This window comes from Collinsella sp. LCP19S3_B11 (genome assembly GCF_052121915.1).
Taxonomy (GTDB): domain Bacteria; phylum Actinomycetota; class Coriobacteriia; order Coriobacteriales; family Coriobacteriaceae; genus Collinsella.
Window position 1 is genome coordinate 1 of the sequence record NZ_JBQKDI010000010.1, and the last position, 57671, is coordinate 57671.

Consider the following 57671-nt stretch of genomic DNA (forward strand, 5'->3'; position numbering starts at 1 on the left):
TCGTTGAGCCGCGCGGCGCCCCCCCACACCAAACCGCCAGCCCGACCACCCCCCCCACCCCCCCCCCCCCCCCCCCCCCCCCCCCCCCCCCCCCCCCCCCCCCCCCCCCCCCACTGGTCTGCGGAGTGTTCTGAAAGCTAAGCCCGGCCCCGCCTGCAGTGACTCGGCTGCGAGCGGCCTGCGATGGGGCCGTTGTTGGTTGGGGCCGCTGGGCTGATGTGCGGGCACGTGGCCGTTGCGGGCCCTGGTCCCGGCGGCGGCCTCGGCGCTTTGCGCCTGCCTCCTTTGGGGGCTGCGGGTCCGTGACGGCAGCTGCGGCGCTTCGCGCCTGCTGCCTGAGGTGACTTTGGGGTTGGGGTGAATTGAAGTTGAATACTTTTCCCGAGAAGTGAACGACCTATTTTGGACCCCCGAAGCATTGGCATATTTTGACCGCTATTTCCTGCGGCTTTGCTGCGCGAATCCTGCGGTTTTGTAATCAAAAAGTGTGGATGCTCCGGGGCCTCGTTTTTACTCGTTCACTTCTCGGGAAAAGTATTAGAGCTCAGCTGGCATGGGTACCGCCCTGACGTCGAAGCCCCGCGTTTTCTTCTCTTGATTGGGGAAAGCGGCCTCGCTTAAACAATTACGAGCCTGCCCGGACGTATCAGACAGGTTGTCTGCACAATTCGCGGTATTATGGTGCGGAGTTTTGAAAGGAGCCGCTGGTGGTCACGACGACGTTTGCTTCGCCTTTGGGCGAAATCCTGCTTGCCGCTGATGGCCGCGGTTTGACGGGGCTTTGGTTTGAGGGGCAGGAGCACTTTGGCTCCACGCTTCTCCGGGAAGACTCCGAACATGTTGAAGGGGCCGATGCGGTTTCCGGTGCTGGTGGCATGTCGTCGGCGAGTCCGGCTCATGGTGCGGCTTCTTCGGTGCTTGAGCGTTCGTGGGCTTGGCTGAATGCTTATTTTGCAGGGCAGGAGCCTCGGTATACGCCGCCGTTGCATATGATCGGTACGGCGTTTCAGCGTGAAGTTTGGTTTGAGCTGCTTTCTATTCCGCGTGGCGAGGTCGCCACGTATGGCGAGATTGCGGCTCGTATCGCCGCCCGCCATCGGGTGCCGGGGAACGAGGACTCCGTTGTGTCTCCTCGTGCGGTGGGGGCTGCGGTCGCTCGCAACCCTATTTCGATTATCGTGCCGTGCCATCGCGTGGTGGCGGCCGACGGCTCGCTCAACGGATATGCCGGCGGCCTCAACCGCAAGGAGTGGCTGCTGCGGCTTGAGGGCGCGTACGAGGACTAGCGTTCGAGCACTTTGCATAGCCAAGATGCCGTGAAAGAACGGGACACGCTTTCCGAATGGAGACTCAGACGGAAACCACGTCCCGGAATTCCGTTTTAAAGCGGGATGCGCTTTCCGAATGGCGTCCCAAGCGGAAACCGTGTCCCGGAATACAGCCTCAGAGTGGGACGCCGTTTCCGGTTGAGACCACCTGCTTGGACATCTTTCTACGCCCGCTTCTGCAGGGCGTAGATCGACTTATCCATGTTGAACAGGTAAGCCACGACGCAGACAATAAAGAACATCGGCAGATTACCAAAGCCGAAGACCTCGCAGCCAATAAGGATGGGTGCGAGCAGCGTATTGGTGGCGCTGCCAAAGACGGCTGCGTAGCCCAGCGCGGCGCAGAGTTCGGCGGGCATGCCGAGAATCCCGGCGAGTACGACACCCAGGCTGGCTCCGATGGAGAACAACGGCGTTACCTCACCACCTTGATATCCTGCGGCAAGTGTGGCGATGGTGAGTACGAATTTGAGCGCCCAGTCCCAAGGCATGATGGCGACCTTACCGTTACCGTTGAGCGCCGCCGATATCAGGTTGGTGCCAAGGCCGCAGTATCGACCCTGCCACAGTGCGAACAGAATCGCCGATAGCGCGATGCCGATAGCGGCGATGCGCGCATAGGGGTTGGGGAGCAGCCGCGCCGCAAGGGTCTTGGCATGCGCAAGGCACCAGGCAAAGGCACCGCCTACCATGCCAAACGCGATGCCTAGTACCGCAAGCCGTCCAAGACCGGGGAGATCAAGCGCGCATGAGGCGACAACGGCGACCTCGAACTTCTCGAGTCCCAGGGCACCGGAGGTCATACTTGCGGCGAGCGAGGCTGTAAGCGCGGGAAACAGCGCGCGGTATTCCATGCGTCCTGCGACCAGTACTTCGATAGCAAAGACCGTGGCAGCAAGGGGCGTTCGAAAGAGCCCGGCAAAGCCGGCGGCCATGCCGATAAGCAAAAACGTGTTGCCGGGGTCTCGGAAAGGTAGACGTCGGCCGATCCAATGTGAGACGGTTGCACCGATCTGCACGGCCACGCCCTCGCGTCCCGCACTGCCGCCAAAGAGGTGCGTCCCCCACGTGCTCAGCATAATGAGCGGCACCAAGCGCGGCGAGATGGCGTCCTCACGCCCGTGGCCTACGTCGAATACCAGGCTCATGCCGCGGTCGGTGCCCTTGCCCCAAGCGCGGTAGGCAAACACGATGGCAAGGCCCATAAGGGCGAGGAAGGGGAGGAGCAGGGTGATGTGTTCGTCGCGGAAGGCGCCGATCGCCAAAAGCACGCGTCCAAAGAGCGCGCAGATGGCGCCAACGATGATACCGACGGGGATTCCGACGGCACCCATAAGCACAAGACCGCTATAGGTGTTGAGCAGACGTTTGATTCTGCTCGATGCGCTGCTTTCCGACACTTCTCCTCCAAAACAAAAAAGACTCCTGCCGCGGCGTGATGCCTAGGGGCATCACGTAACAGCAGAAGTCATCAGCAACAAGGCGGTTTAGGGTAACGCGGCAGCTTCTTGGCTGGCGCACCCAACGGAGACATTCATTCCGCAGTGGCATCATAGCGGTGGATACGGTTTGGGTCAAATGGTTGCCGTGGACAGTCCTGGTGCCTGCCCGCACCCTCGTTTCCCCATATAAAACCTGCCAAAATAAACCTGTCCCTTTTTGGTCGGTGCGAAATGGGTAATACTAAAGAGTTATCCGACCAGATGGGAATTAATCGATGGCTTATATCGAATTCAAGGACGTCGTCAAAGCATACGGCGAGGGTGACGCCCGCATTCACGCGCTGGATGGCGCGAGCTTTACGGTCGAGCGCGGTGAGCTCGCCATTATCCTGGGTGCTTCGGGTGCCGGCAAGACCACGGCGCTCAACATTCTGGGCGGCATGGATACGGCGACTTCCGGCACCGTAACGGTGGATGGGCGCGACGTGAGTTCCGCCAATGAGGCGCAGCTCGTGGAATACCGCCGCGCCGACGTCGGCTTTGTCTTCCAGTTCTATAACCTGGTTCCCAACCTGACGGCGCTCGAAAACGTCGAGCTTGCGGCGCAAATCTGCCCCGATTCGTTCGATGCCGAACAGACACTTCGCCAGGTTGGCCTGGGCGAGCGCCTCGCCAACTTCCCCGCGCAGCTTTCGGGCGGCGAGCAGCAGCGCGTGTCCATCGCCCGCGCACTGGCCAAGAACCCCAAGCTGCTCCTGTGCGATGAGCCCACGGGTGCCCTCGACTACAAAACCGGCAAGCAGATTTTGCAGCTGCTGCAGGATACCTGCCGCAAGCAGGGCATTACGGTCATCATCATCACGCACAACTCCGCGCTCGCGCCCATGGCCGATCGCCTGATCTGCTTTAAGAGCGGTCGTGTGGAGAGCGAGACGGTCCAGCAAAATCCCGTGCCTATCGAGACGATCGAGTGGTAGCGCCCATGGACCAAGATCGCCAAAACAGCCAAAACCACGATACGGAGCACGTGGGTCACGATCGGGAGTTCGCGACCTACCGTACCGCTCAAAGCTCAAATGATATGGCGCCGACGGTTTTTCGCCGTGGCATCTCCCGCACAATCCGAGGCAGTCTTAAGCGCTTCCTATCTATCGTGGTCATTACCGCGCTCGGCGTGAGCGTGATGTGCGGTCTTAAGGCGGGCTGCGAGGATCTGCGCGATTCGGTCGACGTCTATTTTGACCAGCAGAATGTCTATGACATTAACGTGCAGTCGACCTATGGCCTTACGCGCGACGATCTTTCGGCTATCCAAGAGGTCGACGGCGTCGAGACGGCCGAGGGCATCTACACCGAGACCGCCTACACCGCCGTGGGTACCACGCGCGAGCGTGTAGTCGTGCAGAGCCTTTCCAGGAAGAATATCGATCAACCGGTGCTGGTGAGCGGCGATTTGCCCGAGAGCTCCGGCGAGGTCGCGGTGACTTCGAAGTTCCTGAAGGCTTCGGGCAAAAAGCTCGGCGACACGGTGAGTTTTGCCGCCAATGACGCGAGCTCGTCGAACCAAAGCGCCAAGGACCAGTTTGCCGCGGGTGATTACACCATTACGGCCGAGGTCCTCGATCCTACTGATGTGAGCTCCGACTCGACAGTCAACGCCTTTCGCGCTGCTTCGGCTGCGGACTATAAGTTCTATGTGAGCGAGGATGCCGCGACATCTTCTTCCTACTCCGCGGTCCACGTGATCGTCGAGGGAGCCAAGAGCCTCAACTCCTATTCAGATGCCTACACGACAAAGATCAACGAGGTCAAGGGTAATATCGAGAAGATTCGCGACGAGCGTGAGAAGGTGCGCGCCCAAGAGCTGACGGTCGACGCGCCGGCAAGCTTGGATGCCTCCGAGCGCCAGGCGAATATGCTCTTTGGGATTGAGCAGGACAACATCAACCGCATGCCCCAGGGCAGTGAGGAGCGCGCTCGGGCTCAGGCCGATTTGGACCAGCGCCGCGCCGCCACCGACCAGCAGTTTGCCGATGCACGCGCCGAGCTTTCCGATCTGGGCGAATGCACTTGGTACATCCAGGATCGCGGTAACATCGCAAGCTACTCAAGCGTCGAGAGCGACAGCTCTTCGATTGAGGCCATCGCCACGGTTTTCCCATTTATTTTCTTTGTCGTAGCCGCGCTCATCAGCCTTACCACCGCTACTCGTATGGTCGAGGAGGAGCGCACGCTCATTGGCTTATACAAGGCGCTCGGCTATTCACGCGGGCGAATCCTGTCCAAATACGTGGACTACTCGCTGTGGGCATGTCTGTTCGGCGGCGTACTCGGCAACATCTTCGGATTTGTGGGGTTGCCGCTGTTCCTGTTTACGGTGTTCGATGACATGTACTCACTGCCCCAGATGCTGCTTTCGTACGACATCGTGTCCTCGATCGTCTCGGTGGCGCTGTTTGCCGTGGGCGTGGTGGGTGCCACGATTATCGCCTGCCGCCACGAGATGGCCGAGACCCCAGCCTCGCTTATGCGTCCCAAGGCCCCGCGAGCCGGCTCGCGCATCTTGCTTGAGCGCATCGGCTTTATTTGGCGCCGCATGGGCTTTTTGAACAAGGTGGCAGCGCGTAACCTGTTCCGCTACAAAAAACGTGCCTTTATGACCATCTTCGGTATCGCCGGCTGCACGGCGCTCGTGATCTGCGGTATGGGCATCCGCGATACGACGGTGGCGCTTTCGCCCAAACAGCACGGGCACATCACGCGCTATGACTTGCTGGTGGTCGCCAATCCCGATGACTATGCTCAGACGTGTGCGGCGCTGGAAGAGCGTAGCGCGGCCAGCGACTCCGGCGTGCGCGTGACCTCGACCCTGCCGATTATGACCGACAACGTCACCTTTACGTTTGGCGGTAAGAGCGAGACCGTACAGCTCATTGTGATTCCCGACGACCGCACGAATGACCTGGACGATTACGTGCGCCTGGAGGATGAGTCCAAAGAACCGCTCGCCCTGCGTGACGGGGACGTGTATTTAAGCAAGAGTTCACAGCTGGTGCTGGGGATTCAGCCGGGCGATACGGCGCAGGTCCAGGATTCGTCGCTCAATGTTACCAAGGTCAAGGTTAGCGATATCTCGCTCAATTATCTGGGCAACACACTTTATATGACGCAGGGCACCTATGAGCGCGCGTTCGGCCGAAGCGCGCGTCTTAACGGCATCTTTGTGCTGCTTAAGGGCTCGTCGACCGACCAGATTGCGTTTAGCAAGAAGCTTAAGAGTGACGGTTGGCTTACGATTTCGAGTACGGCCGAGCATTGGGAGAACAATGAGGCGATCTTTACGATTACCAATTCGGTCGTAGTGCTTGTGACCTTTATGGCGGCGTGCCTGTCGTTTGTGGTGGTGTTTACGCTGTCTAATACGAATATTTCGGAGCGCGAACGCGAGCTGGCGACCATCAAGGTGCTGGGCTTCCGCCGTGGCGAGGTGCACCACTACGTCAATAAGGAGACGTTGATCCTTACGGCGATTGGTACCGCACTGGGCGTGCCGCTGGGTGGCCTGCTTGCCGAGAGCTTTACGTACGTTCTTCAGATGCCGTCGCTGTACTTTGATGTTGAGGTCGAGCCGCTGAGTTTCGTGCTCGCTGTGGTGCTTTCGTTTGGCTTTACGATTATCGTCAACCTCGCCACCAACCGAACCCTCAACAAGATTGACATGGTCGGTGCCCTCAAGAGCGCCGAGTAACCTGTTCTTGGATTCAAGTTGTAGCGAGCTGTGACGTGTCGCAGTCGCTTTATTGCATAAACCGCCCCGCAGAATGCATATTTTGGCGGGGCGGTTGCTTTTTACCCGCAGGTACCCCCAGGGGCGGCGTGCAAATTCCGGAGAATTCAGCATTCCGGAGTCCACGAGTATGGGAGCGGGCACACAAAACTGCGCTGAAAGCCCTGATTCTGAGCTCCCAACGCCTCAAGAGCCGCTCGTTTTTACAAGATGCGGCCCATGGCGCCTGCCTTTCGCCCAAAATTCAGTATGCAGGCACCCTCGGCTGCTGAAAACTCCCAAAAATGCACGGCGCCTCCTGCCCTAGGCACCCGCAGCAAGAAGACGAATAGCCTCGGCGAGCATGTAAACGCAGGGCCCTCCGACCCCGACCGACGATTTCGATTGGCGACCTTTGACGGAGTCAAGGGAGGAGCCAAATCGAAATACGTCGGGCGGGGTCGGAGGGCCCGATGGGATGGATTTCGGCCGAGGCTATTCGTCGCCGAAGCTGATGCCCAGCGCCTTGGCCTCGCGTACCAGGTCGCTCTGGGGATCGACAAACTTGAGCTTGCCGGCGACCTCCTCGAGCGGCATGTGGCACATCTTGCCGTCACGCAGGGCAATCATGTAGCCAAACTCGCCGCGTAGGCAGCCCAGTGCCGCCTCAACGCCGCACTGGGTCGCAAAGATGCGGTCCTGGGCGTCGGGCTGACCGCCGCGCTGCGTGTGGCCGGGGATGGCGACGCGGGTCTCGCGACCGGTCTTGGCCTCGATTTCCTTGGCAATGTCGTAGACAATCGACGGACTCGTGCGCTCGGCAAGCTTCTTCTTGTACTCCTTCTTGGGCAGCGCCGCGTCCTCCTTGGAGATAGCGCCCTCGGCGACGGCCACGATCGTAAAGCGGCTGCCGGTCTCCATGCGATGCTCGATGGTCTTGATGACGTTACCCATGTCGTAGGGAATCTCGGGAATCAGGATGACGTCCGCACCGCCCGCGACGCCGGCGTACAGCGGGATCCAGCCAACCTTGTGGCCCATGATCTCGATAACGAACACGCGGCCGTGACTCGAGGCGGTGGTGTGGATGTCGTCGATGCACTTGGTGGCGACGTCGATGGCGCTCGTAAAGCCAAACGTCATTTCGGTGCCCCAGGTGTCGTTATCGATGGTCTTGGGCAGAGCGATAACGTTGAGGCCCTCTTCGCGCAGGCGGTTGGCGGTCTTGGTGGAGCCGTTGCCGCCCAGCATAAACAGGCAGTCGAGTTGCAGCTTGTGATAGGTGTGGACCATCGCGGGCACCTTCTCGACACCGTCGGCCTCGGGAATGTCCAGGCGCTTGAACGGCGTGCGGCTCGTGCCCAAAATGGTGCCGCCGCGGGTGAGGATACCGCTAAAATCGGCGGGCGTCATGACGCGGAACCTGCTGTAGATAAGACCCTGGTAGCCGTCCTCAAAACCATAGATCTCGATAGGTTCTTCGCTATTGGTCATAAGCGTTTTGACGATGCCGCGCATGGTGGCGTTGAGCGCCTGACAGTCGCCGCCACTGGTAAGAAGACCGATCCTAAGCATGATGAATCCTTCCGGGCAAGTTATAACATGCGCATAAGTTTACCCCCGCACACTGTTGATACGGGGGTAAAACGTGTTAGCTCAAGCGTATAGAAATGTAAACAACGTCAGGCGAGCGTAAGGTCGACGGGCCTGGCTCCTTACAGTGCGAAGGCGTCGACGTCGCCCCAGTGGCGGCGCAGCGTAATAGCGGCGGCGGGTTCGGTATTGTCAAAGACGACCGACCATTGCGTATTGCTGGTGATGTCTTCCGGATTGGGCTCTTGCGCTGCAGCGCGCAGGGCTTCCCAGGCAATCGTTTCGTCCTGGGCACCGACATGGGCGTCAAGGACATCGGCAATTGCGACGGCGCGCTCTTTACCATGGCCCAGCTCGCCGTTCTTTTGGTTGGGCAGCACTTCGTCGCCATAGCAGGGGTAGAAGTTCGTAACCTGGCGTACAGGAGTCGCTTTGAAAGCGCGGTCCGGATCGTGCGGATCCCACTCTGCTACGCGCGCGTCACCGGTGGCGTCGTTGATAAAGAAGTGATAATCGCGTCCTGCCATGGCGTGCATATCGTAGGCGGAAAGCAGGTCGACAGCTTCTTGTGTGGTGGCGGCACGGTCGAGTACCAGACGGATGGCGAGCGAGGTATTGATGACAGGGCGTTGCGTGTCCTGGTCACAGGGCTTGGAATCAAGGGTGAGTACGGCAACGGACACGCCGCATTCGTTAACACCGTCGAGCTGGGCAAACGGACCCATGAGTGCGGCGGCGCGTCCGGCGACGGAGTCAAGCGGAGTGTTATCGCCCAGGTTGTTAAGGGCGGCAAACCCGATGGAGGCATAGCCGCCGCGTGGATGATTGCGCACCAGCAGCGCCGAGGTGTCGTCCTTAAAGTCGTAATTGCGACCGGTGCGCACGCGGCCTTCGGCATCTACGGCGACAAAAGCGCTGCAGGCAAACTGGGGAGCCTGGACATGTGCCGGCACACCGGGCAGCACCTGCGCCACCACGGCATCGATGTAGGCCTGGTCGTCGCGCACGCCAGCGGCGATGATGCGATCAAGATCGTAGTCGTAGGCGATGTCGATTGCGTACAGGTCATAGCCATCCGCGTAGCCGGTCAAGCGTTTGAGCGACGCGGCGGACTTGATTTGCTTGCGGTAAAGGATACCGGTGGCAGCGGCAAGGCCGACGGCGACTCCCGCGACACCGCAGGCGATGGCAATGTTACGTGGCTTCATGACGGCTCCTCTCGTCCTGTTAGCGTAATTATCGCAAAAGGAGCGCGGGCATGATGGCTCAACCTGGTGAGTGGCACGGGATTAAACATGGAATGAAGAGTGCGGCGCTGGCGTGGCGGGGTATGCTGGAGGGGACCATCAACCCAGCGAAAGGGGAGAACATGACGGATCAGGAAACGCCCGAACGCGCGCATGTGACGGCCGACGATATCGAGGCCGCCAACGACCTTATCGACTTTATCGAGGCGTGCCCCAGCATGTTCCATACGGCGGCGACCATTATGGCCGAGCTCGACGAGGCGGGCTTTACCTACCTGCCCGAGAATGCGGCGTGGGACATCGAGCCGGGCGGGCGTTATTACACGCAGCGCAACACCTCGAGCGTTATCGCCTTTAAGGTGGGCGAGGACCTGGCCGCGACGTGGGGCGAGGACGGCGTTGCCGGCGACTATCATTTTCAGCTCACGGCGTCGCACAGCGATTCTCCGACGTTTAAGGTCAAGGCCGTGCCCGAGCTTGACGGCGCGGGCGAGACGCTGCGCCTGAACACCGAGGCCTACGGCGGCATGATCGACTACACCTGGTTCGATCGCCCGTTGGCGCTGGCTGGACGCGTGCTGGTGCGCGAGGGCGGCCGTATTGAGAGCCGCCTGCTTGCCACCGAGCGCGAGGTCGCTATCATTCCGAGCCTTGCCATCCATATGAACCGTGGCGTCAATGAGGGCTTTGCACCCAACCGCGCTGTCGACCTGTGCCCGCTCATCAGCGCCGGCGAGCTTAAGCAGGGCGACTTTGATGCTCTGATCGCCGACGAACTGGACGTCGAGCCCGAGCAGATTCTGGGCCGCGATCTGTTCCTGGTCAATCGTCAGGACGCGCGCATTTGGGGCTGGGCCGACGAGTTTATCTCGACGCCCAAGCTCGACGACCTAGCCTGCGCCTACACCTCGCTGCAGGCATTTTTGGGCGCCGAGAATGCGCATGACATCTCGGTCTTTTGCTGCTTCGACAACGAGGAGGTTGGCTCCGAGACCAAGCAGGGCGCCATGTCGACGTTCTTGGCCGATGCGTTGCGTCGCATTAACGGGTCGCTGGGCTTTGATGACGAGTCGTACCACCGTGCGCTTGCCGCCTCGATGCTCGTGAGCTGCGACAACGCGCACGCCGTGCATCCCAACCACGCCGAAAAGTGCGATGCTCACAACCAGGTCGTGCTCAACGGCGGTATCGTCATCAAGGAAGCCGCCAACCAGCACTACTGCACCGATGCCTTTAGCCGCGCAGTGTTCCAGGCCATCTGCGATGACGCAGACGTGCCCACGCAAGCCTTTGCCAACAAGAGCGATATGGCGGGTGGCTCCACGCTCGGCAATCTGTCCAATATGCAGGCGAGCATGCACGCCGTGGACGTGGGCCTGCCGCAGCTGGCCATGCACTCGAGCTACGAGACCGGTGGCGTGCGCGACGTGATGTACGCGATTCGTGCCCTCACGGCTTTCTACGAGCGCGACCTAAACATCAACGGCGCCGAAAGTGTGGAGCTCTAAAACCTGCCAAAAAAGGACGGGGTTATTTTGGCAGGTTTTATCTGGGCAAATGCCGCAATGTCAACGGTAAGACGGAGCTGCTAAGGCTTGCAGATGAAGCCGACGCCAGCGGAACCGCCGCAGGTAGAGCAAAAGTCAGCGAGAGCCCGCCGTTTGAGCCAAGGTGCCGTGAAATGAAAAGGCGCTGACCTTCTGGTCGCGCCTTTGAAATTGAACGGCAGATTGGCCAAACGGCGGGCTCGCAGCGTCGAGGGGTTCCGGCGTTTGGTAAAACGCCGGAACAATCTAATGCTCAATCCAACAACGTAAAGTTTCGCCGGCCAGCAGGTGACGCAGATTCTCCGCGGCGATGTCGACCACGTTATTGAGCGTGGCGGCCAGGTGGAACCAGCCCGAGACATGCGGCGTGATGAGCATGTTGGGTGCATCCCACAGCGGGCTTGTGGCGGGCAGCGGCTCGGGATCGGTGACGTCGACCGCGGCGCCGGCGAGATGTCCCGATTCCAGAGCGGCAACCAGGTCGTCGGCGACCACAAGATCGCCGCGGCCGCCGTTGGCAAAGAACGCGCCCGGTTTCATCGCGGCGAAGAACTCGGCGTTCGCCAGACCGCGGGTCTCGGGCGTGCTGGGCATAAAGGATGCGACGATGTCGGCCTCTGCCAGGCGCTCAGACAGGGCATCCATGCCGTCCATGTCCTCAAACACAATGGGGTAGACGAGCGGATGGCGCTTGATGCCGCGGACGTGCGCACCCATGCTGCGGCAGAGCGTGGCAAAGTGGCCACCGATATCGCCTGCGCCCAGCACCAGCACGTTGGCGTTTTTGAGCGAGGTGACCGGCCCCAAATCCTCCCAGCGATGCTCGCGCTGCAAGTCGTGATAGCCGGGCAGGCGCTTCATCATGGAAAGGACCATGGCAAACATGTGCTCGCTCACGGCCTGACCGTAGGCGCCGATCGAGCAAGACAGCTTGGCTTCAGCCGGCACGGTGCCGGCGGCAAGGTAGTCGTCATAGCCGGCGGTCTGCAATTGCAACAGCTGGAGATGGTCGCATGCCGTGAGCATGTCAGGGTCGATGTTGCCCAGGATCACGTCGGCATCGGCGACCTGTTCGCGCGTGATATCGCCGGCGCTCGTGTAGATAAAATCCTCGCCCGGAGCGCTCGACTCAAGAATTGCACGATGGCGGTCGTTGACGGGCAGCAAAACCAGGATGTTCACAAGCATTCCTCTCCGCTCAACCTGCCAAAAAGGGACAGGTTTATTTTGGCAGGTTTTATCTGGCAAAACGTTCAAATAAAACGCCGGATGTAAGACGAGCGTGCCCGTCAGCATCCGGCGCATCTACGGCTACCAGCTCAGCAGCTCGTAGCCGTCCTCGGTCACCACGAGCTGTACCTCGCACTGGGCCGAGTCGCTGCCGTCCTTGGTGCGCACGCACCACCCATCGCCCTTGCTGATCTTAATGTCGGGTGCTCCGGCGTTGACCATGGGCTCGATAGTAAAGACCATGCCCGGAACCATGATAGTGTCCACGTCGGGCGCCTCGGTGGTAAAGCCCACAAACGGGTCCTCGTGGAACTCCTTGCCAATGCCGTGGCCACCGTACTCGCGCACCACGCTAAAGCCGGCGTCCTCGACCGTCTTTTGTACGGCCTCGGCCATCACGGACAGCGGCAGCCACGGCTTGACGGCTGCCAGACCCGCCTCCACGCTGGCGCGGGTGACGTCGACCAAGCGCTGGCGCTCGGCCGAGACCTTGCCGATGCAGAACATGCGGCTCGAGTCGCTAAAATAGCCGTCTAAGATCGTTGAGCAGTCCACGTTGATGATGTCGCCCTCGTGCAGTACGTCCGTATCGCAGGGAATGCCGTGGCAGACTACGTCATTGATCGAGGTACACACGCTCTTGGGGTAGCCCTCGTAGTTGAGGTCGGCCGGCGTTCCACCATGCTCGACGGTGTAGTCGTAGATCATCTGGTCGATCTGGTTGGTGGTCATGCCCGCGGTGATATGCTCACCCACATAATCGAGCACGCCCACGTTGATGGCGGCCGAGCGCTTGATGCCCTCGATATCGGCAGGAGTCTTATAGAGCGTGCGGGGCAGGACGTTCCAGCCCTCTTCCCACAGGCGCTCGAGGCGCTCATCAAAGGAGCTGTGACATTTCTTGTATTTTTTGCCGCTGCCGCACCAGCAAGCGTCGTTGCGGCCAGGCACGGGTCCATTGTCAAACATGGCTAACTTCCTTTCATTCGCAGCTAGTATAGCCCACCCGCAGAGCAGCTAATTTGGGACGGGGCTTTTTTGACTGCTTTTGTCCGCGCGGCCTTGCGCCGCCCATATCGCTCCCAAAAGCAGTCAAAAAAGCCCCGTCCCAAATTAGCTGCTCTTGGGCAGACGGGTGCTAGTAACTCACCTGGCAGGGGATGCCGAGGGCTTGGACGCGCGCGGCAATGGCGTCGAGCACCTCAGGCGCCGCTTTGGCAAGGCCAGCGACTGGTGTCTCGCGCGCCACCGTGTAGATGGTCGCCTCCTGCGGACGAATGCGCTCGAGCGCCGCAAGCCAAGGGCCGACGTATTCGTCGCCCGTGTTGTCAATAGACTTGCCTTGGTACTCGCCGGTTAGGAATAGCGTCTGAATGATAACGTGGCCCTCAAAGCTCGCGAACGTCTCAATCTGGTGCTCGACGTCGTAGGGACCAACGGGCTGGTCGAGCAGCTGGATAAATGCCGGATCGACCGTATCGAGCTTGAGGATGTTGTCGTCGACCATCATGAGCGCATCATGCACCTGGGGACGGTCGGCGCGCGTGCCGTTGGAAAGCACGGCAATCTTGGTGTTCGGGGCCAACTGGTCGCGAAGCGCGACAGCGCCGGCGATAGCCTGCGGGAACTCCGGTGCGGCGGTGGGCTCGCCGTTGCCGGCAAACGTGATTACATCGGGCAGCTCACCCTCGACTGTCATCTCGCGTAGTTTGGCTTCGAGTGCGTCGAGCACCACGGCAGCCGTGTTGTGTGGCTCGTGGCAGGGGCGTTCGGCGTTGAGTCCGTTTTCGCAGTAAATGCAGTCAAAGGTGCAAATCTTGCCGCTGGCAGGCATCATGTTGACGCCGAGCGAGAGTCCAAGGCGTCGGCTGCGGACGGGCCCAAAGATGGGGCTGGCATTCAAAAACGTAGACATAGGCATATGCTCCTCGGGACAGTTGCACTTAAGCATAGCATTGGCCCCCGTGCCAATCGCGGGTCTGGACACTGTTGTCTAAGCCGAAACTGTGCAGCCTGGTGAGTTTTCGGAACCCTATCATGAAAGGGTGCGAGTCGGGTACAGTAAACGCATTTAAGTATGCGCAACATGGCGCCAGACTGTCCAAGTCGCACCTCGGTGCGGCCTGATGGCGTTGACGATAGGATCACAACATGGATTTTACGGTCGAAAATGCGGGCACCACGATTGCCTGCCGCGAGTATGCCGGCCCGGATGTATCGTCCGATGCGCCCGCCTTGGTGTGCGTGCACGGTGCGTGCGTCGACGGCACATTTTTTGACGGCATCGCCCGCGAGCTCGCCTGTGGCTATCGCGTCATTGCCTATGACCGCCGTGGTTGCGGCGAGAGCGACGATGCGGCAGACGGACGCTACGATCTGGCAGTTCAGGCTGCCGACCTGCGAGCTGTTATCCAACATGCCGGCGCCCCGGCAAATGTCCTCGCGCACAGTGCCGGTACGTTGGTGGCCCTGGAGCTTCTCCGTGCAAACCCCGCCATAATCTCGCGTGCGATTCTGCATGAACCTGCCGTGACGGATGAGGGCGCCGGCCTGGGCGCGGCCCCGGTTTTGCTCGAGATGATCGCTGCGGGAAAGGTCTCCAGGGCGTTACGGGCCTTCCTTGGCGCCATCGGCGATTCGGACCCTGAGGCCCCCAAGTTAACCGAGGCAGAAGCCAAGCATGCCCTGCGCAACGGCCGCAGTTTCATGGCAAACGAATACGGGATTACTATGACCTGCGTTCCCGATTGGGATAGCGTTCGCGCGTCGAAAACGGTGGCCGCCGTGCTCTTGGGTGAACTCTCGATTGGCACGCCCCGCGAGGCGGGCACGAGGATGGCGGCTGAGCTTTTGGACTGTCCACTCGTAATGGTTCCCGGCGCGCACAACGGCCTGCGCGATCGCCCGGCAGCGGCTGCCCAGACTGTTCGTGGCATCCTGGGGCTCTAGCGCTTGCAATAGCCGAAACAGCCTTCACCCGCAAACGTTTCGGCCGTGTTAACAAATGTGCTCAAAACCTCACGTCTGCGGCTTCAATCGCGTCGCCTGCCAACTCATAAAAATGTAACAGCATTCACGTGCTTACCTGCATCGGCAAGGTGTTACCCTTGTAACATTTGGAACCCATCGCTACCATGCGAAACTATCGAAAGGGCCCCATATGCTCAATAGTCACGAGGCCAATCTAACCGACGAGGAGGCTGCCGCTGAGGTCGCCCGCGTCGCGAAGACCTACCCCGTGGTGCGTTTGCTGTCGGCCGATCAGATTAAGAGCGAGCCTAACTGCTTGCTCGCCGGCGATCGCTGCCCTTGTCTGCGTCAGTCGAGTCTTGAGGCCTTGGCAGATTCGGGTGAGGTGTCGGAGCAACTGCTCAACGATGGTGTTGAGTACCGCGCCCGTCTGCGCCCTCTAAAGGTCGAGGGTGAGCCTCACGTCTTGCTGATGGTGCGTCCGATTGATGAGCAAGAGGCCACAGAAGAGGACCTTGTCTACACCGACGTGCTGACGGGCGTGCGCAATCGCCGATATTACGAGGAAAAGCTCCGTAGCGCCCGCATGAATGCCGGCGTTGCGATGATCGACCTTGATGATTTTAGGGTCGTCAATGATACGTGTGGCCGTCATGCCGGCGACCTTGCGCTCGGTGCTGTGGCGACAGCCATACGCAGCGGAATCCGTTCGACTGACGAGCTTGTGCGCTATGGCTGTGACAAGTTTGTGGTCGTCATGCCCAATATTCCCTCCGATGACTTCACCCGTCGCCTGCATCAGGTATCCGATGCCGTTCATGCCACGATTATTCCGGGCCATGAGTACGTGAGCTTGACGGCATGTGTTGGTGGCGTTCGCATTCATGGCGAGACAGTCGATGAGGGCGTTGGCCGCGCTGTCCAGTTACTGAGCCACGCTAAGACAAAAGCCGGTACGGTCGTGACCGATGCCGATTCCATCGAGGCCTTCCAAAGCCAAAAGCCCCTGGTGCTGATTGCCGACGATTCCAAAGTGAGCCGGTCCATCCTCGGTGAGATGCTCAAGGACGACTATCGCATTCTAGAAGCCGATAGCGGTCGCGCCACGCTCGATGCGGTTGACCGTTATGGTGGCGACCTGTCCCTCGTGCTGCTCGATATTGTCATGTCGGACATGAGCGGCTGTGAGGTGCTGGCCGAGCTTTCGCGTCAGGCAGCCCTCGATAGCCTACCTGTTATTATGATCTCGAGCGAAGATACCGACGACGTGGTGTTACGTGCTTACGATTTGGGCGCCTCGGACTATATCAGTCGCCCGTTCGATGACCGCATTGTGCGCCGTCGCGTCAACAATATTATTCGACTGTATACCAAACAGCGTCGTCTGACGAGTCTGCTGTCGCAGCAGTACAATGCGCGCGTCAATAACAGCCGTATACTCGTCGACATCATGGCGAGCGTCATGGAAGTCCGTAATGGCGAAAGCGGCAGGCATGTCACGCATATCGAGAAGTTGACTGAGCTGCTGCTTGGCGACTTGGCGCGACGGAGCGACAAGTACTCTCTTGGCAACGAGGAGCGTTCTTCGATTGCGTTGGCGTCGGCGCTGCACGATATCGGCAAGATGTCGATCGACGATGCGATTCTCAACAAGCCCGGACGTCTGACGCCCGAAGAGTTTGAAATAATGAAGACGCATACTACCATTGGCGCCGACATGCTGCGCAATCTGGGCAGAAACCATGAAGGAAGTGCCCTTTTGGACTATGCGTACCAAATCGCCCGCTGGCATCATGAACGTTGGGATGGTACGGGCTATCCTGACGGTCTTAAGGGCGACGATATCCCCATTGCCGCTCAGGTGGTCTCGGTGGCCGATGTGTACGATGCGTTGACGAGCGTGCGTGTGTACAAGGACGCCATTTCGCAAGAAGAGGCGATTCGGATGATTTTGGACGGTGAGTGCGGCGCTTTCAATCCGCTGCTTATCGAGTGTCTGCTCGAAGTGCGCGATCGCATTGCCGAGACGCTGGAGCGCCCTGCGGACGTTGTCGCGTTCCCTTCGGTTTAGCTAGGCAAAGGGACGCCCCGTCGGACCATGTGGCCGGCGGGGCGTCCTTATCTGTTGTGCGGTTCGCGAGCTAGCGGGCCTGCTTTACCTTGGCCGCCGCCTCGACAAACGACTTCCACAGGTTAAAGTCGGTCTCGAGCGTCTGCCAGGTGTACTCGGGATGCCATTGCACGCCCAGGCAGAAAGGCTGGCCTTCGACTTCGATGCACTCGGGAACGCCGTCGGTTGCCTTGGCGACCAAGCGCGTGCTCTTACCCAGACGCTCGACGCAGCAGTGGTGTGCGGAGTTGGTCTGGATAAGCCTGTGCCCGCCAACCGCGCGCTCCAGAAGCGAGCCCGGCACGACCTCGACGGGATGCACGGGGTCGTTGAGCACGTGGGTATGGCGCCACTGCGTGCGGCCCTCGCGCGCGCCCAGGCTCGGTACGTCCATGCACAGGGTGCCGCCGGTGGCGACATTGAGCAGCTGTGTGCCGCGGCAGGTGGTAAAGAGCGGCTTTTTGGCGCGGAGCACCTCGTCGACCAGCTTAAACTCAAAGCTATCGCGGATCTCGCAGCAGAGGGTGGGGTCGTAGGGTCGATCATCGCCCCAACGTTTGGGATTGACATCGGGGCCGCCGGGAATGGCGATGCCGTCGGCGATATCGACGTAATGACGGATGACCTCAATGTCCTCGGTGATGGACATCTGCAGCGGCAGGCCGCCGGCGGCAAGGATGGCATCGACAAAGACACTGGCGATTTCCTCGTTGGGGGAGAGCGTCTCGCTTAAAAACGGCTTTGCCTCTTCCCAGCGCGGCGCCACCAGGATGAGCGGGCGGTCGGCGGGGGCAACGTCGACGTGCGGGGTATAGGACGAGGAAGTACGTGTTCCGATCATGGGTGCTGCTTTCGAATCTGAAGGTGACAGGGCGCATGAGAGACGTGGGACAACACTTTCAATGGATTTGTCCCACGGGGTTGCTGGTTAGTGGCCCTTGATGGAGTTGAGGAAGTCCTGGGCGCGCTTGGTCTGGGGGTGGTCGAAGAACTCGTCGGGCGTGCCGGTTTCCACGATTTGGCCGTCGGCCATAAACACGACGCGATCGGCCACGCGGCGGGCAAAGTTCATCTCGTGCGTAATGACGATCATCGTCATGCCCTGCTGGGCCAGACGGACCATGACCTCGAGCACCTCGTTGATCATCTCGGGGTCAAGGGCGCTCGTGGGCTCATCAAAAAGCATGGCCTTGGGTTGCATGGCAAGCGAGCGGGCGATGGCTACGCGCTGCTGCTGGCCGCCCGAGAGCTGTGCGGGCACCTTATCGGCCTGTTCGGCAACGCCCACGCGGCCCAGCAGGTCCATGGCGCGCTCGCGGGCCTCGTCCTTGGAGACGCCCAGCACGTCGACCGGTCCCAGCATGACGTTCTGCAGCACGGTCATATGTGCGAACAGGTTGAACTGCTGAAACACCATGCCCAGCTCGGCACGCATACGGGCAAGGTCCTTGCCTTCCTGCGGCAGGGGCTCGCCCTCGATGAGGATCTCGCCCGAGTCGATGGTTTCCAAGCGGTTGATGGTTCGGCACATGGTCGACTTGCCCGAGCCCGAGGGGCCGATCACGACGACGACCTCGCCGCGGTCGACCGAGAGATTGATGTCGTTGAGGACGTGCAGATCGCCATAGTGCTTATCGACGTGCCTGAGCTCGATCAGCGGCTGATTGCCGGTGGAAGAGGTGCTCTGTGCCATGGTGCTCGGCTCCTTATGACTGGAAATGGTAAAGCGTTAGCGGATGATGGTCGCGCCGGTCTTGTGCGAAACGTAGACAGCGGCCTTGTTGATCGCGACGTTGATGAGGATGTAGATGACCGCGATTACCAGGTAGACCGACACGAGGGCGTCGTAGTTGGTAATGAGCACGCGGGCATTTTGCATGAGGTCGGGGTAGCTCACCACGTAGGCGACGGTGGTGTCTTTGACTACGACCACAAGCTGCGAAATCAACGACGGAATGATAAACCGAATCGCCTGCGGCAGCACGATTTTAAAGGTGATTTTAGCTTTGGAGAGACCGAGCGCTTGGGCTGCCTCGACTTGCCCGCGCGGCACGGCGTTGACGCCCGCGCGAAAGATCTCGGCCAGCACGCCGGCTGCAGCGAGCGCGACGGGGAGCGTGAGCATCCAAAACGACGGTAGCGCAATTTTGTACTGAGGCAGCACCAAAAAGAAGAAGTAGATGAACAGCAGGCTCGGTACGCCGCGGAAGAAATCGGTGAGCACGCGGCAGACCAGCTGCAGCGGCTTAATGTCGCTGGTGCGGCCGAGCATAAGGGCTAGGCCCAACACCAGCGCGATGGCGCCAGCGGTGAGTGCGACTTTAACGGTGCCCTCAAAGCCGGCAAGCAGGAACTTCCAGGTGGTGAGGTGCGTAAAGAAATACCAATAGTGGACCGAAAGCTGACCGGTCACATAAAAGCGCTGCAACACGAGGACGGCGAGCGCGGCGACGGCAACAAGTGAGATAGCGGTGCCGATGCGAATCTTGGCGCGCATCTTGGGGCCGGGAGCCTCGTAGAGCGCATCGCGCATGGTGAGCGCAGAAGAGGAGTGCTTGCTCATCGGAGGATCCTCACCTTCTTATCGATGTAGTTGCCAATGTGGCTCACCACAAAGGCCGTGCCCAGGTAGCCGAGCGCCGAGATAAAGAACGCGGCGACGCCGCCGAGCGAGCGCGTGTTGATGTAGCTCACCACGCCGGTGAGCTCCTGCGGTTGAAGCGGTACCTGGCTGCCGAGTGCGGTGGTGAGCATGACGGCGATAAAGAGGTTGGTCATGGGCAGCACGCTCGAGCGCAGCGCCTGCGGAATCACGATCTTGGCGAGGATATGGCTGAAGCTCATGCCGAGCGAGCGCGCGGCTTCCACCTGGCCGACGCCGACGGTGTTGATACCGCTCATAAAGTTCTCGGAACCAAAGGCCGAGCCCAAAAGGACCGTGGCGACGATAACGCAGGTGCGGTAGGGCAGGACGACTTTGAGCGGCGGCAGCGCATAGACGACGATGATGAGCAGCGCGATGCCGGGGATGTTACGGAAGACCTGAACATACAGGTCGCCAAAAATGCGCAGCGGCTTGAGCGGCGACACGCGCATCACGGTGACAGCGACGGCCAGCACCATGGCGATGGCAAACGACTCAAGCGTCATGCCCCAGGTTGCTAGCAGCGCGTCGATATAGTTCTGGCCATAGAGCGACCAGAGCTCGGAGAGACTCATGCGGACCTCCCGCCGATAAGGAAAGGGGCTCCCGTGTGTACGGAAGCCCCGACAACTCAGTGTGGAAACAGTTTAGCGCAATAAAGCGCATCGTGCGTTTCCGTATGGTTTCGTAGCGGCCGTTACTGGGCTCGCTGTCTAGGCGCCGATCTCGGGCAGCTCGGGAACGTTGGTGTCGCCCGTGCGATCGCCGATGCAGATCTGCCACAGCTCGGTCCAGGTGCCATCGTCCTCGATCTTCTTAAGGAAGTCGTTGACAAAGGCGACGCCGTCGGAATCGAGCGGCAGGCCGATGCCGTAGGGCTCTTTGCTGCCGAAGGGCTTGCCGGCGATCTTGTACTTACCGGGCTCGCGGACCAGGGCGCTCTGCTGCATGTTGTTGTCGATGACGTAGGCGTCAACGCGGCCCTGCTGAAGTGCCTGGCGGGCCTCCTCGTCGGTCTTGAACTCCTGCTGGCTGGCCTTGGGGGCGAACTCCTCCAGGATGGCGGGGCCGTTGGAGCCGGACTGGACGGCGACGTTCTTGTCGGCCAGGTCGTCGACGCTCTTGATGTCGTCGTTGTCGGCGAGCACCAGGATGGCCTGCTGGGTGTAGTAGTAGGGGCCGGCAAAGGAGACAAGCTTCTTGCGCTCATCGGTAATAGTGTAGGTGGCAAAGACGGCGTCGACCTGGCCGTTCTGCAGGACGGACTCACGCGTGTCCGAGGTCACCTGGGTGATCTCGACCTTGTTCTCGCCCAGAATGTAGTTGGACAGGAGCTGCGCGATGCCGGCGTCGAAGCCACGGGTCTTGCCGTCCTTCTCGTTGAGGAGGGAGAAGAGCGTGGAGGTCTGAACGCCACCGATCTTAAAGACGCCGGCGTCCTTGACGGCCGTGGCCCAGGTGCTGGCGGCGATGGCGTCGTCATCGGCCTTGGGGCCGTTGTCGACGAGCTTGTCGAATGCCTTGGCATCGAGCGTGGTGGAAGCCTCGGTGTCCTCGGGGCTCTTGGAGGAGCCGGCGGCGGAACCCTTGTCGGCCTCGGCGCTGGTGTCGGAGCAGCCGGCAAGACCAAGGCCGGCGACGGTTGCAAAGGTGGCGGCGATGAAGCCGCGACGGTCGAGAACGACCTGCTGGGAGAGGTTCTTGCTCATGGTAGAACACCTTTCTCAATAAAATCCCTAGCGGTTGAATAGAGTTATACCCTATCGCGCTCAAATGGGTCAACACGAAATAACTCAGAAACATACTTACCTTATGGGTAATTCTACCTACCAAAAAGGGACAGGTTTATTTTGGCAGGTTTTATCTGGTCAAACGTCGATTATTACAGCTGAGATAGCGTTTTGCGGACGGCATGGTCGCTCGCGGCGGTCGCTATAATGGCGGCAACGCGACATATATAAGTAAGGAGATCGCGTATGAACGGCTATTCGTTTTTCGCGCCGACCATGACTTAAAACTATCACAAAGGGGACAGGCACCTTTGTGGTGGTTCTTGCAGATGTGGCGGCCTGCCTCGCTGTTTTGTCTCGATCTGTAACATCTGGATGGACAAAAGGTCTCTATCTGTTACAGATTGAGACAAACAACAGGGGCAAAAACGGTTTGTCTAGATCTGTAACAATTGGGCGAGGATTTGTCCTCTAGGTGTTACAGATCGAGACAATTGAGTTGGGAAAAAACCTCCGCAGGGGTACTTCTCTTGCGGAGGTTTTTCTACTCGTTCAGCAGGCGTACTGCTTCGGCGGCCATGTTCTCGACCGTTATGCCGTTCTGAGCAAGCAACTCGTTGGGGTCGTAGCGGTCGGGAAAGCCCTTGGCGATGCCAAAGGTGCGCGTGCGCACGGGCGTGCAGGACAAGTAGCACGCGACGCGCTCGCCCCAGCCACCGTCCAAGATGCCGTCCTCGAGGGTGACGACAACGCGATGCTCGGCGGCAAGGCCATCGAGAGACTCGCGGTCAAGCTCGGTTGCAAAGCGCGGGTTGACGAGCGTGGCCTCTATGCCGTATTCGGCAGCCAAGCGGTTTGTCACGCGCTCGCCCAGCTCAAAGAAATCGCCAAGCGCGAGCACGGCAACGTCGCGGCCCTGACGCACCACGTCGTAGCGAACGGCGCTGTAGTCGGTGTCCTCGGCGGGCGCCAAATCGGGGCGGCTAACCAGGCCAATGCCCGGAACGCGGATCGCCACGGGATGCTCGCGGTGGTCGAGCGACCAGCTCAGCATGGACAGGTATTCCTCCATGCAGGCCGGTGCCAGATAGCGCATGTTGGGAAGTCCGCCCAGCATGGATATATCAAAGAACGAGAGGTGCGTCTCGGATGTGGTGCCAAAGATCGACGCGCCAAACACCAGGATGGTTGCGGGGGTGTCGTTGAGGCACAGGTCGTGCCACAGCTCGTCGTAGGCGCGCTGCAAAAACGTGCCGTACACACCAAAGACTGGCTTGGCGCCCGAGCGCGCAAGCGCGGTGGCAAAGGTCACGGCGTGCTCCTCGGCAATGCCCACATCGACGAACTGTTTGCCGGCCGCGGCGCGAAGCTCGGATGTAAAGCCCATGATGTAGGGCGTGGCGGCCGTGATGCCCACGACCTGCGGATCGCGCTCGATGGCGGCGCTGAGTGCCTCGCCCGTAATGTCGGCATAGGTGCGCGGCGCAGGCTCGCTCGGATGGCCCGGGCAGAGCTTGCGCCCAGTCGCCATGTCAAACGGACCTACGTGGTGCCAGCGCTCGGGGTCGCTCTGGGCCGGCTCAAAGCCCTTGCCCTTGGCGGTGGAGACGTGCAGCACGATGGGATGATCGATATTGCGCAGTTCCTGCAGCGCGTCGACGAGGGCTAACACATCGTTACCGGTGTCCAGATAGCGGTAGTCGAGCCCCATCGCGCGGAAAACGTTGCGCTCACAGGCGCCGTTGCTGGCGCGCAGTTCGGCCAGATTGCGATACAGGCCGCCATGGTTTTCGGCGATGGACTGGTCGTTATCGTTGACGATGATGATCAAGTTGCTGTCGAGCTCGGCGGCATTGTTAAGGCCCTCAAACGCCAGGCCGCCCGAAAGCGAGCCGTCGCCAATGATGGTAATGACGTTATACGTGTCGCCCGCCAGGTCACGAGCGTGCGCAAGGCCGCAGCCCAGGCTCACCGACGTGGAGGTATGGCCCATGGCAAACAGGTCGTGCTCGGACTCGTCGGGATTGGCAAAGCCAGAAGCCTCACCATAACGCTCCGGATCGATATAGGTGTACGCGCGCCCCGTCAGCGCCTTGTGGGCGTAGGTCTGGTGCGAAACGTCAAAGACAATCTTGTCGATGGGGGAGTTAAACACGCGATGAAGCGCAACTGTAAGCTCAACGACGCCCAGGTTGGGAGCAACGTGCCCACCGACGGCGGCGGAGCTTTCGAGGATTGCCTGGCGGATCTCGCCGCAGAGCAGCGGAAGCTCGGCGCGGTCGAGAGCCTTGACGTCCTCGGGCGTTGTCGTTTGCGTAAGCAGCATCGTTGTGGGTTACTCCATGCGAATCGAGCGCCGGCGCTCCCTCGGCCGGCACAATTGCACAAAACAGTCTCGCACATTTTGGCGTTTGATATGTGACGGCGGCGCGGTAATTCGCCAACTGGTGGGGCAAAACGTTTTGTCCGATGCCATACTGGTAGATTCGATGATGATTTATTCAATGCGTGCAGGCTGTGGCTTGTCGCCGTGAGTCGCTGGAAGGAGGCAGCATGTCCGATGTCGTTCGTGCCGAGAAAATCGCGTGCGAAGTAGACCATGCTGCCCGTCAACTGGCGCAGGCGGGCCGTCTGGACCTGACGCGCGAGTTTATCCAGCATGGCGATGTGACGGTCTATGCACATGTGACTTCGGTAGCGCGGGCGAGCCTGTCCTTTGCCGAGCGCTTGGGCCGTGTCGGTATCTCCGTCGACCGCGCCTCGTTGCTGCGCGGGGCCCTGCTGCACGATTACTTTCTTTATGACTGGCACGATCCCGACCCAAGCCATCGGCTGCATGGCTTTCGGCATCCGTTTTTTGCTCTGGCGCGTGCGGAGGAAGATTTTGAGCTGACGTCGCGCGAGCGGAATATTATCGTGCGCCATATGTTTCCGCTGGTGCCAGTGCCGCCGACGTGTCGTGAGGCATGGATTGTGTGCCTGGCGGATAAATGGTGTGCTCTGCGCGAGACGATCGCCGGCCGTCTGCCGCGCAAGGACGAGGCAGACGATGGCGTGAGTGAAGAATCGAACGAAAAGAGGAGAGGGTAGACGGTGGGGACCGCGATCGACATGGCATTTGACGGCGCGACGCTTGCCGCCTGTCCGCTCTCGGCACTGGTGCTCTCGTTTGCCTTTTACGGGTTTTGCGGTTGGGCATGGGAGTCGACAGTCTGCGCCATGCTCAACCAAGGACGCTTTGCCAACAGCGGATTCTTGCTGGGGCCGTGTTGCCCTATCTATGGTGTGGGCGGCATAGCCTGCTGGCTTTTGCTGCGCGGGATTCCGGATGCCTCGAGCCAATTTGTCGCCGCGGCGCTTGTGTGCAGTGTAATCGAGTACAGTGTGGGCCTTCTTTTGGAAAAAACAACGGGCGCACGCTTTTGGGACTATTCGCACCTGCCGTTTAACTTGCACGGACGTATCTGCCTGTACTGGGCCTGCGCGTTTGGCCTGGGCGCGTTGTGCATTTGTCGTTTAGTGGAGCCGGCATTGCTGGGACTGCTTGGCCATCTGCCGGTGCTGATTGTGCGGCTGTCCGCCTTTATCGTCGCGGTCGCGATGATGGTCGACGCGGTGTGCTCTTTGGCCAGTTGGCGTCGCCTGTCCGATCAGCTGGAGCGTGTGCGCGCCGACCTTGCCGACCGCATCAATGAGTCGCTTGCCGATGCCTCGGACTCCATGCTCGAACGTATTCCCGATTCGACGATCGACTCGGTAGCGCAGACGCATATCCGTAGCCGCGCCGTTAACGCGTGGCTGGCCGAGTTGGGCGACGCGGCGCTCGATGCCCTTCGTGAGAAGGCTTCGATGCCGACGTTTATCTCGGATGGTGCTCGCGGCCTGGCGCTTGCCGCCCGCCGCGTGGCCGATGCCGCGCCGAGCATGCCGCGTCCGTCGCTCAGTCGTCGCCTTGCCGGTAAGCGCATGAGCCGTCCGGTGCCGAGTGTGTCGCTCAGCCGTCGCGACCTGCGCTTCTTCAATGCTTTCCCGCGCTTGCGCATCAATCGCTACGAGGGCGTCATTCGAGCAACTAATCTCCGCGACCGCGCTCACGAGCTGTTTCGGCGCTAGCCGGGACGGGCACGCTCACGGCTCCCTTGCTCGCGTATTTCCCGTTCGTTTCGCGCCCGTTGCCGTGCCGTTTCCAAGATTGCGGCACCGTTTCCATTCGACAACGCAGCGTTTAACAACGCCGTATCTGGTCTACACCAGTTGCCCCTCGGCCGCATTATGGGCGCCGACAACGTTCATGCGACCAAAGGGGAGCGAATGTACGATACGGGATCGACAACGTTTATGCTCATCTGTACCATGCTCGTGTTTTTAATGACACCGGGTCTGGCGTTTTTCTATGGCGGCCTGTCCAGGCGCAAAAATGTCATCAACACCATGCTTATGTGCTTTGGCGCCATTGGCCTGGTTGGTGTGCTGTGGATTGTTGCCGGCTGGTCGCTGGCCTACGGCGGCGACGGCTCGAGCCCGTTTATTGGAGGCCTTGACCAGCTGCTGTGCTTGCCGGTGCTCAACCAGGTGCTGCAGGCGGCCGAGGGCAATGCTGCGGACGGTGCCGTCTACCCTCAAATCATCAACATCGCCTTCCAAATGGCGTTTGCCATGATCACGGCTGCTATCGTCACGGGCAGCCTGGCCGGCCGCGTTAAGTTTGGTGCCATGACGGCCTTCCTGGGCATTTGGCTGCTCGTGGTCTATGCGCCGCTCGCCCACATGGTCTGGGGCGGTGAGGGTTCCTTTATCGGCGACATCATCGGCGCGCTCGACTTTGCGGGCGGCGACGTGGTGCACATCTCGTCCGGTCTCACGGGCCTGATTCTCTGCTTAATGCTCGGCCGTCGTCGCGGCTTTGGCATGGTGAGCTACCGCCCGCATAACGTGCCGTTTGTGGCGCTGGGCGCCGGCCTGCTTTGGTTTGGCTGGTTTGGCTTTAACGGCGGCAGCGAGTTTAAGGCCGACGCCGTGGCCGCGCTCGCCATCCTCAACACCGTGACGGCCAGCGCGGCGGGCATGGTCTCGTGGCTTGCCGTTGAGCGCGTGCGCACCGGTCTCCCCACGCTGGTGGGTGCCAGCACCGGTCTGGTTGCGGGCCTTGTGGTGGTCACGCCGGGTGCGGGCTTTGTCGAGCCGTGGGCAGCGCTGGTCATGGGCCTGATCGTATCACCTGTCTGCTACCTGGCTATCAGCCATCTTAAGACCAAGTTTGGCTACGACGATGCGCTCGACGCGTTTGGCTGCCACGGCATCGGCGGCATCTTGGGCGGCGTGCTCACGGGCCTATTCTGCGTGCCTGAGCTCTCGTGGACCGGTAAGGGCGGTCTGTTCTACACGGGCGACGTGTCGCTGCTCATCTCGCAGATCTTGGGCATTGTGGTGACGGTCGCTCTTGTACTGGTGCTCGATTTGGTGATCGCCGCGGTGGTCAAGGCGCTCTTCCACGGTAGCCTGCGCGTGGACGAGGCAGACGAGGCGCTGGGCTTGGATGCGAGTCAGCACGGCGAGAGCGCGTATCCTTCGTTCTCTGGGCTCGATTAGCAGCACGGCTTTCCCAGGCACCCGACCTTGCCCCTCAAACCGTCGCTTGCGTACCGAAGTACGCGGCGCTCCTCTTTCGGGGCAATCTCGGGCACCTGGAAAACCCGTGCCACATGAATGAGCGGTTCATTTCTTTATTAAAGAAAAGAGAGGAATTCATTATGAAGAAGATTACGGCGATCGTTCGTGCCGAGAAGCTTGAGGTTCTTAAAGATGCGCTGTTTGCTGCCGATGTTTGTGGCATGACTATTAACCAGGTGCAGGGCTGCGGCGCGCAGCATGGCTGGAAGGAATACGTGCGCGGCAACGAGTTGCTTGTCAACACGATCCCTAAGGTACAGTTCACCCTTATCTGCGCCGATGAGCATGTTGACGGCATTGTCGACATCATCTGCAACGCCGCCCGCACCGGCGCCGTCGGCGACGGCAAGATTTGGGTCGAGCCGGTCGAGGAAGTTATCCGCATCCGCACCGGCGAACACGGCCCCGCCGCGGTGTAGAATCGACCGCCTGACGGGTGTGCCTCTCTTGGGGCGCGCCCGTTCTCGTCTACAATATCGTGCAGACGAAGGAGAGGCATGCCCATGATCAAGATGTTTGCGAGTGACTTAGACGGAACGCTGCTGAACGCCCTGCACGAGGCAGATGGGACCATCCGCCGTGCCATTCGCGAGCTGACCGAGGCTGGCCTGCATGTGGTTCCCGCGACCGGGCGCTCGACGTTGCCGATCGGCGAACATGGCTTTACAGGTCTGGCACTCGACGCCTGCTGCTCCAATGGGTCCATCGTGCGCAACAGCCATGGCGAGGTGCTCAAGACCTGGACCATCGACCCGCAGGTTACCGAGGAGCTGCTCAAGGCGTTCCCGGACATTTGCTTCGACTGCTCCACGCCCGACGGCATGTTCTCGAGCGGTTCGTTCGAGATGCACCAGGCGGGCTTTAAAAAGGACAGTCCTATCAAGCGCATCGTGATGCGCGGCATGCGTGCACGTGGGGGGTATCACGAGGAGCAATATTTCGACCAGTCGATCGGTGACATCCTGCGCCATGACGTATGCAAGATCAATTGTCGCGTGACCTCGCCCGAGCTGGAGCGCGACCTTAAGGCGTATTTGGCCGAGCGCTCGGACCGCGTGGTCAACGCGCCGTTCGATCCGGTGATGTTCGAGATCACGGACGTGGCGTGTAACAAGGGCGAGAGTGTGGCCTGGCTGGCGGGCTACTACGGCATTGCCGAGGACGAGGTCGCGGTTTACGGCGACGGCGGCAACGACATCGCCATGCTCAAGCGTTTCCGCCACAGCTACGCGACCAAAAACGGCAGTGACGCGGCCAAGGCCGCCGCGAGCGCGACTATCGGCAGCTGCATGGTCCACGCCGTCCCCAAACACATGCTCGCCACCATGCGCAAGCAAAATTCCCGCACCATCATCGAATAATGTGACAAAGGGACTGTCACTTCGTCGCATCCAAATATTGCCTTTACGTGTTGATACACACGGTGTGCAATAATACTCGCACTGTGCAATAGCGCACAGGCTGAGTAACAAGGAGGACGCTTGTCCCAGCTCGAGAAATGCGATCGCCGGTCCCTTCGCTCGCAGCGTGCCCTTCGCCTGGCACTTGCCAGCGAGCTTGCCGAAAGCGGCGATCTTTCGCGCATTAACGTCGCTTCGCTCACCGAGCGTGCTGGCCTCACGCGCCGCACGTTCTATTCGCACTACCGCGATATCCTCGACTTTATCAATCAAATCGAGGACGGCTTGCTGGCCGAGATTCGTGAGCGTATTGAGCTCATCACCGCAGCTCGGCTGCCCGATCTCTATCACAACATCGATGAGCTCGAGCCGGCGCCCGGTTCGGTTGAGCTGCTGCGTTATCTTGCGGCCAACCGCGACTTGATCGGTGCTCTGCTGGGTCCGGGCGGCGACCAGGCCTTCATTAAAAGGATTATCGACACCGCGCGTGAGGCTGTGGTGCCGCGTGCGCAGACGGGCATTTTGGGCCTGGCGCTGGGCACGTTCTTTGACTACTACGTCACCTACGTCGTGAGTGCCGAGGTCGGCATGATTCAGCGCTGGTTTGAGCGTGGGCTCACCGAATCGCCCGAGGCCATGGCGCGCATGATGACGGTGCTCGCTTTTGTGCGCCCTGGTGACCTGTATGGCCAACCCATCGATATCAACGTGCCGGAGTACGGCATGAAGCTATTGAACTTGCAGCTCGAGGACGCGGCCGACACCCCCGCAACCGTCGAGTCCAACAACTAAGAGGAGAGACAATGAGCAAACTCGTCGAGGGCATCAAGGACCGCATGGTCGCCGCCGCACGCGAGGCTGCGCCCACCGTGGTGGACGCCGCGCAGAAGGCCGCGACCGCAGCTGCCGAGAAAGTTGCCGAGGCAGTTGCCGATGCCAAGAACTCGGTAGGGGAGACGTCCGTCGCTAGCGAGCCCGCCACCGCCGCCGAGCCCGTAGCCACCGCCCACGCCCCCGAAGGCGCAATCTTCAACCCCGACAACGCCCACGGCAACCTGCACCTGGGCATCGATGTGGGCTCCACCACCGTTAAGCTCGCTGTGCTCAACGATGACAACCAGATCGTCTACGCCAAGTACCAGCGCCACCACACCGACGTCCGCGCCTGCGCCCGCGACCTGTTCGAGGGCGCTGCGGCCGTGCTGCCGACGGTCCAAATGACCTGCGCCATTACCGGCTCGGGCGGCCTGCTGCTGTCCCAGTGGCTCGACCTGGAGTTTGTCCAAGAGGTCATCGCCAGCAAGCGCGCCGTCGAGACCCTCATCCCGGCCACCGATGTCGCCATCGAGCTGGGCGGCGAGGACGCCAAGATCATCTACTTCGATAACGGCATCGAGCAGCGCATGAACGGCACCTGTGCCGGCGGTACGGGTGCGTTCATCGACCAGATGGCAACCCTGCTGCACACCGACGCCAGCGGCCTTAACGAACTCGCGGCCAACGCCACCACCATCTATCCCATCGCCAGCCGCTGCGGCGTTTTTGCCAAGACCGACGTCCAGCCGCTGCTCAACGAGGGCGCCCGCCCCGAGGACGTGGCCGCCTCCATCTTCCAGGCCGTCGTGACCCAGACCATCTCGGGCCTGGCGTGCGGCCGTCCCATCCGCGGTAACGTCGCCTTCCTGGGCGGCCCGCTGCAGTATCTCTCCGAGCTGCGCCATCGCTTTTACCTCACGCTCAACCTGGACGAGGAGCACCGCATCGTGCCCCGAAATGCTCACCTGTTTGTGGCGAGCGGTGCCGCCATGGCGCACGAGTCCAATAAGCTCAGCACGTTCCCGCAGCTCATCGAGGCCATCGATGCCCTGGGTGACACACAGGGCGCCGAGGTCGAGCGTCTGGATCCGCTCTTTGCCACCGACGAGGACTTTGCCGAGTTCAAGACCCGCCACAACACCGAGGTCGTTCCCAAGGGCAAGCTCGAAGGCTACACCGGTCGCGTGTTCATCGGTATCGACGCCGGTTCCACCACCATGAAGGCCGCGCTTGTGGGTGAGGACGGCCAGTTGCTGCATACCTGGTACGGCAATAACAACGGTGACATCCTGGGTACGGCCAAGGTCATCATGGCCGATTTCTACAACCACATCCCCGCCGGCTGCACCATCGGCCACGTGACCACCACGGGTTACGGCGAGGCGCTGCTCATCGAGGCCCTCAAGGCCGACTCCGGCGAGATCGAGACCGTCGCGCACCTGCGCGGCGCCAAGGCGTTCCTGCCCGGCGTCGAGTTTATCCTGGACATCGGCGGCCAGGACATGAAGTGCCTGCGCGTCAAGGACGGCGTTATCGAGCACATCATGCTCAACGAGGCCTGCTCGTCGGGCTGCGGTAGCTTTATCGAGAGCTTCGCCGTCTCTATGAACATGGACGTGCGCGCGTTCGCCGACGCAGCCATCCATGCCAAGGCTCCGGTGGACCTGGGCAGTCGCTGCACGGTCTTTATGAATTCGCGTGTTAAGCAGGCGCAAAAGGAAGGTGCCACGGTGGGCGACATCGCGGCCGGTCTGTCCTATTCCGTCATCAAAAATGCCCTGTTCAAGGTCATTAAGCTGCGCGATCCCAAGGAGATCGGCAACCAGGTGATCGTCCAGGGCGGCACCTTTATGTCCGATGCCACGCTGCGCGCGTTTGAGCAGCTCACCGGCGTTCACGCCGTGCGTCCCGACATCGCCGGCTGCATGGGCGCCTATGGTGCGGCCTTGCTCGCCCGTGATCGCGCTGGCGCCGACGGCACCTCGACCATCCTTTCGGCCGAGGACATCGCGCACCTCACTGTGACGCAAAAGCACGTCCGCTGCGGCCGTTGCTCCAACAACTGCCAGCTCACCGTTAACGACTTTGGCGGCGGTAGGCGCTTCATTACCGGCAACCGCTGCGAGAAGGGCGCCGGCCACAAAAAGCAAAAGACCGAGGCCCCTAACCTCTTCAAAAAGAAAAACGAGTTGCTCTTTAATCGCGAGGTGCTGAGCCCCGACGAGGCCCCGCGCGGCACCGTGGGTATCCCGCGCGCACTCAACATGTACGAGAACTACCCCTTCTGGCACGCGTTCTTTACGCGCTTGGGCTTTAGCGTGCAGCTGTCCGACCAGTCGAGCAAGAAGACCTACCAGGCGGGCATCGAGTCCATGCCGTCCGAGAGCGTGTGCTATCCGGCCAAGATGAGCCACGGCCACGTGATGAACCTTATCGACCGCGATGTCGACTTTATCTGGATGCCGTGCGTGCGCTGGGAGCGCAAGGAGGATCCGACGGCTGGCAATTGCTATAACTGCCCCATCGTCATGAGCTACCCCACGGCGCTGGCACTCAATATCGACGAGATCCGTGAGCAGAACATCGAGTTCCTGTACCCGTTTGTGCCCTATCACGACAAGACCGAGCTCAAGCGCCGCTTGTACCAGGTGCTTGCCGTCGACCGCGTGGCCGATGCCGAGGCCGGTCGCGGTCGCGTGCGCGGTCCCAAGATCACGCGCTCCGAGGTCGATGCCGCCGTCAACGCTGCCTTTGAGGCCGATGCGCGCTTCCACGAGGACATCCAGACCATGGGCGAGGAGGCCCTTAAGTGGGTCGAGGACCATGGCGGTCACGGCATCGTGCTCGCCGGTCGCCCCTACCACAACGACCCCGAGATCAACCACGCCCTGCCCGAGCTTATCTCGAGCTTTGGCTTTGCGGTCTTTACCGAGGATTCGCTTGCGCACCTGGTGAAGCCCGAGCGCCCCATCCGCGTCGTCGACCAGTGGATGTACCACAGCCGCCTGTACGCCGTCGCCCGTTTTGTGACGATGCGCAACGACCTGGACCTGATCCAGCTCAACTCTTTCGGCTGCGGCCTGGACGCCCTGACCACCGATCAGGTACAGGAGATCCTGGAGGCCAGCGGCAAGATCTACACCGTGCTCAAGATCGACGAGGTGTCCAACCTGGGCGCCGCGCGCATCCGCATCCGCTCGCTCATGGCCGCGCTTAAGGACCAGGAGGCCGAGCGCTTGGCCGAGGCCGCGGCCGCGGGCGAGACCTACGAGCAGGGCGATGCCGCGCCGGTGGCTCCCTCCACGGATGCCCCCGCATTCGCGAGCCGCAAGTACACGTTCGAGGCTCAGCGCGAGAGCGCATCGACCGCGTGGCCCAAGGTGCCCTTTACCGAGCAGATGCGCGAGGAGGGCTACACCATCCTGTGCCCGCAGATGGCGCCGATCCACTTTGACCTGGTCAAAGAGGTGTTCCGCGGTGCCGGCTACAACTTGGAGCTGCTGCCCTCGACCGATCACGACGCCGTCGAGGCCGGCCTGCGCTATGTGAACAATGACATTTGCTATCCGTCCATTTTGGTGACCGGCCAGATTATGGAGGCCATCGAGAGCGGCCGGTACGACCTGTCCAAGACGGCCGTGGTTATCAGCCAGACCGGCGGCGGCTGCCGTGCCACCAACTACATCGCACTCATCCGCAAGGCCCTGCGCGAGAGCGGCCACCCCGAGATTCCGGTGATCTCGCTTTCGGCGGTGGCGCTCGGTGAGGACAACCCCGGCTTTAAGATTACGCCGGCGCTGCTTAAGCAGGCAGTCTACGCGGTGCTCTTTGGCGACGTGATGATGCAGATGCTTTATCGCTGTCGTCCATACGAGGCTACGCCCGGTGCCGCCAACGCACTCTACGAGGAGTACATGGCGCGCGCCCGCAAGCTGGCGCCCAAGTTCAACCGCCACAACTACACCAAGCTGTGCCGCGAGGCCATCCGCGCGTTCGACACCATGCCGCTCGTGGGTGAGGGCACCAAGCCGCGCGTGGGCGTGGTCGGCGAGATCTTGGTCAAGTTCCACCCCACAGCCAACAACCACGTGGTCGACGTTATCGAGCGCGAGGGCTGCGAGGCCGTGGTGCCGGGCCTGCTCGACTTCTTCCTGTACTCCATGAGCAACGCCGAGCTGCAGAAGGATGAGCTCGGAAGCTCTGCAACCACGCGCGCTGGTATGCAGGCGCTCATCAAGCTCGTGGACTGGATGCGTACGCCGGTGGAGGAGCTGCTCCAAAAGTCCCGCCGCTTTGAGGCGCCCGAGCGCATCGGCACCATGGCGGACAAGGCCCGTACGGTGCTTTCGGTGTGCAACAACATGGGCGAAGGCTGGCTGCTCACGGCCGAGATGCTCGACCTGATTGACCATGGCGCGCCCAACATCATCTGCACGCAGCCCTTTGCGTGCCTGCCTAACCACGTGGTGGGCAAGGCCGTGATCAAGGAGCTGCGCCGTCAGCACCCCGAGAGCAACATTGTCGCGGTGGACTACGACCCCGGCGCGTCCGAGGTCAACCAGCTCAACCGCATTAAGCTCATGATCAGCGTGGCCAAGGAAAACATGCGCGCCGGTAAGGGCTTTAAGCTCGAGAAGGTGGCGCCGCTCGCGATGGACGAGGTCACCGGCCAGATGCGTGCCCATGATGGCTGCGTGAGCTGTGGCTCGGTCAGCGAGGAGGCCGTTGCATCGGTCGCCAAGCGTCTGGGACGCGGCATTAAGAAGTAGTTGGCCTGCTATGTGCTAGATATGAGACAAACGGGTGGTAGCCGTGCCGGCTACCACCCGTTTTTTCTGGACATAAGTTACGTAAACAGCCCAACTATCACCTCTTCCGAAAACGACGTCTCAGTGGCACTAAAATCGCCCTCGGAACCCTGAGATAATGAACATATGTAGCCGTTCGCCGCAAATTACCGTCCGTTTATGGAACCCACCTCTAGCGCGCGTCATCCTTACGGTTGAATAAATACACATCCATGGAATTACGTAAGAGAGGACTGTTCCTATGAGCTACAAGACCGTTTGTGTTGCCGGTGGCGGCGTGTTGGGAAGCCAGATTGCCTTTCAGGCTGCCTACTGCGGCTTCGATGTGACGATCTGGCTGCGCAGCGAGGGCAGCATCGGCCGCACTCAGCCCAAGATCGATCATGTGCGCGAGGAGTACATCGCGGCTATCGAGGGCATGGCGGACGGCACGGGCGAGTGGTGTGCCGGTATCGCCGATAGCGACCAGCCCTTCGACAAGGAGGCGGCGCTCGCCGCCGTCGAGCGTGCCTACTCCACACTCAAGCTAGAGCTCGATCTTGCCAAGGCAGTGGCCGACGCCGATCTGGTTATCGAGTCGATGGCCGAGGACACCCAGGCAAAGATCGACTTCTACAAGAAGCTCGCCCCGGTTCTCCCGCAAAAGACCGTTGTCGTGACGAACTCCTCCACGCTGCTGCCGAGCACCTTTGCCAAGTACACCGGCCGCCCCGAGAAGTACCTGTCGCTGCACTTTGCCAACTCCATCTGGAAGAACAACATGACCGAGGTCATGGCTCAGGACCAGACCGACAAGCGCTATTTCGATGAGCTCGTCGACTTTGCCAGCGACATCCGTATGCTTGCCCTGCCCGTCAACAAGGAAAAGAACGGCTATCTGCTCAATTCCATGCTGGTGCCGTGGCTGCTTTCGGGCCTTGATCTGTACGTCTCGGGCGTCAGCGACCCCAAGAGCATCGACCTCGCATGGACGCGCGGCACTGGCGCGCCCAAGGGCCCGTTCCGCGTGTTCGACACCGTGGGCATCCAGACGGCCTATAACATCGTCATGCAGTATCAGAAGGTGCCGGGCTTGGTGAGCCCGCTGCTCAAAAAGATGATGATGCCCTACAACTTTAAGGCCATGGCATCCGTCCTCAAGCAGATGCTAGACGAAGGCAAGCTGGGCGAAAGCTCGGGCGAGGGCTTCTTCAAGTACTAAAAAGATTCCTCGGCAACATTGAGAAACGTATCATTTGCAGTGTCAGTGCGCCGCAGCGCCGCTCGGCAACGGGACAATCCGCTTTATGCGCCAACGCGAACTTGTCGACTTTGCCGTGGACTGGATCGAGCACCATCGCGGCCGCCCCGATTGATCACTTGGGAGCGGAAGGATTGCGGATTCCCTTCGTGCCCCGCGTTTCCGTATCGCTACAAGCTTAAACTTGCATTAAGGGGCGTTTGTTAAACTGTGAGTCATAATTAGACAGGGCTGGGCAAACGCCGTGGTATATGAGGGAACAACAATGGTATTCAAAGACGGTAACGATATGGAATTGAGTGACAAGGACAGCAGACTGTTTTCGCGTCGAGAGGCTCTTGCGGGTGCGGCGGGCGCGCTGGCGCTTGCCGGGACAGGGCTCATGGGCTGCTCGGTCGGCGGGGCCGGCACGGGCGCCGCATCTACTGCGAGCAACGAGCTCACTGACGAGCAAAAGAAACTCCACAAGCAGATTGTCGCGACCTACGACGTCGAGAAGCAGGCGGCCATCAAGGAGCGGCTCGATGCCGAGTACGCTGACGGCGGCTACAACGAGACCACTCCGTTTATCGCGCAGGATCCCTTTGGCACCGATACCCTGAGCTGCTACGTTCGCTTTGCGACAACGGATTCCGTAACCGTCTCCTACAAGGTCGCCGGTCGCAAAAAGACTGGTGACGCGCCCAAGGTCGCCGCGTTTTCCCATACGCCCCACGGCGGCGACGCGCCGGCCACGGAACACGAGTTCAAGGTCATCGGCCTCATTCCCAACCACAAAAACACGGTAACCATCACTTGCACGGCACAAGATGGTATCAGCCGCACCTCGACGTTCACGGTCAAGACGCCGGCTCTCAAAGGCGAGGAAGAAGAGCAGCTCGCCGTCACGTCGGGGGAGTCCAATACGCCGCTTGCCGATGGTCTCTTTACCATCTTGGGCAACGACTCGTCCAAGCTCGACTTTATGTACCTCTACGACAACGACGGCCAGATTCGCGGCGAGGTGCCGATTGTCGGCTACCGCAGCCACCGCCTGCTGTTCCCGGGCGACGGCAGCATGATCATGAGCGTCTCGACTACCAAGATGGCCCAGATCAACGCCATCGGCCAGGTGGTAAACGTCTGGAGCACGGGCGACTACGAGCTACACCACGACTACGCTTTCGATGACGATGGCAACCTGCTGGTGCTGGCGAGTCACGCCGGCTCCGAAGCCGATTTGGACGTCGATCGCGCGGCTGCCAAAAAAGATAAGGACGATCGCGTTAATGTAGAGGACCTCATCATTAAGGTCGACATAACAACAGGTGACGTTTCTCTCGTCGTGGACCTGGGCGATATATTCCCCGACCTCAAGGCAAGTGCCAAGGTTGCCTCGGACGGCGACCTGGATTGGATTCACATCAACACGATCCAGTGGCTCGGCGGCGGCACCGTTTTGCTCAGCTCGCGCGAGACCTCAACGGTCATCAAGCTCACGGATATCTACGGTACGCCTACGGTCGATTGGCTTATGGGCTCGCCAGAGTTTTGGGCCGGCTCGGGCTTTGAGGACAAGTTGCTGCAGGCTCAAGGCGATTTTTCGCTCAACGCAGGCCAGCATAGTGTGACCTATCTGCCAAACGACGAGACGACCGCGACTGGCCGCTACCAGGTGCTGCTATACGACAACAACTTTGGTGTTGCCGAGAGCTATCCCAAGTTCGACTGGGGCCAGCTGGGCGCTGCGGTAGTGACCGACTACAGCAAAGGAACGCATTCGTTTGGGCGCATTTTTACGATGGACGAGACCGCGCGCACCTACGAGCTTGTGGACCAGATCGCAGTGCCGTTCTCAGGTTACGTAAGTAGTGCGCAGCGCGTCGGCGATTCGAATAGCATGCTCGTGGCATCGGGCATAGCCAAGACCTTTGCCGAGTACGATCGCTATGGACTGCCCATTGCCACGTACGAGATGGAAGCCGAGAAGTACATCTACCGCGTGTACAAGTACGAGCTGTAGCGCTGCGCTTGGCTGTGCCCCGCGGCTGCGCGCGCTCATACCGGGCCTACCTCACGTTCCGCATCACTTCACGTCAAACTCCACGCGATCGAGTTCGGGTACGTTGAGGTCGATGAGCTTGCGGGCAACACGGCGGTCGTGCGCCCCGAGCGTCTCGCTTGTCGTTACGCGAGCGACAGTCTGGCGCTCGACAACGCCCTCCTTGTCGCCTTCGGCGGCCGAGGTCTCGACGGCGACGGTGTAATCCTTAAAGCCCGGCAGCACCGCCGCAAGTTCGCGCGTGGTTTCAGTGACGCCGTAGCCGTCTTGCACGCCGGCCTGCGCCGAGCCAATAGACCCCGCCGTCATAATAATGCAGGGGATGGCAAAGATCACCGTGCCCACGATGATGCGGCGGCGCACCTTGCGCGATAGCTCGTTGACCTCGGCGTTTTCTTCAGCAGTCACAATACCGTCGCCGTTCAGGTCGCGCTTGAGCGGCACGCGCAAAAGAAGCAGCACGGCTTCGGCAGCCAGTGCGATAAAGACCACGTTGATGCCAAACTCATAAAGCGCCGAGAGAAAAAGCGACCCGCTTGCAATGGCGATGCCATAGCCCGCCGCGCACAGGGGAGGCATGAGCGCGGTCGCCACGGCCACGCCGGCGATAAGCGTGGCAGGTTCCTGGTCACGCGAGTTGCCCAGCCCGCCCGCAAAGCCGCCCGCGAGCGCGACGGCAAGGTCCCACACAGTGGGCGTCGAGTTGTCGATGATGGCGGCCGTGGTGGTGCCAAGGGGCGAGAGCTTAAAATACAGCGTAGACGTGATCAGACAAAAGGCCATCTGTAGCGCGAGGCCGGCGACGGCCTCGACGGCAATCTCGCGGTCGAGCGTGGCGATGCCATATGCCATGGCAAGGACCGACCCCATGAGTGGGCAGATGAGCATGGCGCCCACGATGGCAATGTCCGAGTCGATATCGAGGCCGATGCTCGCGATGAGCATGGCGATGATGAGGATGCATAAGTGCGAGCCGGTCAGCCGCGCCCCGTTTACAAAGCGCTTGCGAATCACGTGATAGGGTGCGCGACCCTCGCGAATGTTGAATGCGCGCTTTAGGAAGCGGCCGGTGTTCTCCAGGGCCTCACTATGGGCAGGTCGAATGCCGTGGCGCCGGTGATGGCGTTTGCGTAGTCGCTTGATCTGTTGTTTGTCGAGTTCCATGTCCACCTCGTATTGCCGCAGGAACGCGGGTGCGCTCGCAGCATGTACTCTACACCGTGGCGGGCGGGGCAGCCATCTTGACGTGAAACTTAGACGAGCAGGTAAGGGGGACGTCAAATGCGGTTGCGGCCGAGTGTTTCGACAGATACAGAGCGCGGGGCCGGATGGTCTCCGACCCTGCGCTCTGTACGGGTACGTTGTTGTTGGGTTTAGCCCAGCAGACTCAGGCCGACGGAGACAAACGCCAGGATAACGCCAACGACAGACTCGCCTCCCAACAGGCCGCTGGCGACGACCAGGCCCTGCTCCTGGAAGGCAGCATCCTTGGCAGCCTTCTCTTTGTCCGAAAGACCGGCACCGGCGTCGCGGTGTGCGGCCCACTTGTCGTAGGCGAGCTTGACGCAGGAGCCCAAGAAGGCCGTGAGCGACATGTAGAACGGCAGGTACACACCCAGACCGATCATCATGGCCGGAATGCCGAGCCAATACATGACGATGCCGGCGATAAAACCGCCTGCGAACCACGGCACGCTCGGGATGCCCGAGACCATGGTGGCGACTACGCTTGCCTGCGCGGCCACAAAGCTCTTGTCGGGACCAAAGGCGTCCGGACCATAGGCGGTGACGAGCGCGACTATGACGGCGGCAGCGACCAGTGCGCCCACGATGCCGCCGATGGCCTGGCCGATCCACTGTGCGCGCGGGTTGGTGCCCAGCACGGCGCCGGCCTTAAAGTCGTTCATGACGTCGCCCGCAAGGCCGCACGCCACGGCCACGATGCCGGCGATAAAGAACAGTTTGACCTGCGCAAGCTGCGCGAAGGCCGCTACGATGAGCATGACGATGAGGCCAAAGATCTCCATGGGGTCGATACCCGTCTGACCGCAGCTCTGCGCACTCATGATGGTGGTGACAAAGGTGAACAGCGTGACGATGACGGCTGGGACGGGGCCAAGGTCGAGCGCGACGGCGATGATCACGGCGATGGCGGCGGTGCCCAGGCCGATGATGCCGGCGTCGAGCTTAAGCGAGCCCGAGATGAGCGACTGCTCGTCGGTGTCGGTGGAGCTGTCGGCGGCAAGACCGCGAACGATACCGGCGACCTGCGGCAGGATGTCTTTAAGGACGACGGCGACGCCAAAGCCCATCATAAGGCCCATACCTAAGGACTTGACGATACCCTGCGCGGTCACAATATCGAACAGGCCGGCAGCGGTGCCGCCGACGATAATGCCAAAGTTGCCCAGCAGCGCGCCGGCAAACCAGAAGGCGACGGGGGCAAAGCCCACCAAAAAGCCGATGGACAGCAACATGGGCGAGTTGTAGATGGCAAAGGTCACGCCGGGGATATTGAGCGTGCACAGCATGCTGGGCACCACGCCCAGGGCGTCGCGCAGCACGCTATAGATGCCTGCGATGGCCATGGAGCCAAAGAGCTGCTTGCCGGTCTTGCCACCGGCCTCGGTAGCACGCAGGGTCTGGGCTGCGGCGTTGCCGGTGGGAAACTCCAGCGCGGCGTCCACGATAAAGTGACGGTGGATGAGCGCCGTTGCCAGAAGGCCCAAGATGGTGCCGGCGAGCGCCACGATAAACATGTCGAGCCAGCTGATCTGGTCGGCATAGCCCAGCATCCAGGCGCCCGGGATGGTAAACGCCAGGCCGCCGGCGACCATGGCACCCGCGGACATGATGGTGTGGGTAACGTTGGCCTCGTTGAGGCTGGCATTGCCCATGAGCTTAAGGAAGAACAACGAGATGACGGCAGCGAAAATGATCGGCCAGGGGAGGGCGCCCATCTTGAGGGCCGTGTAGGCCGAGCTTGCCGTGATAATCACGCAGCCAAGGACGCCGATGACGACGCCGCGCAGCGTGAGTTGACCGCGCATAGAGGTGCGGTTCGAGGGATTGCCCATATAGAACTCCTTTGCGTATATCCGCTTCCCCCGCAAGCGCCGCTACGGATACGGCGCGGGAAGTCGGGTTACCAAGGGCCGCCGCGTGAGCTCGCGCACGACCGCGCATCAGTATAGCGGCAAGGTAGTCATTTTGGGACGGGGCTATTTTAGCTACCCTTTGACAGTCGACGAATTATCTGGGATTGGGGCAAATATCAACCGACATATTGGGGTAGCTAAAATAGCCCCGTCCCAAAATGACTACCTGGGATGGCTGGTTCGGGTAGGCGATATACTGCTGGGCAGACGAAAGGAGCGCCGGCGATGCTTAATGGGTGCGCATATATATTGACGGTCGACGTGGGCAACACGTTCATTCGCTTTGGTCTGTTTGCCGAGGATTCGGCCGCGGCGCAGGAATGCCCGCTTGCGACGTGCGAGATCACGACGCCGCCGAGCATTACGGCCGATGAGGCGCGCATGAGGCTCGCGCGGGTCATGGGCGCACTGGCAGCCGATGCGGGCATGCCTGGTGTGCTCGTTCCCGCGGCAGCAGTGCTGAGCTGCGTGGTGCCGGCGCTCGAGCGCCCGTGGAAGGCGGCACTTTCCCGTACCTGCACGGGGCGCGTGCTCACCGTGGGGCCGGGACTTAAGACCGGCATGCCCGTGCACTACGACGACCCGGCCGAGATCGGTCCCGATCGCATCGCCGACGCCGTGGCGGCCCGTGCCGTCTACGGCTCTCCGTGCATCGTGATCGACCTGGGCACTACGACCAATATCGAGGTCATCGATGCACGCGGAACCTTTGTCGGCGGTGTTATCGCGCCGGGGCTGGCGCTCGGCGCTCGCTCGCTCTCGGCCGCTGCGGCGCGCCTGCCGCAAGTCGAGCCCTCGGCACCCACGCATGTGATCGGTCGCAACACGCGCGAGGCCATGCGCTCGGGCGTGGTCTTGGGCGAGGTTGCCCGTATCGACGGCATGCTCGACATGGTGCTTGCCGAGATGCGCTCGACCAAGGCGGCAGGCGAGGGCAGCGTGCCCATTGTCATCACCGGCGACGATGCCGAGGCGCTCGCGGCGTTGGTCGGCCACAGCCTGACGGTAGACGACGCGCTGACGCTGCGGGGTCTCGCCGAGCTGTACCGCATCAACCAAAAGCCTCGCCGCGCATAAAGCCAAGAACGTCGGCGCCGGGAGGAAACAGCCCCACCTTTCACCTGCTACAATGGGCCAAACTATTTCGATTTCGGAGGTGTCTGCCATGTCGGACGATCTTCATCAAACCGCGTCGGGCAAGCGCCGCGACGTTATTAGCTGGGACGAGTTCTTTATGAGCGTGGCCATCGCCGCGCAGCGCCGCAGCAAGGATCCCAATACGCAGGTGGGCGCGTGCATCGCCAGCACCAACCACCGCATTCTTTCGGTGGGCTACAACGGTACGCCCTCGGCGCTCAACGACGACTTTTTCCCGTGGGGCACGAGCGATGACCCGCTGCAGGACAAGCATAACTACGTAGTTCATGCCGAGGCCAACGCCGTGCTCAACTACCGCGGCTCGCTCAAGGACCTTGAGGGTTCCACGGTCTACGTCACGCTGTTCCCGTGCCACGACTGTGCCAAAATCCTGGCGCAGGTAGGTGTGGGCGAGGTTGTCTATCTGGACAATAAGTACGCCGACACCGACGACGGCCGCATCAGTCGCCGCATTCTCGACTCCTGTGGCATTAGCTTCCGCCAGGTTATCGTCGATGTCCACATTGGTACCGGGGAACAAACGCAGCAGTAGCGGCAGCGTGTACGAGCGCCGGGCGTTGGCAAAAGCGGCTAATTAAGCCCCGTTCCAAATTGACTGTCAAATTAACTGCTCGTGAAAGTCGTGTCCGCGCGCATGGACGGCTCGCGAGCGGGTACATGGCTGTAGTAACATAGCTCTGTCCGCGGGCGCGCCCGCGTTATTGTGAGAAAGGAGCCCCTGTGGCTGTTAACGAAGAGCTGCTTAAGAAGGTTCTTGAAGAGATTCGCCCCAACCTGCAGGCCGACGGCGGCGACATGGAGTATATGGGCGTTGATGACGAGGGCGTCGTCAAGCTGGAGCTTCAGGGCGCCTGCGCCGGTTGCCCCATGAGCGCTCTGACGCTTTCCATGGGCGTCGAGCGTATCCTCAAGGAGCACGTGCCCGGCGTTACGCGTGTCGAGCAGGTCAATGCCTCCGGCGAGGCCGAGGATCTGTACGACGAGTATGCGCCGTTCTGAGAAGCGAAAGCTGCGGGCGATGTGCTCCGCATAGACGTCATGCCCAAATGTGCGGCTGCGAGCGAAAGGCCCGCGGCCGCATTTGTATGTAGGGAGCAGGGGGACCGATATGCTCAACGACCTCTACCATATGCTTGATCCTGTCGCCATTTCGGCGGGGCCCATCACCATCTACTGGTACGGCTTGGCCTATGTGGTCGGAGCTCTGCTCACGGCGGTCGTCATGTACCGCACGCAGCGTCGTTGGGGTTTTGACATTACGGTCGACGACCTGATGAGTGTCGTGGTTGGTGTGGTCTTTGGCCTCATCATTGGCGCCCGTCTGTTCTACGTCATCTTTTACGGTGACGGCTACTACTGGGCGCATCCGCTCGAGATCTTTGCCACCAACGAAGGCGGCATGAGTTTCCATGGCGGCCTGGTGGGCGGCATCATCGGCGGCGTGCTCGTGTGCCGTATGTACAAGCTCGACGCCTGGACCATCGCCGACCTTGCCGTTATCGGTGCTCCGCTGGCCCTGTGCCTGGGGCGCTGCGCCAACTTTGTCAACGGCGAGCTGTGGGGCAAGCCGACCGATTTGCCCTGGGGCGTGATCTTTGGCGGCACCGCGGGCGATATGCCGCGCCATCCATCCCAGCTCTACGAGGCATTTCTCGAGGGCATTGTGCTCTTTTGCATTCTGCAGGTGCTCAGCCGCAAAAAACCGCTGCTGCCCCAGGGTGCGTTTATGGGTGTGTTTGTGATGGGTTACGGCATCGTCCGCTTTTTCGTTGAGTTCGTGCGCGTGCCCGATGCCCAGCTGGGCTATCTGCTGGGCGGCGTCATCACCATGGGCCAGCTGCTGAGTTTGCCGCTCGTGATTGCGGGCCTGGCGCTCATCATTTTTGCCCTCCGTCGCAACCGTCCCCAGCGCATCTATCTCGACGCCTAACCACCACATACACCACAAAGGGGAACAGGCGCCTTTGTGGCGGTTTTTCCAGGCAACGATGACAGAACCGTAACGTTTCCCCAGATAAAACCTGCCAAAATAAACCTGTCCCTTTTTGGCAGGTTTCTAGAAAGGCTTTTCGGACTGTGAAGGATTCCGATCTCTCCACAACGGCTGCGCGCGACGCCGCCCGCATCGTTTGGTTTAAGCGCTATCCCGCCAAGCAGACGCTCGTCGCATTTTTGCTCGCCCTGCTGGCGACCACGGCGTTTTCCATCGATCCCGCCCCGGTGTCGAGCAACGCGGTCCTGGCGATCGATCCAAAGGCGACGGGCATGCTTTACGTGTGCTACGAGGTACTCCTCTCATTTGCCGGCCATACCGACGCTGTGATGCTGCTCGCGCTGGCCTGCCTACTCACGCTGCCGTTTCGCTATGTGTTCTTTGGCCGCGGTGACGCTTGGCGCCCCTCGGTCGTGCTGCCGTCGCTGTTCTTTGCCGTCTGCATGGTGTTCGGCCGCAGTTACGACCTCACCGATTCGGCCGAGATTGTGCTGGGCGACAAGGCGCGCGTTATCTGCGCCTGGATTGGCGGCGCGGGCTGGATGCTTCTGGCGATTGTGTCCTTCTATCTGGCTTTTGAGTTTTTGGATTGGTTGAGTTCTCGCCGCATTCCGTTTTCGGAGGCGCATTTTGGCCGCGTGTGGCGTGTTACCCACGCCGTGCTCTCGGTCCATCCTTTTGTTGGGCCGTTTCTTGTGCTCATGATTGTCTGGGCGCCCACGCTTATCGCCTCGCTGCCCGGCCTCTTTATGGGAGATACGGGCGCGCAGATTCGCCAATGGTTCAACTACCCCAATGGCACGAGCGACTACCTGCGCCTGCTTAACCCCAACGTGCTACTCAACGGCCATCATCCGGTGGTGCACACGGCCATCATCGGCTCGTGTGTGCAACTGGGGCTTTCGCTATTCAATAGCGCCAATGCGGGTCTTGCCATCTACACCTGCGCCCAATTTGTCATCACGGCCGCCTGCGTGGCCTATTCCATATCGTCGCTGCGCAAGCTGGGCGTGAGCCTGCCGGTCCGCGGCGTCATCTTGCTGTTCTTTGCGTTTATGCCGATGTTCTCCAACTACGCGGCGCTGCTGACCAAAGACGTACTGTTTGCCGATGCGTTTCTGGTACTGCTCGTTCAGACCGTCAAGCTCGTGGCATGTGGCCTGCCCCGTCGCGATGTCAATGCCGAGCGCGCGGGCGAGCGCACGCCTGTGCTCTTTGCGCGCCACGACTGGCTGTTGCTCGTGCTGGGCGCCATGGGTTCCACGTTTTTGCGCAATGGCGGCCTGGTCTTTCCGTTGGCGGCCTGCGTGATTGCGGCGGCGTTTTGCGCCTGGGACGCGCATGTGGCCCGTCGCGTGGTCAAACAGTCTGGCGTCGCACCCTCATGCGCCACGCCGCGCTTCCGCTGGGCCGGCGTTCTCGCGGTGCTCGTGCTCTGCCTTGCCTCCAACATGTACTTTACCAAGGTCTTTATGCCCGAGCACGATATCACGCCGGGTTCCAAGCGCGAGATCCTCTCGATTCCGTTTCAACAGACGGCGCGCTTCGTCCAAAAGCACGACGGCCTTAATTCGGGCGTTAACCCCAAGGTCAAAGACGACGGCACGATTGAGGAAGCTCCCTGCGACGGTCTGGTGACCGATAAGGAACGCGCTGCGATCGATCGGGTGCTTAAGTACGAGAATCTGGGCCGCCGTTACAACCCCGACAAGTCGGATGCCGTAAAAAACTGTTTTAACGAGTACGCCTCACAGGAGGACATCAAGGCCTATTTTGAGGTGTGGGCCCAGATGTTCAAAAAGGATCCCGAGTGCTATATCTCGGCGCTCATCAATAACTACTACGGCTACTTTTATCCGAGTGCCCGCGATGCGTGGGTCTACAGCACGGCGCGCAGTGCCGAGATCATGGCGAAGCCCGATAACCTCAAGTACTTCGACTTCCATCCGGTCGATAGCAAGGTTGTGCGCTGGTGCGACCACCTGATCAACCTGTATCGCGTGGCAGTACAACGCATCCCGTTTATCTCGCTCACCATGAGCTCGGCCACCTATGTGTGGATCATGATCGCTGTGGTGGTCTATCTGCTACGTCGTCATTCGTGGCGCGGGCTGGCCATTTGGGTGCCGCTGCTGGGCGTGCTCGCCGTGTGCCTGATCGGTCCCTGCAACGGCTCGACCTACATGCGCTACCTGTATCCAGTCATCGCCTGCATGCCCTTCGCCATCGGCGCCACCATTACCCGCAGCGACCTCCTCTGGTTCTAACTTGGTGCAAAGGGGACAGGTTACTTTGCACCAAGGGGCTGCATCATCACGACGCCTTCATTTTGGGGTTTATCTCGCAGGCCAGTAGGTATATCATAACGACGTTTGTTTATATTGCCCGAGCATCTGCGCTGGGCTTTAGGTCGAAACCGATAGGAGACACGTATGTCCGGACACTCTAAGTGGGCCACAACCAAGCATCGTAAGGGCGCGCAGGACGCCAAGCGTTCCGCCCTCTTCTCCAAGCTGAGCCGCAACATCACCGTTGCCGCCCGTCTCGGCGGCGACCCGCTGCCCGAGAACAACGCCAGCCTCGCCGCCGCCGTTGCCAAGGCCAAGGCTCAGTCCATGCCCAAGGACAAGATCAAGTCCGCTATCGACAAGGCCTTCGGTTCGGGTGCCGATGCCGCCGTCTACGAGAACATCGTGTACGAGGGCTATGGTCCCGCCGGCGTTGCCGTCTACGTCGACTGCCTGACCGATAACCGCAACCGTACCGCCGCCGATGTCCGTTCCGCCTTCTCCCACGCTGGCGGCAACCTGGGCACCTCCGGCTCCGTCGCCTTCCAGTTTGAGCGCAAGGGCCAGATCGTCGTCGCCAAGGAGATCCTGGACGAGAACGCCAAGAAGGAGACCATGATCGCCAACGGTGCTGCCGGTGACGAGGAAGAGTTCATGATGGCTATCGCCGAGGCCGGTGGCGACGACTACGAGGACGCCGGCGAGGAGTGGATCGTTTGGACCGCCGCCAACGACGTCATGGCTGTTTCCAAGGCGCTCGAGGAGCAGGGCATCCAGGTCAAGGGCTCCGAGACCACCATGGTTCCGACCACCCCGACCGAGGTCTCCGGCGCCGATGCCAAGAAGGTCCAGCGCCTCATCGACCGTCTCGAGGAGCTCGACGACGTTCAGGATGTTTACAGCACCATGGACATGACCGACGAGGTCATCGCTGCCCTCGAGGAGGAGTAGCGCCTGCACGGGTTAAGCCGTGCATATCTGGGCATAATGAAGCGAGCATACAAGCCTCGTGGAATAGATGAGCCGGATCCGCGTGCGTATGGCACCGGACCCGGCTCTTTTATAATGATGCGAATCGTTTTGCATTCTGCGGACCGAAACCTGAAGGGAGCGCGCGTGCGCGTACTCAAACGAGCCCTAGCAACCGTGTACCTTGCCGCCGCCATCGTGGCGCTGGGCACGCTTGTCTGCCAGTTCTGGGGACCGTATACGTATCGCTTTATGCTGCTGTTGCGTGACACCATGCCTCGCGTCGTCGTTACGGTGTGCGCCGCCATCGTGGCACTTGGCGTGCTCATCGGGTTTTTCCGCCTGATGTTAGCGCGTCGCGAGCCGTCCTGCGTGCATCCGGCGGGGGAGCGCAACATCGAGGTCACCCTCGCAGCGCTTTCCTCGTGCGCTCGCGCTGCGGCAGAGCGCGACGACCGTGTGATGGTCGAGCATGTCGAGGCGCGCGTGCAGGGTTCCGACGAATCGCTCGTCCGTTTTAAGGTCGACGCCATCGCGCTCGATGACCGGGACGTGGCCTCCCTTGCAACCGCGATGCAGCAACGTATCGAGGAGGCCTGCGACACCATGCTCGGCACGCCGGGCACGACCGCGCGCGTCCGTTTTTTGCCGTCCAAGACTACCGTCCAGACCGTGGAGGTTTCCGGTGAGTGATACCAATCAAGACAAGACCGTCCGCACCCCGCGCTTGACGATCGACCAGAACGCTACGCCGGCAGGCGAGTCCGCCGACACCACCCCCGAGGCCGGCGAGCAGCACGACAGCGCCGCCAACGACTTTGACGAGGCCATGGGTCTCATCAAGGGTACGGGGGCGGCCATCTGGAGCTATGCCGTCCGTCATCCCAACACCACGCTCGGGGCCGTCGCTGGTTTTGTGCTCGCCGTGCTGGTGCTCACGCTCGGCCTATGGGACACACTCGTCATCGCATTCTTTGTGCTGATCGGCGCCGTGATTGGCCAGATCCGTGACGGCGAGAACGGGATCGTCAACTTCTTCGGCCGTCTGTTTAGCGGCCGCTAGTATGTATTCGACCGCCGCGTGTGCGGTGGGCATAAGGAGGAACCATGGCTTTTAACACGAAGGTCGATGTGGCCGATACCGAGCTCGAGGCAGACGAGACCGTCGCCGCCGAGGCTGAGGATGTAACGCTCGAGGACGGGGCGCTCGTCGAGGCCGAGCCCGCCGACGATGCGGACGAGGATGATGAGGAAGCGGACGAGTCCGAGGATTCGCTGACCTATTCCAACGGTGTGATCGAGAAGATCGTTGCCATGGCCACCCGCGAGGTGCCGCACGTCCTGGGCATGAAGGGCAACCTTATGCACTTTGTGCAGGAGCAGTTTGGTGCCGAGAACCTGACCAAGGGCGTGACGGTCGAGGTCACCGATGACAACCGCGTGGTCGTCAACATTTCCGTCATTATCGAGTACGGCGCCTACGCACCCGCGATTTTCGACGACGTTAAGGCGCGCGTGACCGAGCGTCTGGCCGCGATGACCGGCCTTGAGGTGGCAGGCGTCAACCTGCGCATCGAGGATGTCATCACCCCCGAGGAGTACGAGCACCGCACCAGCCAGCACGAGTAACCTACCAAATAGGGACAGGTTTGTTTCGATAGGTTTTACCTGCGAAAACGCTAAACGGTCGACCGCGCAAGCAAAAGTGCGGTCGACCGTTTTCTATATGCCCTCGATGTAGTCATACCGCTCGTCTAACTAGGGGTTGCAATCTTCGCGCTCCGCGTTACCCTAATGGGCGCATTGTTTCCAAATCGTTAACGAGGGGTTGCCGTAATGGCTGACGAGCACGAAACAGAAAGCAAGGCATGGGCGATTGAGGCCGCTGCGGCAGAGGCGGCGTCGCGTGCCGCCGAGGAGGTGCATCGTCCTCCCGTGGTGCCGATGGAGCGCGTTGTCGGTCGCGAGGATATCGAACGTGGCGAGCGCGCCGGCCGCAAGCGCAGCCAGGAGCCGGGCTTCCCGCGCTTTTTCGCCGAGCTCAATCTGGGCCTGATCCTCACGGCGTTCGCCATCGTTGCGTTTAAAACCCCTAATCATTTTGCTTTTGGCGGAACCTCGGGCGTGTCGGTCATTCTTTCCACGCTGTTCCCGACTCTGCCCGTCGGCGTCTTTATGTGGATTATCAACGCGGTTCTCGTCGTCTTGGGCTTTATCTTTTTGGAGCGCAAGGCAATCCTTTGGAGCGTTTTTGCCTCGTTTGCGCTTTCGGCCTACGTCTCGCTGTTTGAGCTCTACATTCCGACGGATGTTTCGATGACGGGCGATATGTGGCTCGACCTGTGCTTTGCCGTGATTTTGCCGGCGCTGGGCAGTGCCATTGTCTTTGACATTGGCGCCTCAACGGGCGGCACCGATATCCTTGCCATGATCCTCAAGCGTCGCACGACGCTCGAGATCGGACGCGCCTTGCTACTGGTCGATATCGGCATCGTGACCATCGCGGCCTTTTTGTACGGTCCGCGCGTTGGCCTGTACTGCGTGCTCGGCCTGTTTGCCAAGACGCTTGTGGTCGACAAGGCCATCGAGAGCATTCACTTGCGCAAGGTCTGTACGATTATTTGCGCCGAGCCACGCAAAGTCGAGGAGTTTATCGTCAAGCATCTCAACCGCACGGCAACGATCAGCCGCGGCTACGGTGCCTTCTCGGGCAATTGCGTGACGGTGATCATGAGCGTGCTGAGCCGTCGCGAAGCAGTGCAACTGCGCCGCTATACCCGCGATATCGATCCAGATGCGTTTATCACGATCGTTGACAGCTCCGAGATCGTGGGCAAGGGCTTCCGCGGCACGAACTAGCGCGGATATACCCTTCGAACCATTGAATAAAGCCGCCAACGTTTCAAATCGGTCATCTTGGGGTATTTGTCCCCACATTGCGCGATAATGTTGCCAAAGACGTCGTTTGCGATCCAGGTGGTTCACTCTAGATACGAAGGGATGATTTCGATGTTCTGTTCGCAGTGTGGCGCCCCCATGGGCGATAACGACAAGTTCTGCGGCGTGTGCGGTGCCCCAAATACCGAGGTCAAGGCCGCCGGCCCCGCTCCCCAGGGACAGTCTCAGCCCCAGCAGTTTGTTCCGCAACCGCCCGTGGCGAATGCGCCAAAGGGCTGTGTGGCTCAGGCGTTCCAAGACATGACCAAGACTCCGGGCGTGCTGCAGCGCGTGTGCCAGATTGCTTTTTTGCCGGCGCTTATCTGTGTCGTGTCGGTGCTCGTGCTGTTCATTCCCGTTATCGGCGGTATTGCAGCTGCCATCGGCTTTTTGGCCGCCTGCGTGGCGAGTGTGTGCGGTTCGGGCTTTGGCATCGAGTGGGGTCGCGACCTGTCGCTTAAGATCGATGACGGCATGGATCGTCCGTTGATGCGTTCCACATCGTTTGGCCTCGGGGTCTTTTCGAGTGTTATTTCGGTCGTGCTCGAGATTATCGCTGCCATTCCCGTTATTGGCGTAGTGCTTTCGCTGGTGGAGAGCGTGGTAATTGGCGCGGCGGGCTCGTATTCGCATTACGGCTCTTATGCGCTCGAGGCTGCGCTGTTTGGCTCGCTTGGCCTGCTTGTCCTGGCTATGATTGCCACGGCGGTCCTGGGAGTCTTCTTTAAGATGTTCGCCGATATCGCCGTGATGCACTTTGCGGTGACCGGTCGCGTCGAGAGCGCGTTTTCGCTCGACAAGGTCTGGGCGGCCTTTAAGAACAATAAGACCAAGCTGTTCTGCGCTTCATTCCTTCCCGAGTTTTTGACGGGCCTGGTCGCCAACGTTGTCACATGGATCTTGACGGCGGTCTTTGGCGCCATTGCCTCTGTCGGTATGTATAGCTATTACTATCGTCCTACGGGTATTGAGGCAATTGTTGCCGGCGGTGGCATCGCACTCGTACTGTTCCTGGTGCTGATCGCTTTCGTCACCGTATTTCTAACGGTCTTTGGCAAGATGCTCAAGCACCGTGCCGTTGGCTATTGGGTCGCACGTTATGCAAGCGAGTGGGCCGACGAGGATAAGGACGACGTCCTGACGTTTGTATTGCCCTTCGAGAAGAAGTCCGCTCCTTCGGGTTACAGCGCTCCGGATGTCGCACCTGAGCCCGAGCCTGAGTCTGTCCCGGGATCTGCGCCGGAGTCCGAGCCCACGACGGAGCCCGAGCCCACGACGGAGCCCGAGCCCACGACGGAGCCCGCGCCAAGCTCCGACGAGGACCCGCAAGACGAGTAGCCCTGTCACCTGCCATTTGGGGACGGGGTGGAAATGGTAGAAATAGTGCTTGACGAATGAGCGGGGGCGGACGTGTCGAAACGTCCGCCCCCGCTTTGACATCGCGATGTGGCTACGGCTGCGAGATGGTCGCGATTCGACTACTCGTTGTGCTTCTCCTCGTGACGAGCGGCGGTGCGAGCTTCGTGGATGCCCTTGATGGCGGCATGGCGGGCGGTGCGGGCGTCGTGCATGGCGTCGCGGGCCTCGGCGGCCGTTGCCTTGGCAGAGCGTAGCTTGGCTGCCAGATCGGGATTGGTCTCGGCAACCGCGGCGATAGCGGGGCCGTCGAGCTCCTCTTGCGTGGGCTCGGCCAAAAAGTCGATGGCATACTGAGCGGCCACCATGGAGCCCTTGGCGAGCACGCTCTCGTCGATCTTATAGAAGCAGGAGTGCTGGGCGTACGTGGCGCCAATCTTGGGGTTGCGCGTGCCCACAAAGGCAAGCACACCCGGTACACGGCGCAGGTACTCCGAAAAATCCTCGCCCGAAAGCGTGCCGCGATAATGGCCTTCGCCGGCTGCACCCAGACACTTGACCACGGCCTGACGACAACGCTCACTCGAGGCGACGTCGTTTTCGACCTTGTAGTTGGCGATGGTGTAGTCGGTAAGTTCAGCCTCGGCGCCCAGGGCCGCCGCAGTGTGCTCTACGATGCGGCGCATGAGCTCGGGCATTTCCTCGTGCGTCGAATCGCCATAGGTGCGCACCGTGCCGGCGAGGTAGGCGGTACCGGCGATAACGTTGCGCGCGGTGCCGCCGTGCAGCTCGCCGACGGTAATGACGGCCGGCTCGTAGGGGCTGATCTCGCGCGAAACGATGGTCTGCAGGGCGTTGACGATCTCGGCCGCCACCATGACGGCGTCGTGGCCGCGCTGGGGCATGGCGCCGTGGCACGAGGTCCCGCGGACATCAATGCGGAACCAGTCGGTATTGGCCATGCGCGGACCGGGCTCGCAGCTTACGGTGCCGGCGTTGACCTCACTCCAGATGTGTGCGGCGTAGGCGCCATCGACGCCGTCGAGCACACCCGTGCCGATCATGAGTTTGGCGCCTTGGCCGTTTTCCTCACTGGGTTGGAAGACGATGCGGACCTCGCCGTGGATGTCGTCGGTCATATGGCGCAGGATCTGCAGCGTGCCGAGCATCATGGCAATGTGGCAGTCGTGGCCGCAGGCGTGCATGCAGCCCTCGTTGACGCTGGCGAACTCCTCGCCGGTCTGTTCGGTGACGGGTAGGGCGTCGATATCCGCGCGCAGCAGGATGCGGCGGCGCGGCGTGCCGTCCTCGCGGTAGGCGTCGGGTGCGGTGCCGCGAAGGGTCGCCACCAGGCCCGTCTTAAGCGGGCGCTCGTAGGGGATATTCATGGCGTCGAGCTGGTTGGCGATGTCAGAAGTCGTGCGCTCTTCGGCGAGGCTCAGCTCCGGGTGCTTATGGAAGTGCCGGCGCTGCTTGATGATGTAGGGCTCAAACTCGGCGGCGATATCTTGGATGGCTGCGGTGACGTCATCAGCCGCGCGGGCCTCGGTCGCTGCCATAATCTGCTGTGCCTTGGTCTTCGTCATGGTCGATTTGCTCCTTGCTGGTTTATCGCAAAATCGTACAGGCTCTTTCCAGTATGCCACCTGCCACTTGGGGACGGGGCAGAAATGGTAGAAATGGATACCTCCGTAACCTTGATAGGTGCAAATTGCTTGTGCACGCAGCCTTGGATGCGGATTTCAAGCTTGAAATCTACCATTTCTACCCCGTTCCCAAGGGGCAGGCGGGGCCGTTGGGGTTGGGAAAGGTGCCGTTTACCGCTTGACGTTTTGCAACTGTGGCGGTGGAGTACACTCGGGGGTGTTGAATTTCCTGCCAGAGATGGGGATGCCCATGCAACATATCGATCGGATTATCCGCTCTAAGAACGTCTTTACCTCGCAAGACGGCATCGATACCGCCCGTGAGCTGGCGATTGCCATCGCAGGCGACCGTATCGTCGCAGTCGGCAAGCCCGATGACGTGATCGCCGCCGCGCCTGCCGCCACGCCGGTTATCGACTACGGCGAGCAGTTTGTCTGCCCCGGTTTCCATGACGCTCATCTGCACTTCTTTCATACCTCGGTCGGTTCCTCGCCGTATATGCTTATGGATGGGGGCACGTCCGAGGTGGCGCTGGTGCAGCACGTGCTCGAGTTTTCCCAGGATCTGCCCGACGACGCTTGGGTTGTGACGCAGGGCTGGCGCGACTACCGTTGGGACCCGCCCGAGCATCCTACCAAGGCGTCGCTCGATGCGGTATTTCCCGATCGTCCCTGCGTTATGTACTCGGGCGACGGCCACACGCTGTGGCTCAACAGTCGCGCTCTCGAGGCGCTCGGCGTCACGCGCGATAGCGAGCCGCCAGCGGGCGGCAGCTACGACAAGGACGCAAACGGTGAGCTCACGGGCATTGCTCACGAGGCGGCCGCCATGCAGCTGTTGCCGCGCTGCCTTGAGTGGCTGGGCGAAGATCGCATCGCAAGCGCTTACGCCGATCAAATGAGGCGCATGGCCGAGCAGGGCATCACCTCGATCTGCGACATGTCGCTCATGCCCATGCCGGGCTGCGATTTTATCCGCGACGACGTCTACGACAAACTGCAGACAGCCGGCAAGCTGGGCATTCGTGCCCATCTGTTCCCCACGCTGCTGGATGACCAGTCGCGTCTAGAAGAGCTGCAGGCACGTTACGCGAACAACGCACTGCTTTCGGCGCCGGGCTTTAAGCAGTTCTTTGACGGTGTGTCGAGTGAACATACGGCATATCTCACCGAGCCCTATACCAATCCGCGCTTCCCGGGCGACCAAGGCCGTCTGACGGTTTCCGCCGAGCGCATGCGCAAGCTGGTTCTGGCGGCTGCGGAGCGCGGCCGCGCCGTGCGCATCCACGTTATCGGCGACGGTGCGATTCATGCCGCGCTGGATATCTTCGAGGAAGCCGCCGGTCTGTACGGCCTGCCCCAGCACGGCCACAACACGCTCGAGCACCTGGAGAACCTCCTGCCCGAGGACATCGACCGCCTGCGCAAGCTCAACGTGATCGCCTCGAGCCAGCCCTGCCACATTACGCTCGACCCGGGTGGACCGGAGCGCGATTTGGGCTTGGAGCGCAGCCGCATCATGTGGCCGTTCGCAACCTATAAACAGCGCGGCATTCGCCAAGCCTTCGGTACCGACAGCCCCATCACGCCCGTTACCAGCATGGACGTGCTCTACACGGCTATCACGCGCCAGGACCCCAAAAGCCACTGGCCCGAGGGCGGCTGGTTACCGAGCGAGCGCATCGACGCGGCAACGGCTTTGCGCAACTACACCTTGGGCAGCGCCTATGCAGCAGGCGACGAGCAAAACCTCGGCAGCTTGGAGCCCGGCAAGTATGCTGACCTGGTAGTCCTGGACCAAAACCCGCTCACTGTTGACCCCCAAGAGCTGCAAGCCACCAACGTTCAGGCCACCTACCTGGCAGGTAACGTAATCTACGAGCGCTGATGCTCATGCCGTGTCGTTAAACGCGGCCCGGGCGACTTATTTTGGGATGGCGCTCGAGCCACGTCTGCATATCGGTGGGGACTCGTTATGAGCGTCCCTGCTCTGCCGGATTTGTGCGTGGGGTGGAGGCGCTGCTGCCCCGCGCGTTCAAATTGGACATTTGCAATGCTGCCTCATGGTGTTTGCATACTTCCCATTACAGATTGCATAAAAAGGTTGGGATGTTCTTTCTGGCCCTGATGTACCCCCGCCTGGGCCGTGCAAAAAACGGAGTATTCAGCACTGCGAGCTCTGCCGGCGCCGTTGCGGTCGGGTAATGTCATGGGGATTGACGTTATTTTGGCGTCCGGGCAGGCACGAGGCATGCCTTTATGCCCTGATGGGGTCTGCCTGCCGACCCAAATCGCCGGTCGAAGGCGTCCTTGGGACCAATAAGATGTGTCTGGCGCGTATACAGCCATCCTGGTCTGCTGAATACTCCCAAAAATGCACGGTGCTCCCCAGGGGACCCGTGCGTGCAGCGAAAGCCATGCCCATGTTCCCATCCGCATCGCCATTTTGCTGCACTGACGTTTCTGAATGCCGGGCCCGAACTAGTTAACTTGGCTCCCGTGTGGCGCCGGAGAGGCGGGGTATAAGGTTTATCGCGAGTTCCGCACGAGCCGAAGGTCACGTAATGTGGCCTTCGTGCGAGCAGGACTGCCCGAGCAGGAAACCTTATGCCCCGCCCCTCCGGCGCCACACGGGAGCTGCGCACAAGTTATCCCCCCGGCATTCAGAAAATCTAAGTGCCAAAAAATAAGATTTTTTGACTCTATGTTGTATAACCCGCCATTCGTGGGTACCATTCAACGCGTACGCAAACAAATAGGGTTAATTCGCGTGGCATAACCACGCGGCCCAAAAAGGAGGAGACAAGCATGTCGTCTTTGAAACCGCTTGCAGATCGTGTTCTGGTCAAGCCCGACGAGGCCGAGCAGAAGACCGCTTCTGGTCTGTATATCGCCAGCAACGCTCAGGAGAAGCCGCAGCGCGGCACCGTCGTTGCCGTTGGCGCTGGCAAGGTCAACGACAAGGGTGAGCGCATCCCCATGGACGTCAAGGAAGGCGACGTTGTCATCTACGGCAAGTTCGGTGGCAACGAGGTCAAGGTCGACGGCGAGAAGTATCTGCTGATGCGCGCCGACGACATCTACGCCGTCGTCGAGGCCTAGTCTCATCAGGCTCTCTGATTCGTCTTTGAACGCGGTCGCCGCATAGGACTCGGAAGCGGCGACGTGAGTCACATTTCTTTTGGAGGATTACCTACCATGGCAAAGAACATTACGTTCAATACCGATGCCCGCGCTAAGCTCGCCAAGGGCGTCAACACTCTGGCCGATGCCGTTACCGTCACCATGGGCCCCAAGGGTCGCTATGTCGCCCTGCAGCGCACGTTCGGTGCCCCGACCATCACCAACGACGGCGTTTCCGTCGCCAAGGAGATCGAGCTCGAGGACAACATTGAGAACATGGGTGCCCAGCTGGTGAAGGAGGTCGCCACCAAGACCAACGACACCGTGGGTGACGGCACCACCACCGCAACCCTGCTCGCTCAGGCCATCGTTAACGACGGTCTTCGCAACGTCGCCGCTGGCGCCAACCCGCTGGCCATCCGTCGCGGCATCGACAAGGCCGTCAACGCCGCCGTCGCCGAGATGAAGAAGCAGGCCAAGCCGGTCGAGACCAAGGAGCAGATTGCTTCCGTCGGTACCATCTCCGCCGGTGACCCCGAGGTCGGCGAGAAGATCGCCGAGGCCATGGAAGTCGTGGGCAAGGACGGCGTCATCACCGTCGAGGATTCCCAGACGTTCGACATCACCATCGACACCGTCGAGGGCATGCAGTTCGATAAGGGCTACGTCTCCGCTTACTTCGTCACGGACAACGACCGCATGGAGGCCGTGATGAAGGATCCGTACATCCTCATCACCGACCAGAAGATCTCCAGCGTCCAGGACATCATGCCTGTTCTCGAGGCTGTCCAGCGCGCTGGCCGTGGCCTGCTCATCATCGCTGAGGACATCGACGGCGAGGCTCTGCCCACCCTCGTCCTCAACAAGATCCGCGGCGCCCTCAACGTCTGCGCCGTCAAGGCTCCGGGCTACGGTGATCGCCGCAAGCGCATTCTCGAGGACATCGCCGTCCTCACCGGTGGTCAGGCTGCTCTGGACGAGCTGGGCGTGAAGGTCGCTGACATCACCGCCGATATGCTCGGTACCGCTAAGTCCGTCACCATCTCCAAGGACAACACCGTCATCGTCGGCGGCGCTGGCTCTAAGGAGGCCATCGACGCCCGTATTGCTCAGATCAAGGGCGAGATGGAGAACACCACCTCTGACTTCGACCGCGAGAAGCTCCAGGAGCGCCTGGCCAAGCTCTCCGGTGGCGTTGCCGTCATCAAGGTCGGCGCTGCCACCGAGTCCGAGCTCAAGGAGATCAAGCACCGCGTCGAGGACGCCCTGCAGGCAACCCGCGCTGCTGTCGAGGAGGGCATTGTCGCTGGCGGCGGCGTCGCCTTCATGGACGCTGTGCCTGCGCTTGATGCAGTCGAGATCGACGACCCCGAGGAGAAGATCGGCGTCGACATCGTCAAGAAGGCTCTGACCGCTCCGGTCGCAACCATTGCCAAGAACGCTGGCTTTGAGGGCGCTGTC

At 60.8% G+C, this 57671-nt stretch carries 44 protein-coding genes (1 of these 44 running past the window's edge); 29 read left to right on the top strand and 15 right to left on the bottom strand.

The genetic code is table 11. The features are described from left to right. Positions 1-707 precede the first annotated feature (707 nt). Positions 708-1286, top strand: coding sequence for a methylated-DNA--[protein]-cysteine S-methyltransferase (locus ACTQV4_RS06575; protein ID WP_441032934.1), 579 nt, complete (start codon positions 708-710; stop codon positions 1284-1286). Between the two features lie 206 nt (positions 1287-1492). Here ACTQV4_RS06575 and ACTQV4_RS06580 read toward each other — a convergent pair whose 3' ends face one another. Then, a complete protein-coding gene (locus tag ACTQV4_RS06580) occupies positions 1493-2728 on the bottom strand; it encodes a chloride channel protein (RefSeq protein ID WP_441547024.1) in 1236 nt (411 codons plus the stop codon). Positions 2729-3045: 317 nt separating this feature from the next. Between ACTQV4_RS06580 and ACTQV4_RS06585 the strand changes: the two genes are divergently transcribed. Together ACTQV4_RS06585 and ACTQV4_RS06590 are read left to right on the top strand one after the other, a co-directional pair. Beyond that, on the top strand, positions 3046-3747 hold the full coding sequence (locus tag ACTQV4_RS06585) for an ABC transporter ATP-binding protein (RefSeq protein WP_427718202.1): 702 nt from the start codon (positions 3046-3048) through the stop codon (positions 3745-3747). 5 nt (positions 3748-3752) lie between these two features. After that, entirely contained in the window at positions 3753-6518 is a 2766-nt protein-coding gene (locus ACTQV4_RS06590; protein ID WP_441569518.1) for an FtsX-like permease family protein, read from the top strand. A 513-nt stretch (positions 6519-7031) separates the two neighbouring features. On the opposite strand, the gene ACTQV4_RS06595 is transcribed toward ACTQV4_RS06590, so the two are convergent. Together ACTQV4_RS06595 and ACTQV4_RS06600 are read right to left on the bottom strand one after the other, a co-directional pair. Further along, on the bottom strand, positions 7032-8111 hold the full coding sequence (locus ACTQV4_RS06595; RefSeq protein ID WP_154514896.1) for a 6-phosphofructokinase: 1080 nt from the start codon (positions 8109-8111) through the stop codon (positions 7032-7034). 140 nt (positions 8112-8251) lie between these two features. After that, positions 8252-9337 carry a carcinine hydrolase/isopenicillin-N N-acyltransferase family protein gene (locus ACTQV4_RS06600; protein WP_441560723.1) on the bottom strand — a complete coding sequence of 362 codons (1086 nt, stop codon included), beginning with the start codon at positions 9335-9337 and terminating at the stop codon, positions 8252-8254. A 161-nt stretch (positions 9338-9498) separates the two neighbouring features. Between ACTQV4_RS06600 and ACTQV4_RS06605 the strand changes: the two genes are divergently transcribed. Then, a complete protein-coding gene (locus ACTQV4_RS06605; protein ID WP_441063020.1) occupies positions 9499-10884 on the top strand; it encodes a M18 family aminopeptidase in 1386 nt (461 codons plus the stop codon). A gap of 285 nt (positions 10885-11169) precedes the next feature. Here ACTQV4_RS06605 and ACTQV4_RS06610 read toward each other — a convergent pair whose 3' ends face one another. The 3 genes from ACTQV4_RS06610 to ACTQV4_RS06620 form a co-directional block, all read right to left on the bottom strand. Next, positions 11170-12111 (bottom strand): D-2-hydroxyacid dehydrogenase, encoded by a 942-nt coding sequence (locus ACTQV4_RS06610; RefSeq protein WP_441056356.1) that lies wholly within the window; start codon positions 12109-12111, stop codon positions 11170-11172. 123 nt (positions 12112-12234) lie between these two features. Further along, on the bottom strand, positions 12235-13122 hold the full coding sequence (gene map, locus ACTQV4_RS06615) for a type I methionyl aminopeptidase (protein ID WP_441015202.1): 888 nt from the start codon (positions 13120-13122) through the stop codon (positions 12235-12237). Between the two features lie 169 nt (positions 13123-13291). Continuing rightward, on the bottom strand, positions 13292-14068 hold the full coding sequence (locus tag ACTQV4_RS06620) for a radical SAM protein (protein WP_441569519.1): 777 nt from the start codon (positions 14066-14068) through the stop codon (positions 13292-13294). 236 nt (positions 14069-14304) lie between these two features. Here ACTQV4_RS06620 and ACTQV4_RS06625 point away from each other — a divergent pair, with 236 nt between their 5' ends. Both ACTQV4_RS06625 and ACTQV4_RS06630 read left to right on the top strand, forming a co-directional pair. Continuing rightward, positions 14305-15102, top strand: a complete 798-nt coding sequence (locus ACTQV4_RS06625; protein WP_441547031.1) for an alpha/beta fold hydrolase — start codon at positions 14305-14307, stop codon at positions 15100-15102. Between the two features lie 211 nt (positions 15103-15313). After that, the gene (locus ACTQV4_RS06630) at positions 15314-17194 is read left to right on the top strand and encodes a diguanylate cyclase (protein WP_441015197.1); all 1881 of its coding nucleotides are present in this window, start codon (positions 15314-15316) and stop codon (positions 17192-17194) included. 70 nt (positions 17195-17264) lie between these two features. Here ACTQV4_RS06630 and ACTQV4_RS06635 read toward each other — a convergent pair whose 3' ends face one another. The 6 genes from ACTQV4_RS06635 to ACTQV4_RS06660 all read right to left on the bottom strand — a co-directional run bounded on the left by ACTQV4_RS06635 (position 17265) and on the right by ACTQV4_RS06660 (position 23933). Further along, positions 17265-18074: a gamma-glutamyl-gamma-aminobutyrate hydrolase family protein gene (locus ACTQV4_RS06635; RefSeq protein WP_427718223.1), complete on the bottom strand. Its 810-nt coding sequence runs from the start codon at positions 18072-18074 to the stop codon at positions 17265-17267. Between the two features lie 87 nt (positions 18075-18161). Continuing rightward, complete coding sequence (locus tag ACTQV4_RS06640) at positions 18162-18926, bottom strand: amino acid ABC transporter ATP-binding protein (protein ID WP_022094659.1); 765 nt, start codon at positions 18924-18926, stop codon at positions 18162-18164. A 36-nt stretch (positions 18927-18962) separates the two neighbouring features. Further along, positions 18963-19796 carry an amino acid ABC transporter permease gene (locus ACTQV4_RS06645; RefSeq protein ID WP_427747661.1) on the bottom strand — a complete coding sequence of 278 codons (834 nt, stop codon included), beginning with the start codon at positions 19794-19796 and terminating at the stop codon, positions 18963-18965. Continuing rightward, a complete protein-coding gene (locus ACTQV4_RS06650; protein WP_441560719.1) occupies positions 19793-20452 on the bottom strand; it encodes an amino acid ABC transporter permease in 660 nt (219 codons plus the stop codon). The genes ACTQV4_RS06645 and ACTQV4_RS06650 overlap by 4 nt, the downstream gene beginning before the upstream one ends. Before the next feature lie 138 nt (positions 20453-20590). After that, positions 20591-21586: a glutamate ABC transporter substrate-binding protein gene (locus ACTQV4_RS06655; protein ID WP_427718227.1), complete on the bottom strand. Its 996-nt coding sequence runs from the start codon at positions 21584-21586 to the stop codon at positions 20591-20593. 565 nt (positions 21587-22151) lie between these two features. After that, a complete protein-coding gene (locus ACTQV4_RS06660) occupies positions 22152-23933 on the bottom strand; it encodes a 1-deoxy-D-xylulose-5-phosphate synthase (RefSeq protein ID WP_441569520.1) in 1782 nt (593 codons plus the stop codon). 227 nt (positions 23934-24160) lie between these two features. Between ACTQV4_RS06660 and ACTQV4_RS06665 the strand changes: the two genes are divergently transcribed. The 9 genes from ACTQV4_RS06665 to ACTQV4_RS06705 all read left to right on the top strand — a co-directional run bounded on the left by ACTQV4_RS06665 (position 24161) and on the right by ACTQV4_RS06705 (position 37543). Next, the gene (locus tag ACTQV4_RS06665) at positions 24161-24697 is read left to right on the top strand and encodes an HD domain-containing protein (RefSeq protein ID WP_441040779.1); all 537 of its coding nucleotides are present in this window, start codon (positions 24161-24163) and stop codon (positions 24695-24697) included. 3 nt (positions 24698-24700) lie between these two features. After that, positions 24701-25720, top strand: coding sequence for a putative ABC transporter permease (locus ACTQV4_RS06670; RefSeq protein ID WP_441054908.1), 1020 nt, complete (start codon positions 24701-24703; stop codon positions 25718-25720). A gap of 198 nt (positions 25721-25918) precedes the next feature. Next, positions 25919-27196 (top strand): ammonium transporter, encoded by a 1278-nt coding sequence (locus tag ACTQV4_RS06675; protein ID WP_441569521.1) that lies wholly within the window; start codon positions 25919-25921, stop codon positions 27194-27196. Between the two features lie 161 nt (positions 27197-27357). Then, positions 27358-27696: a P-II family nitrogen regulator gene (locus ACTQV4_RS06680; protein WP_118272958.1), complete on the top strand. Its 339-nt coding sequence runs from the start codon at positions 27358-27360 to the stop codon at positions 27694-27696. An 84-nt stretch (positions 27697-27780) separates the two neighbouring features. Continuing rightward, the gene (locus ACTQV4_RS06685; RefSeq protein WP_441569522.1) at positions 27781-28638 is read left to right on the top strand and encodes an HAD-IIB family hydrolase; all 858 of its coding nucleotides are present in this window, start codon (positions 27781-27783) and stop codon (positions 28636-28638) included. 120 nt (positions 28639-28758) lie between these two features. Further along, on the top strand, positions 28759-29469 hold the full coding sequence (locus ACTQV4_RS06690) for a TetR/AcrR family transcriptional regulator C-terminal domain-containing protein (RefSeq protein WP_441569523.1): 711 nt from the start codon (positions 28759-28761) through the stop codon (positions 29467-29469). 11 nt (positions 29470-29480) lie between these two features. Beyond that, entirely contained in the window at positions 29481-34262 is a 4782-nt protein-coding gene (locus ACTQV4_RS06695) for an acyl-CoA dehydratase activase-related protein (protein ID WP_441569524.1), read from the top strand. Positions 34263-34542: 280 nt separating this feature from the next. Next, positions 34543-35502 (top strand): 3-hydroxyacyl-CoA dehydrogenase, encoded by a 960-nt coding sequence (locus ACTQV4_RS06700; protein ID WP_154514839.1) that lies wholly within the window; start codon positions 34543-34545, stop codon positions 35500-35502. 304 nt (positions 35503-35806) lie between these two features. Next, a complete protein-coding gene (locus ACTQV4_RS06705; RefSeq protein WP_441569525.1) occupies positions 35807-37543 on the top strand; it encodes an aryl-sulfate sulfotransferase in 1737 nt (578 codons plus the stop codon). 63 nt (positions 37544-37606) lie between these two features. Here ACTQV4_RS06705 and ACTQV4_RS06710 read toward each other — a convergent pair whose 3' ends face one another. Together ACTQV4_RS06710 and ACTQV4_RS06715 are read right to left on the bottom strand one after the other, a co-directional pair. After that, on the bottom strand, positions 37607-38746 hold the full coding sequence (locus tag ACTQV4_RS06710) for a DUF389 domain-containing protein (protein WP_441547049.1): 1140 nt from the start codon (positions 38744-38746) through the stop codon (positions 37607-37609). 209 nt (positions 38747-38955) lie between these two features. Continuing rightward, positions 38956-40659 (bottom strand): OPT/YSL family transporter, encoded by a 1704-nt coding sequence (locus ACTQV4_RS06715; RefSeq protein ID WP_441569526.1) that lies wholly within the window; start codon positions 40657-40659, stop codon positions 38956-38958. Between the two features lie 306 nt (positions 40660-40965). Between ACTQV4_RS06715 and ACTQV4_RS06720 the strand changes: the two genes are divergently transcribed. The 11 genes from ACTQV4_RS06720 to ACTQV4_RS06770 all read left to right on the top strand — a co-directional run bounded on the left by ACTQV4_RS06720 (position 40966) and on the right by ACTQV4_RS06770 (position 51423). Beyond that, on the top strand, positions 40966-41817 hold the full coding sequence (locus ACTQV4_RS06720) for a type III pantothenate kinase (protein WP_154514831.1): 852 nt from the start codon (positions 40966-40968) through the stop codon (positions 41815-41817). 88 nt (positions 41818-41905) lie between these two features. Beyond that, positions 41906-42430, top strand: coding sequence for a deoxycytidylate deaminase (locus ACTQV4_RS06725; protein WP_154514829.1), 525 nt, complete (start codon positions 41906-41908; stop codon positions 42428-42430). 188 nt (positions 42431-42618) lie between these two features. Further along, positions 42619-42897, top strand: coding sequence for a NifU family protein (locus ACTQV4_RS06730; protein WP_370450539.1), 279 nt, complete (start codon positions 42619-42621; stop codon positions 42895-42897). Between the two features lie 109 nt (positions 42898-43006). Continuing rightward, on the top strand, positions 43007-43828 hold the full coding sequence (lgt, locus tag ACTQV4_RS06735; RefSeq protein ID WP_441056382.1) for a prolipoprotein diacylglyceryl transferase: 822 nt from the start codon (positions 43007-43009) through the stop codon (positions 43826-43828). A gap of 146 nt (positions 43829-43974) precedes the next feature. Beyond that, entirely contained in the window at positions 43975-46158 is a 2184-nt protein-coding gene (locus tag ACTQV4_RS06740; RefSeq protein WP_441540260.1) for a DUF6020 family protein, read from the top strand. A 165-nt stretch (positions 46159-46323) separates the two neighbouring features. Further along, entirely contained in the window at positions 46324-47130 is an 807-nt protein-coding gene (locus tag ACTQV4_RS06745) for a YebC/PmpR family DNA-binding transcriptional regulator (protein ID WP_154514825.1), read from the top strand. 165 nt (positions 47131-47295) lie between these two features. Then, entirely contained in the window at positions 47296-47841 is a 546-nt protein-coding gene (locus tag ACTQV4_RS06750) for a hypothetical protein (RefSeq protein WP_441540261.1), read from the top strand. Then, complete coding sequence (locus tag ACTQV4_RS06755) at positions 47834-48211, top strand: DUF2273 domain-containing protein (RefSeq protein ID WP_441040759.1); 378 nt, start codon at positions 47834-47836, stop codon at positions 48209-48211. The genes ACTQV4_RS06750 and ACTQV4_RS06755 overlap by 8 nt, the downstream gene beginning before the upstream one ends. Before the next feature lie 44 nt (positions 48212-48255). Beyond that, a complete protein-coding gene (locus ACTQV4_RS06760; RefSeq protein WP_154514821.1) occupies positions 48256-48777 on the top strand; it encodes an Asp23/Gls24 family envelope stress response protein in 522 nt (173 codons plus the stop codon). Positions 48778-48984: 207 nt separating this feature from the next. Next, positions 48985-50007 (top strand): YitT family protein, encoded by a 1023-nt coding sequence (locus ACTQV4_RS06765; protein WP_441569527.1) that lies wholly within the window; start codon positions 48985-48987, stop codon positions 50005-50007. A 150-nt stretch (positions 50008-50157) separates the two neighbouring features. Then, on the top strand, positions 50158-51423 hold the full coding sequence (locus ACTQV4_RS06770) for a zinc-ribbon domain-containing protein (RefSeq protein ID WP_441569528.1): 1266 nt from the start codon (positions 50158-50160) through the stop codon (positions 51421-51423). Between the two features lie 140 nt (positions 51424-51563). On the opposite strand, the gene ACTQV4_RS06775 is transcribed toward ACTQV4_RS06770, so the two are convergent. Next, positions 51564-53027 carry a M20 family metallopeptidase gene (locus ACTQV4_RS06775; RefSeq protein WP_441540264.1) on the bottom strand — a complete coding sequence of 488 codons (1464 nt, stop codon included), beginning with the start codon at positions 53025-53027 and terminating at the stop codon, positions 51564-51566. Positions 53028-53331: 304 nt separating this feature from the next. Here ACTQV4_RS06775 and ACTQV4_RS06780 point away from each other — a divergent pair, with 304 nt between their 5' ends. From ACTQV4_RS06780 to groL, 3 genes are all read left to right on the top strand, one after another. Next, the gene (locus ACTQV4_RS06780) at positions 53332-54975 is read left to right on the top strand and encodes an amidohydrolase (RefSeq protein ID WP_441536872.1); all 1644 of its coding nucleotides are present in this window, start codon (positions 53332-53334) and stop codon (positions 54973-54975) included. A 920-nt stretch (positions 54976-55895) separates the two neighbouring features. Next, positions 55896-56189 carry a co-chaperone GroES gene (groES, locus tag ACTQV4_RS06785; protein WP_427718293.1) on the top strand — a complete coding sequence of 98 codons (294 nt, stop codon included), beginning with the start codon at positions 55896-55898 and terminating at the stop codon, positions 56187-56189. 96 nt (positions 56190-56285) lie between these two features. Then, a protein-coding gene (groL, locus tag ACTQV4_RS06790; protein ID WP_154514811.1) for a chaperonin GroEL crosses the window boundary here: on the top strand, positions 56286-57671 show its 5' portion. 252 nt of this gene lie beyond the right edge of the window; 1386 of the gene's 1638 nt are visible here — the first part of the coding sequence; the start codon lies at positions 56286-56288; its stop codon lies beyond the right edge, outside the window.

Excerpts from the sequence above, each read along its gene's own strand:
- ACTQV4_RS06585 (WP_427718202.1), top strand. The coding sequence starts at position 3,046 with ATGGCTTATATCGAATTCAAGGACGTCGTCAAAGCATACGGCGAGGGT.
- ACTQV4_RS06590 (WP_441569518.1), top strand. The coding sequence starts at position 3,753 with ATGGACCAAGATCGCCAAAACAGCCAAAACCACGATACGGAGCACGTG.
- ACTQV4_RS06595 (WP_154514896.1), bottom strand. The coding sequence starts at position 8,111 with ATGCTTAGGATCGGTCTTCTTACCAGTGGCGGCGACTGTCAGGCGCTC.
- ACTQV4_RS06600 (WP_441560723.1), bottom strand. The coding sequence starts at position 9,337 with ATGAAGCCACGTAACATTGCCATCGCCTGCGGTGTCGCGGGAGTCGCC.
- ACTQV4_RS06605 (WP_441063020.1), top strand. The coding sequence starts at position 9,499 with ATGACGGATCAGGAAACGCCCGAACGCGCGCATGTGACGGCCGACGAT.
- ACTQV4_RS06610 (WP_441056356.1), bottom strand. The coding sequence starts at position 12,111 with ATGCTTGTGAACATCCTGGTTTTGCTGCCCGTCAACGACCGCCATCGT.
- map (WP_441015202.1), bottom strand. The coding sequence starts at position 13,122 with ATGTTTGACAATGGACCCGTGCCTGGCCGCAACGACGCTTGCTGGTGC.
- ACTQV4_RS06620 (WP_441569519.1), bottom strand. The coding sequence starts at position 14,068 with ATGTCTACGTTTTTGAATGCCAGCCCCATCTTTGGGCCCGTCCGCAGC.
- ACTQV4_RS06625 (WP_441547031.1), top strand. The coding sequence starts at position 14,305 with ATGGATTTTACGGTCGAAAATGCGGGCACCACGATTGCCTGCCGCGAG.
- ACTQV4_RS06630 (WP_441015197.1), top strand. The coding sequence starts at position 15,314 with ATGCTCAATAGTCACGAGGCCAATCTAACCGACGAGGAGGCTGCCGCT.
- ACTQV4_RS06635 (WP_427718223.1), bottom strand. The coding sequence starts at position 18,074 with ATGATCGGAACACGTACTTCCTCGTCCTATACCCCGCACGTCGACGTT.
- ACTQV4_RS06640 (WP_022094659.1), bottom strand. The coding sequence starts at position 18,926 with ATGGCACAGAGCACCTCTTCCACCGGCAATCAGCCGCTGATCGAGCTC.
- ACTQV4_RS06645 (WP_427747661.1), bottom strand. The coding sequence starts at position 19,796 with ATGAGCAAGCACTCCTCTTCTGCGCTCACCATGCGCGATGCGCTCTAC.
- ACTQV4_RS06650 (WP_441560719.1), bottom strand. The coding sequence starts at position 20,452 with ATGAGTCTCTCCGAGCTCTGGTCGCTCTATGGCCAGAACTATATCGAC.
- ACTQV4_RS06655 (WP_427718227.1), bottom strand. The coding sequence starts at position 21,586 with ATGAGCAAGAACCTCTCCCAGCAGGTCGTTCTCGACCGTCGCGGCTTC.
- ACTQV4_RS06660 (WP_441569520.1), bottom strand. The coding sequence starts at position 23,933 with ATGCTGCTTACGCAAACGACAACGCCCGAGGACGTCAAGGCTCTCGAC.
- ACTQV4_RS06665 (WP_441040779.1), top strand. The coding sequence starts at position 24,161 with ATGTCCGATGTCGTTCGTGCCGAGAAAATCGCGTGCGAAGTAGACCAT.
- ACTQV4_RS06675 (WP_441569521.1), top strand. The coding sequence starts at position 25,919 with ATGTACGATACGGGATCGACAACGTTTATGCTCATCTGTACCATGCTC.
- ACTQV4_RS06680 (WP_118272958.1), top strand. The coding sequence starts at position 27,358 with ATGAAGAAGATTACGGCGATCGTTCGTGCCGAGAAGCTTGAGGTTCTT.
- ACTQV4_RS06685 (WP_441569522.1), top strand. The coding sequence starts at position 27,781 with ATGATCAAGATGTTTGCGAGTGACTTAGACGGAACGCTGCTGAACGCC.
- ACTQV4_RS06695 (WP_441569524.1), top strand. The coding sequence starts at position 29,481 with ATGAGCAAACTCGTCGAGGGCATCAAGGACCGCATGGTCGCCGCCGCA.
- ACTQV4_RS06700 (WP_154514839.1), top strand. The coding sequence starts at position 34,543 with ATGAGCTACAAGACCGTTTGTGTTGCCGGTGGCGGCGTGTTGGGAAGC.
- ACTQV4_RS06705 (WP_441569525.1), top strand. The coding sequence starts at position 35,807 with ATGGTATTCAAAGACGGTAACGATATGGAATTGAGTGACAAGGACAGC.
- ACTQV4_RS06710 (WP_441547049.1), bottom strand. The coding sequence starts at position 38,746 with ATGGAACTCGACAAACAACAGATCAAGCGACTACGCAAACGCCATCAC.
- ACTQV4_RS06715 (WP_441569526.1), bottom strand. The coding sequence starts at position 40,659 with ATGGGCAATCCCTCGAACCGCACCTCTATGCGCGGTCAACTCACGCTG.
- ACTQV4_RS06720 (WP_154514831.1), top strand. The coding sequence starts at position 40,966 with ATGCTTAATGGGTGCGCATATATATTGACGGTCGACGTGGGCAACACG.
- ACTQV4_RS06725 (WP_154514829.1), top strand. The coding sequence starts at position 41,906 with ATGTCGGACGATCTTCATCAAACCGCGTCGGGCAAGCGCCGCGACGTT.
- lgt (WP_441056382.1), top strand. The coding sequence starts at position 43,007 with ATGCTCAACGACCTCTACCATATGCTTGATCCTGTCGCCATTTCGGCG.
- ACTQV4_RS06745 (WP_154514825.1), top strand. The coding sequence starts at position 46,324 with ATGTCCGGACACTCTAAGTGGGCCACAACCAAGCATCGTAAGGGCGCG.
- ACTQV4_RS06760 (WP_154514821.1), top strand. The coding sequence starts at position 48,256 with ATGGCTTTTAACACGAAGGTCGATGTGGCCGATACCGAGCTCGAGGCA.
- ACTQV4_RS06765 (WP_441569527.1), top strand. The coding sequence starts at position 48,985 with ATGGCTGACGAGCACGAAACAGAAAGCAAGGCATGGGCGATTGAGGCC.
- ACTQV4_RS06770 (WP_441569528.1), top strand. The coding sequence starts at position 50,158 with ATGTTCTGTTCGCAGTGTGGCGCCCCCATGGGCGATAACGACAAGTTC.
- ACTQV4_RS06775 (WP_441540264.1), bottom strand. The coding sequence starts at position 53,027 with ATGACGAAGACCAAGGCACAGCAGATTATGGCAGCGACCGAGGCCCGC.
- ACTQV4_RS06780 (WP_441536872.1), top strand. The coding sequence starts at position 53,332 with ATGCCCATGCAACATATCGATCGGATTATCCGCTCTAAGAACGTCTTT.
- groES (WP_427718293.1), top strand. The coding sequence starts at position 55,896 with ATGTCGTCTTTGAAACCGCTTGCAGATCGTGTTCTGGTCAAGCCCGAC.